Origin of the sequence: Brenneria roseae subsp. americana (genome assembly GCF_003115815.1) — a bacterium.
In the GTDB taxonomy this organism is placed as follows: Bacteria; Pseudomonadota; Gammaproteobacteria; order Enterobacterales; family Enterobacteriaceae; genus Brenneria; species Brenneria roseae.
Genome location: NZ_QDKJ01000016.1, coordinates 1 through 57,671 on the forward strand (window position 1 = coordinate 1; position 57,671 = coordinate 57,671).

Annotated in this window: 50 protein-coding genes, 1 tRNA gene, 1 rRNA gene and 2 pseudogenes (1 of these 54 running past the window's edge); 29 read left to right on the top strand and 25 right to left on the bottom strand. The window is 52.4% G+C overall.

The annotated features are described in order from the left end of the window. Positions 1–60: 60 nt before the first annotated feature. Positions 61–136: transfer RNA gene (locus B4923_RS17640), tRNA-Thr, on the top strand. A gap of 37 nt (positions 137–173) precedes the next feature. Then, a 5S ribosomal RNA gene (gene rrf, locus B4923_RS17645) occupies positions 174–289 on the top strand. 162 nt (positions 290–451) lie between these two features. On the opposite strand, the gene pssA is transcribed toward rrf, so the two are convergent. From pssA to trxC, 4 genes are all read right to left on the bottom strand, one after another. Beyond that, positions 452–1,807 (bottom strand): CDP-diacylglycerol--serine O-phosphatidyltransferase, encoded by a 1,356-nt coding sequence (gene pssA / locus B4923_RS17650; RefSeq protein ID WP_109055686.1) that lies wholly within the window; start codon positions 1,805–1,807, stop codon positions 452–454. A gap of 167 nt (positions 1,808–1,974) precedes the next feature. After that, positions 1,975–4,623, bottom strand: coding sequence for a bifunctional acetate--CoA ligase family protein/GNAT family N-acetyltransferase (locus B4923_RS17655; protein WP_109055687.1), 2,649 nt, complete (start codon positions 4,621–4,623; stop codon positions 1,975–1,977). Between the two features lie 32 nt (positions 4,624–4,655). Further along, entirely contained in the window at positions 4,656–5,372 is a 717-nt protein-coding gene (locus tag B4923_RS17660; protein WP_109055688.1) for a tRNA-uridine aminocarboxypropyltransferase, read from the bottom strand. Positions 5,373–5,520: 148 nt separating this feature from the next. Next, entirely contained in the window at positions 5,521–5,940 is a 420-nt protein-coding gene (gene trxC, locus B4923_RS17665) for a thioredoxin TrxC (protein WP_109055689.1), read from the bottom strand. A 241-nt stretch (positions 5,941–6,181) separates the two neighbouring features. Here trxC and B4923_RS17670 point away from each other — a divergent pair, with 241 nt between their 5' ends. Beyond that, entirely contained in the window at positions 6,182–7,345 is a 1,164-nt protein-coding gene (locus B4923_RS17670) for a tRNA/rRNA methyltransferase (protein WP_109055690.1), read from the top strand. Positions 7,346–7,554: 209 nt separating this feature from the next. On the opposite strand, the gene emrB is transcribed toward B4923_RS17670, so the two are convergent. The 14 genes from emrB to B4923_RS17740 form a co-directional block, all read right to left on the bottom strand. Next, entirely contained in the window at positions 7,555–9,090 is a 1,536-nt protein-coding gene (gene emrB / locus B4923_RS17675; protein ID WP_109055691.1) for a multidrug efflux MFS transporter permease subunit EmrB, read from the bottom strand. A 17-nt stretch (positions 9,091–9,107) separates the two neighbouring features. After that, a complete protein-coding gene (gene emrA / locus B4923_RS17680; protein ID WP_109055692.1) occupies positions 9,108–10,286 on the bottom strand; it encodes a multidrug efflux MFS transporter periplasmic adaptor subunit EmrA in 1,179 nt (392 codons plus the stop codon). Next, the gene (locus B4923_RS17685; RefSeq protein WP_109055693.1) at positions 10,283–10,507 is read right to left on the bottom strand and encodes a hypothetical protein; all 225 of its coding nucleotides are present in this window, start codon (positions 10,505–10,507) and stop codon (positions 10,283–10,285) included. Before B4923_RS17685 ends, emrA begins: the two co-directional genes overlap by 4 nt. A 56-nt stretch (positions 10,508–10,563) precedes the next feature. Beyond that, entirely contained in the window at positions 10,564–11,079 is a 516-nt protein-coding gene (gene mprA / locus B4923_RS17690; protein ID WP_109055694.1) for a transcriptional repressor MprA, read from the bottom strand. A 173-nt stretch (positions 11,080–11,252) separates the two neighbouring features. Beyond that, entirely contained in the window at positions 11,253–11,582 is a 330-nt protein-coding gene (ygaH, locus tag B4923_RS17695) for an L-valine transporter subunit YgaH (protein ID WP_109055695.1), read from the bottom strand. Continuing rightward, entirely contained in the window at positions 11,579–12,328 is a 750-nt protein-coding gene (locus tag B4923_RS17700) for an AzlC family ABC transporter permease (protein ID WP_425428650.1), read from the bottom strand. Before B4923_RS17700 ends, ygaH begins: the two co-directional genes overlap by 4 nt. Before the next feature lie 95 nt (positions 12,329–12,423). Then, positions 12,424–13,632, bottom strand: a complete 1,209-nt coding sequence (locus tag B4923_RS17705; protein ID WP_109055696.1) for an MFS transporter — start codon at positions 13,630–13,632, stop codon at positions 12,424–12,426. A 165-nt stretch (positions 13,633–13,797) separates the two neighbouring features. Next, positions 13,798–14,799 (bottom strand): glycine betaine/L-proline ABC transporter substrate-binding protein ProX, encoded by a 1,002-nt coding sequence (gene proX, locus B4923_RS17710; RefSeq protein WP_109055697.1) that lies wholly within the window; start codon positions 14,797–14,799, stop codon positions 13,798–13,800. A gap of 185 nt (positions 14,800–14,984) precedes the next feature. After that, a complete protein-coding gene (proW, locus tag B4923_RS17715) occupies positions 14,985–16,229 on the bottom strand; it encodes a glycine betaine/L-proline ABC transporter permease ProW (RefSeq protein WP_109055698.1) in 1,245 nt (414 codons plus the stop codon). Continuing rightward, positions 16,222–17,424 (bottom strand): glycine betaine/L-proline ABC transporter ATP-binding protein ProV, encoded by a 1,203-nt coding sequence (proV, locus tag B4923_RS17720; protein ID WP_109055699.1) that lies wholly within the window; start codon positions 17,422–17,424, stop codon positions 16,222–16,224. Before proV ends, proW begins: the two co-directional genes overlap by 8 nt. A gap of 756 nt (positions 17,425–18,180) precedes the next feature. Continuing rightward, on the bottom strand, positions 18,181–18,567 hold the full coding sequence (hpxZ, locus tag B4923_RS17725; protein ID WP_109055700.1) for an oxalurate catabolism protein HpxZ: 387 nt from the start codon (positions 18,565–18,567) through the stop codon (positions 18,181–18,183). Next, the gene (locus B4923_RS17730) at positions 18,567–19,970 is read right to left on the bottom strand and encodes an AtzE family amidohydrolase (RefSeq protein ID WP_109055701.1); all 1,404 of its coding nucleotides are present in this window, start codon (positions 19,968–19,970) and stop codon (positions 18,567–18,569) included. Before B4923_RS17730 ends, hpxZ begins: the two co-directional genes overlap by 1 nt. Further along, positions 19,967–20,164, bottom strand: coding sequence for an oxalurate catabolism protein HpxX (gene hpxX / locus B4923_RS17735; RefSeq protein ID WP_109055702.1), 198 nt, complete (start codon positions 20,162–20,164; stop codon positions 19,967–19,969). The genes B4923_RS17730 and hpxX overlap by 4 nt, the downstream gene beginning before the upstream one ends. Before the next feature lie 22 nt (positions 20,165–20,186). Then, complete coding sequence (locus B4923_RS17740) at positions 20,187–21,773, bottom strand: gamma-glutamyltransferase family protein (RefSeq protein WP_109055703.1); 1,587 nt, start codon at positions 21,771–21,773, stop codon at positions 20,187–20,189. Between the two features lie 305 nt (positions 21,774–22,078). On the opposite strand from B4923_RS17740, the gene B4923_RS17745 reads away from it, so the two are divergent. The 10 genes and pseudogenes from B4923_RS17745 to B4923_RS17790 all read left to right on the top strand — a co-directional run bounded on the left by B4923_RS17745 (position 22,079) and on the right by B4923_RS17790 (position 31,909). Next, entirely contained in the window at positions 22,079–22,918 is an 840-nt protein-coding gene (locus tag B4923_RS17745; protein ID WP_109055704.1) for a MurR/RpiR family transcriptional regulator, read from the top strand. Between the two features lie 320 nt (positions 22,919–23,238). Further along, entirely contained in the window at positions 23,239–24,024 is a 786-nt protein-coding gene (locus B4923_RS17750) for a transporter substrate-binding domain-containing protein (RefSeq protein WP_170116089.1), read from the top strand. Positions 24,025–24,035: 11 nt separating this feature from the next. Next, complete coding sequence (locus B4923_RS17755; RefSeq protein WP_109055706.1) at positions 24,036–24,704, top strand: amino acid ABC transporter permease; 669 nt, start codon at positions 24,036–24,038, stop codon at positions 24,702–24,704. Beyond that, entirely contained in the window at positions 24,704–25,357 is a 654-nt protein-coding gene (locus B4923_RS17760; protein WP_109055787.1) for an amino acid ABC transporter permease, read from the top strand. Before B4923_RS17755 ends, B4923_RS17760 begins: the two co-directional genes overlap by 1 nt. Next, the gene (locus tag B4923_RS17765; RefSeq protein ID WP_109055707.1) at positions 25,338–26,081 is read left to right on the top strand and encodes an amino acid ABC transporter ATP-binding protein; all 744 of its coding nucleotides are present in this window, start codon (positions 25,338–25,340) and stop codon (positions 26,079–26,081) included. The genes B4923_RS17760 and B4923_RS17765 overlap by 20 nt, the downstream gene beginning before the upstream one ends. Before the next feature lie 202 nt (positions 26,082–26,283). After that, positions 26,284–27,528, top strand: a complete 1,245-nt coding sequence (locus B4923_RS17770) for a pyridoxal-phosphate-dependent aminotransferase family protein (RefSeq protein WP_109055708.1) — start codon at positions 26,284–26,286, stop codon at positions 27,526–27,528. Continuing rightward, positions 27,525–28,784 (top strand): allantoate amidohydrolase, encoded by a 1,260-nt coding sequence (gene hpxK, locus B4923_RS17775; RefSeq protein ID WP_109055709.1) that lies wholly within the window; start codon positions 27,525–27,527, stop codon positions 28,782–28,784. Before B4923_RS17770 ends, hpxK begins: the two co-directional genes overlap by 4 nt. Positions 28,785–29,122: 338 nt before the next feature. Beyond that, positions 29,123–29,476, top strand: a pseudogene (locus B4923_RS17780) (YdiL family protein); the annotation flags it as partial. Between the two features lie 27 nt (positions 29,477–29,503). Next, a pseudogene (gene aroL, locus B4923_RS17785) lies at positions 29,504–30,055 on the top strand (shikimate kinase AroL); the annotation flags it as partial. Between the two features lie 630 nt (positions 30,056–30,685). Continuing rightward, entirely contained in the window at positions 30,686–31,909 is a 1,224-nt protein-coding gene (locus tag B4923_RS17790; RefSeq protein WP_109055710.1) for an MFS transporter, read from the top strand. Positions 31,910–31,924: 15 nt separating this feature from the next. On the opposite strand, the gene B4923_RS17795 is transcribed toward B4923_RS17790, so the two are convergent. After that, the gene (locus B4923_RS17795; RefSeq protein ID WP_109055711.1) at positions 31,925–32,827 is read right to left on the bottom strand and encodes a LysR family transcriptional regulator; all 903 of its coding nucleotides are present in this window, start codon (positions 32,825–32,827) and stop codon (positions 31,925–31,927) included. Between the two features lie 753 nt (positions 32,828–33,580). Here B4923_RS17795 and B4923_RS17800 point away from each other — a divergent pair. The 5 genes from B4923_RS17800 to B4923_RS17820 all read left to right on the top strand — a co-directional run bounded on the left by B4923_RS17800 (position 33,581) and on the right by B4923_RS17820 (position 39,774). Next, positions 33,581–34,816, top strand: coding sequence for an MFS transporter (locus B4923_RS17800; RefSeq protein ID WP_109055712.1), 1,236 nt, complete (start codon positions 33,581–33,583; stop codon positions 34,814–34,816). A 228-nt stretch (positions 34,817–35,044) separates the two neighbouring features. Further along, positions 35,045–35,911 (top strand): quinate/shikimate dehydrogenase, encoded by an 867-nt coding sequence (gene ydiB, locus B4923_RS17805; RefSeq protein ID WP_109055713.1) that lies wholly within the window; start codon positions 35,045–35,047, stop codon positions 35,909–35,911. Between the two features lie 78 nt (positions 35,912–35,989). Beyond that, complete coding sequence (gene aroD, locus B4923_RS17810; protein WP_109055714.1) at positions 35,990–36,745, top strand: type I 3-dehydroquinate dehydratase; 756 nt, start codon at positions 35,990–35,992, stop codon at positions 36,743–36,745. A 266-nt stretch (positions 36,746–37,011) separates the two neighbouring features. Then, entirely contained in the window at positions 37,012–38,604 is a 1,593-nt protein-coding gene (locus tag B4923_RS17815) for an acyl CoA:acetate/3-ketoacid CoA transferase (RefSeq protein WP_109055715.1), read from the top strand. A gap of 18 nt (positions 38,605–38,622) precedes the next feature. Continuing rightward, positions 38,623–39,774: an acyl-CoA dehydrogenase gene (locus B4923_RS17820; protein WP_109055716.1), complete on the top strand. Its 1,152-nt coding sequence runs from the start codon at positions 38,623–38,625 to the stop codon at positions 39,772–39,774. 107 nt (positions 39,775–39,881) lie between these two features. Here the strand turns inward: B4923_RS17820 and B4923_RS17825 are convergent, their stop codons facing one another. After that, entirely contained in the window at positions 39,882–40,793 is a 912-nt protein-coding gene (locus tag B4923_RS17825; RefSeq protein ID WP_109055717.1) for an AraC family transcriptional regulator, read from the bottom strand. Between the two features lie 760 nt (positions 40,794–41,553). Here B4923_RS17825 and B4923_RS17830 point away from each other — a divergent pair. The 5 genes from B4923_RS17830 to fadK all read left to right on the top strand — a co-directional run bounded on the left by B4923_RS17830 (position 41,554) and on the right by fadK (position 46,796). Beyond that, a complete protein-coding gene (locus tag B4923_RS17830; protein WP_109055718.1) occupies positions 41,554–42,318 on the top strand; it encodes an electron transfer flavoprotein in 765 nt (254 codons plus the stop codon). Positions 42,319–42,340: 22 nt separating this feature from the next. Beyond that, complete coding sequence (locus B4923_RS17835; protein ID WP_109055719.1) at positions 42,341–43,282, top strand: electron transfer flavoprotein subunit alpha; 942 nt, start codon at positions 42,341–42,343, stop codon at positions 43,280–43,282. Between the two features lie 125 nt (positions 43,283–43,407). Beyond that, positions 43,408–44,697 (top strand): FAD-dependent oxidoreductase, encoded by a 1,290-nt coding sequence (locus B4923_RS17840; RefSeq protein ID WP_109055789.1) that lies wholly within the window; start codon positions 43,408–43,410, stop codon positions 44,695–44,697. After that, positions 44,694–44,987, top strand: a complete 294-nt coding sequence (locus B4923_RS17845) for a ferredoxin family protein (RefSeq protein WP_109055720.1) — start codon at positions 44,694–44,696, stop codon at positions 44,985–44,987. The genes B4923_RS17840 and B4923_RS17845 overlap by 4 nt, the downstream gene beginning before the upstream one ends. Before the next feature lie 129 nt (positions 44,988–45,116). Further along, on the top strand, positions 45,117–46,796 hold the full coding sequence (gene fadK, locus B4923_RS17850) for a medium-chain fatty-acid--CoA ligase (protein WP_109055721.1): 1,680 nt from the start codon (positions 45,117–45,119) through the stop codon (positions 46,794–46,796). An 11-nt stretch (positions 46,797–46,807) separates the two neighbouring features. On the opposite strand, the gene B4923_RS17855 is transcribed toward fadK, so the two are convergent. Both B4923_RS17855 and B4923_RS17860 read right to left on the bottom strand, forming a co-directional pair. Beyond that, positions 46,808–47,575 (bottom strand): amidohydrolase, encoded by a 768-nt coding sequence (locus tag B4923_RS17855; protein ID WP_109055722.1) that lies wholly within the window; start codon positions 47,573–47,575, stop codon positions 46,808–46,810. After that, positions 47,563–48,720 (bottom strand): pyridoxal phosphate-dependent aminotransferase, encoded by a 1,158-nt coding sequence (locus B4923_RS17860; RefSeq protein WP_109055723.1) that lies wholly within the window; start codon positions 48,718–48,720, stop codon positions 47,563–47,565. Before B4923_RS17860 ends, B4923_RS17855 begins: the two co-directional genes overlap by 13 nt. 166 nt (positions 48,721–48,886) lie before the next feature. Here B4923_RS17860 and B4923_RS17865 point away from each other — a divergent pair, with 166 nt between their 5' ends. From B4923_RS17865 to B4923_RS17875, 3 genes are read left to right on the top strand one after another with little or no spacing between them, the layout of a single operon-like run. Continuing rightward, the gene (locus B4923_RS17865; protein ID WP_109055724.1) at positions 48,887–49,501 is read left to right on the top strand and encodes a methylthioribulose 1-phosphate dehydratase; all 615 of its coding nucleotides are present in this window, start codon (positions 48,887–48,889) and stop codon (positions 49,499–49,501) included. Beyond that, positions 49,498–50,202, top strand: a complete 705-nt coding sequence (gene mtnC / locus B4923_RS17870) for an acireductone synthase (protein ID WP_109055725.1) — start codon at positions 49,498–49,500, stop codon at positions 50,200–50,202. Before B4923_RS17865 ends, mtnC begins: the two co-directional genes overlap by 4 nt. Then, positions 50,199–50,744 carry a 1,2-dihydroxy-3-keto-5-methylthiopentene dioxygenase gene (locus tag B4923_RS17875; RefSeq protein WP_109055726.1) on the top strand — a complete coding sequence of 182 codons (546 nt, stop codon included), beginning with the start codon at positions 50,199–50,201 and terminating at the stop codon, positions 50,742–50,744. Before mtnC ends, B4923_RS17875 begins: the two co-directional genes overlap by 4 nt. A gap of 50 nt (positions 50,745–50,794) precedes the next feature. Here B4923_RS17875 and mtnA read toward each other — a convergent pair whose 3' ends face one another. Further along, positions 50,795–51,823 carry an S-methyl-5-thioribose-1-phosphate isomerase gene (mtnA, locus tag B4923_RS17880; RefSeq protein WP_109055727.1) on the bottom strand — a complete coding sequence of 343 codons (1,029 nt, stop codon included), beginning with the start codon at positions 51,821–51,823 and terminating at the stop codon, positions 50,795–50,797. Positions 51,824–51,966: 143 nt separating this feature from the next. Between mtnA and mtnK the strand changes: the two genes are divergently transcribed. Further along, a complete protein-coding gene (gene mtnK / locus B4923_RS17885) occupies positions 51,967–53,169 on the top strand; it encodes an S-methyl-5-thioribose kinase (RefSeq protein WP_109055728.1) in 1,203 nt (400 codons plus the stop codon). Positions 53,170–53,198: 29 nt separating this feature from the next. Here the strand turns inward: mtnK and yajD are convergent, their stop codons facing one another. Together yajD and fadE are read right to left on the bottom strand one after the other, a co-directional pair. Next, complete coding sequence (yajD, locus tag B4923_RS17890) at positions 53,199–53,549, bottom strand: YajD family HNH nuclease (RefSeq protein ID WP_210732732.1); 351 nt, start codon at positions 53,547–53,549, stop codon at positions 53,199–53,201. Between the two features lie 494 nt (positions 53,550–54,043). Continuing rightward, positions 54,044–56,491, bottom strand: a complete 2,448-nt coding sequence (fadE, locus tag B4923_RS17895; protein ID WP_109055730.1) for an acyl-CoA dehydrogenase FadE — start codon at positions 56,489–56,491, stop codon at positions 54,044–54,046. Between the two features lie 332 nt (positions 56,492–56,823). On the opposite strand from fadE, the gene lpcA reads away from it, so the two are divergent. Beyond that, positions 56,824–57,405 (top strand): D-sedoheptulose 7-phosphate isomerase, encoded by a 582-nt coding sequence (gene lpcA / locus B4923_RS17900; protein ID WP_109055731.1) that lies wholly within the window; start codon positions 56,824–56,826, stop codon positions 57,403–57,405. A gap of 37 nt (positions 57,406–57,442) precedes the next feature. Beyond that, positions 57,443–57,671 carry the start of a class II glutamine amidotransferase gene (locus B4923_RS17905; RefSeq protein WP_109055732.1) on the top strand. The gene runs 539 nt beyond the window's last position, so the window shows 229 of its 768 coding nt (coding positions 1–229); its start codon is at positions 57,443–57,445; its stop codon lies off the right edge, out of view.

Consider the following 57,671-nt stretch of genomic DNA (forward strand, 5'->3'; position numbering starts at 1 on the left):
GGCCCGAAGGGTGGCTCATGAAATGAGCCATAAACTGCCAGGCATCAAACACTTAGGTGCGCTGATATGGCTCAGTTGGTAGAGCGCACCCTTGGTAAGGGTGAGGTCCCCAGTTCGACTCTGGGTATCAGCACCAGAAATTGGGTTAAAGTTTTCGGCTTAAAAAGAATTTACCTGGCGGCGATAGCGCGGTGGTCCCACCTGACCCCATGCCGAACTCAGCAGTGAAACGCAGTAGCGCCGATGGTAGTGTGGGGTCTCCCCATGTGAGAGTAGGGAACTGCCAGGTTTCAATAAAAGCAAAAGGCCATCCTTTATCGGATGGCCTTTTGCTTTTCATGTATTTTATGCCTCATCACTACCGTTCCTTTGCTGTTTTCAAACTATAACCGTCTTGGAATATAAAAAAGCCCCGGAAATTCCGAGGCTTTTTTATTGTATAGCGGGAGTATCAGAGAATTCGGCTAATCAGTCTGTCTATTCGAATGCGGCGCAAGCGTCGAATGAGTTTGCGGACTTTTACCGGATATTGCGCAATACTTTCCAGTTCCATATAGCTTTTGACGACCTGAGTATGGACTCTGATGCTATCCAACTCTTTCTGGCGCTGCGCTAACAGAGACTGTTTGGGATCGTGAATTAATATGGCATTTTCCAGATCCAGACGCCAGGCGCGGGGGTTGAGGTTATTACCCGTCAGCAACTGCCATTTATCATCTATCCACATGCCTTTCAGGTGGAAGCTGTTATCACCATCTTTCCATAATCTGACGACGAGCTGCTGATCATCAATATAGCGCTGTAGTCTGCTCAGGAAGCGGCGCAAGTTGATCTCATAAAGATAAGGCAGTGCGCCGATGATTTTGAAAGGCTGATCTTCTGGAATATAAAAGTCATTGGCGGTCTTATCGCCAATAATGATTTCGACTTTCTTCCCTTCCCGTAGTAAACGGATAATATTCCGAACCAGCAGGGCCGGGAGATTAAAATACGGTGTACACATCACCAGATGGCTGTCTGTGCAGTACATCAAATGGTGAATAGTTTTGTTCAGCGGACTCTGTTTACCCAAACCAACCAGTGGCGTAACGGTCAGTTCATCGCCGGTGACATTGCAGTCGGGGGTTTTATAGGCCGTTGTGCGTAATGCCTGACGAAACTGTTTAGTCTCATTTTTAATTTCCAGACTTCTGGGACGGTCGACGCGATCCAGACGTTGGATCGCTGGCGCCGATAGAATAGTCTGGATATACTGAGCCATGGTATCAGCCAGTAACGGGTTACGAATCACCTGATAGCGATCGTAACGATACTTGTCATGTTGATGCAGATAGACGTCGTTCAGGCTGGCGCCGCTGTATATGACGGTGTCATCAATGATGAAACCTTTCAGATGCAGCACACCTAATGCTTCGCGAGTGTTAACGGGCACACCGTAGATAGGGAACTGGATATCCGCATATTTATGTGCCATGTCGCAATACCAGTCAGCGTTGGTATTCTCTGCCGCTGCCCCTATCCGTCCACGCTGGGCACGATGCCAGTCAACCAGAATGCGGATGTCAAGTTCGGGACACTGCCGTTTAGCCTCATATAACGCAGAAAATATACCCATGCCGCCATCATCACGCTCAAGATACAGCGCCACCAGATAAATGCGTTTTCTGGCATTCAGAATAGCGTTTACCAGCGTTGTGCGAAAAAGTTCAGGTGTGTGAAGTGTCTGAACATCATCAGCTGTCTGAGGGATTTTGGGCAATTGTGCAAGGTGTTGTTGGTATTTATTGCGTTTAAATTTTGACAACATCACAGTGCGTTTCTTCTCTCATCAGTGTATGACCCTGAGGTCATCATCAAAAGTTAAGGAATAGCCGAATCGGGCGATAATACCATTACTTTCTAGCTGTTGTGAGCAAGTTTTACCATTGAGTGGCAGATCATTACCTGACGCGGGAGCTGAATCACGAAGCATGATTAATTTTTCAGCGGCAATTCCAGCGCTACAATGCCCTCTTCCAGTTGAACATCAATGTTAAAACCCAGTTTCTTTGCCAGCGTAATCATGCCCTGATTATGTGGCATGGTGATACCATTCAGACGTCCCAACCCGTGGGTCTGTGCATAATGGATGAGCTTCTCCAGCAATCGCCTGCCCAAACCCAGCCCTTTTAAATCTGAACGTACTAAAACAGCGAATTCAGCATTGGTATTGTCGGGGTCTGAAATTGCGCGAGTCACTCCGATTATCTCCGGCCCTTCCTCTGTCTGGCGTATAGCAATAAACGCCATTTCTCGATCGTAGTCAATCTGAGTCATATTGGCTAAGTCTTCATGATTAAATTCATTAATTTCGCTGAAATAACGGTAATAAAGATCTTCTTTCGTCACTTTGGAAATGAATTTACTCAGCAAGGGTTCATCTTCCGGAAGGATTGGCCGGAACAGGCAGGCGGTATTGTTTTTCAGCATTACCGTCTCTTCCAGCTCCTGCGGATAGGGGCGAATCGCCAATCTCGACTGCGGATCTCCGCTGAAAGGCTCCAGATGTAGTGTGACATCCAATAATGTAAATTCATCTCCTGAAGCAAGCAGCGGATGAATATCCAACCGGGAGATTTCGGGGCAATCAAGAACCAGATTGGAAACCTGTACCAGCAGACGGCTGAGTGCCGGGATATCCAAAGGCCGTAATGCACTGCTGCCGCGAATTTTGCCGCCTTTGACGGCCTGGAGTACCAGATAACGCGCCAGCGTCATATTGAGCGGCGGCAGGGCTACAGCAGCTTGTTTTTCCCGCCATTCAACGCCGCCTTCTCCCAGCATAATCAGCGGCCCAAATACGGGGTCCTGTTCAACCGCAATACGCAGCTCCTGAGCGCCAGCCCGGTTTGCCATCCCCTGAACCAGCAGGCCGTGAATTCTTGCCTGAGGATAGGTGCGCTTGACGCGGTCGAGGATAGCGTCTGCCGCCTGCTGAACTTCTCTGGCCGTTTGCAGGTACAGCATAACCCCCTGTACTTCAGACTTATGGGGGATATCGGGGGAACGTAGCTTGATAGCGACCGGATAACCGATTTGTTCCGCGATATGCACGGCTTCCGCACTGTCGCCGGCAATCCAGGTCGGCAGCGTATGTAAGCCGTAGGCTTGCAGGATGGGTTGAACCTCATGCGTGTCCAACTGGGTGATGCCGTCTGACAGCGCCTGATGAATCAGTTCATGAGCCTGACTGGCATTGATGGTCAGGTCCTGCGGCAGAGCCGGCGTTTCCATCAGTTGTTTTTGGTTACGGCGGTATTCGACAATATGCATAAAGGCGGTGACGGCGCCTTCCGGCGTGCGGTAGGTGGGAATGCCTGCTTCGTTGAATAAACGCCGGGCCTCCAGCGAGGAGTATTCACCACACCAGTTTGTCAGCAGCGTAATTCGTTTGCCACGCGGGTGCTGTTGAAACAATTTGATCAACTGTTCGGCGCTTTCGGTGCCCGGCGCCGCAGCACTGGGAGCGTGAATAATCAGCAGTGCATCAACGTCGTCGCTATCCAGAAGTATTGAGATCGCATCCTGATAGCGTGCCGCCGTGGCGTCATCACGCAAATCGAGCGGGTTACCTATGGTGACATACTCCGGTAACTTTTCCCGCAGCAGGTGTTGAGTTGATTCGCTGAGTACGGCAAGTTTGCCTTGTCGACTGAGTAACTGGTCCAGAGCCTGTGCGGCGGGGGAAGCCCCGTTACTGACAATCAGCAGACGTTCGCCGCGCAATGGCCGCAGGTGGCTCAGGGTTTCCACGGCTGAAAAGAGCTCATGGGTATCCCGCACCCGCAGTAAACCTGCACGTTGAATAGCCGCATCGTAGGCGGCATCCAATCCGTGGCGCTGGCGGGTCAGTAGCTGTTGCGCCTGCTGGCTGCGCCCGCTTTTTATCACCAGAATCGGCTTGTTTCTCGAGGCGCTGCGCGCGGCCGAAAGAAAACGACGTGCATCGCTGATGTGTTCAATATGCAGCAGAATCGCACTGGTTTTCCCATCACGCGCCAGAAAATCGAGCAGGTCATCGACATCAATATCCAAACTGTCGCCCAGCGCGACGAAGTAGGAAAACCCGATACCTCGTTGCTGAGCCCAATCCAGAATCGTGTTGGAGACGGCGGCGGATTGGGAAATAAAGGCCAGTTTGCCTTTCATGATGGGAACAGGAGAGAAGCTGGCATTGAATCCTTGCCAGGGAGCGAGCAGACCCAGACTGTTGGGGCCCAATAAACGCATATTGTAGCGAACTGCGCAGGCCTTCAGCTCGCTGAACTGTGACGGTGGCGCGGAAAGAATAATGACGGTTTTACAACCGCATTGTCCCAGCTCTTCCAGCAGCGTCAGGTTGCGGCTGGCGTTGGTGCAGATCACCGCCAAATCGGGCATTATTGGCAGGCTGACAACATTCGGATAAGCCAGAACACCGCAGACGGCGCGATATTTTGGCGTAACAGGGAGCACCGGACCGCTGAAGTTACCGTCCAGCAGGTTTCTCATCATCAGAAAGCCTGCCCGTCCCGCCTTTTCCGACGCGCCTAAAACAGCTATCGACTTAGGACGCAATAGTGCTTCCAATCCGCGCTGGCTCATAAGTCACTCCTGTAGGATAAGACTATTTGATACTAAACGTTTTCCGCCAATGATGCTGTGACGATGGGTAAAGTTTCCCGCAAGGTATGATGCGACTTCCCGGCCAGATAATGTTTTCTGAAACGGTCAAAGTGTGCGGATAGGCCATCCGCAGCCATGTCGTCCCCGGCCTGCGCGAGTAGGGCGATCGCGATTTCGGCGGTGCAATGCTGCCCGGCGCTGCTGGCTTCGCGCAGTTGATAGCGAGAGAGTGTATCCACATTCAGCGACAGAATAGGTAAGGCATCCAGATAAGGGCTTTTGCGAAACATTTTGCGTGCTTCCGGCCAGGTGCCGTCCAGCAGCACAAACAAGGGCGGTTTCCCTTGGGACGGCAACTGGCGCAAGACCTGGCGTCCGCTTTCCGCGTCGTCGGCCAGAAACACCAGATAAGGTTGATAATCCGGGTTGCTCAACGCGGCCAGCAATTGCGCATCTGGCGATGTTCGCGACCAGAGAAAGGCCTGTGTGTCCGGTAAAATATCGGCGATCAATCGTCCGGTGTTGCTTGGCTTTAGCGGTTCGGTATCAAACATCACCAGACAAAAACGGCTGCGGGAAGCATAGGGTTGGATGGTATGGCACAGGCAGGTGGTGACCGGCAGCAGGCAGCGTTGGCAGCGCACCACGCGGCAACCACGGGCGCGAAACGGTTTGGTTGACTGCTCAAGACGTTGCTGGCGCAGTTGAAGGACGGCGTTATTGATCATGAAGTTTGAGACGCTATTGAGTGTTGCCGAAAACCAGCCTCATTTTCGGCCATTGTGGGCAAAACAGATTCAGAAGGATATCATTCTAATCGACTCAGCATCCGACCAAAAGATCCGGGGCCATAATGCCCCGGATTCTGGTCATTTTTTATAGCGATTCATCCAGCCAGGCTTCAAAGGGGGCTTTAGGCAGGGCGCCGCCGAGGATATCCACCAGTTCCCCTTGTTTGAACAGCATTAGCGTTGGGATGCTGCGAATGCGGAAGCGGGTGCTGAGCTGTGGTTCCGACTCGGTATTCACCTTAATAAAGCGTATTTTTTCGCTGCGTTCTTGTGCGACACTTGCAAACACGGGCGCAAAGTTGACGCAGGGTCCGCACCAGGGGGCCCAGAAATCGACAACAACCGGTAGATCGTCCTGTAGCAGTTTATCCAGCGTCGCTTCTGTCGCGTTCACGACTTCGCCTGTGAACAAGGGGTCTCCACAGCGTCCACATTTCGCGTGGTCATCAATACGTTCTTCAGCCAGGCGATTTGTTGTATGGCAGGATCCACATACCGTATTCATAATGAGGCCTCAGAGAAAAAGGGGCTAAAATAAATGTGTTATTGATAAAGCATGTTGCGGGTAAGCAACGAAAGGTCAACAACATGTTACTTAATGGTGAATTAAGTATGGCGGGCAGGGGCGTGGTCAACAACGTGGTTTGCTCAATAGCTACAATAGCTGCTGGCTTTTACGACAAGCAGGTAGCTAAGCGGGTGTACATAAGGTAATCTTCGCGCCCAGCGCGTAGGTGGAGAGAACAATGAGCGATTCATTCAATAGTAAGAGCGGCAAAGTCCGTGTGATGTACGTCCGTAGCGATGATGAGGGCGATAAAGATAACAAAAACAAGCGTCCTGAAGGCAACGATCGCCGCGGTGGGAACGGCGGTGGCCGGCGCGATGGGAGTGGTTCACGGGATAAGCGTGACAAACCCCAGCATCCTCGCGATACGAATCCGCGTTATGCCCGTGAAAACCCGTCACGTGATGGTGACTCACGTGAAAAAAGCCCATGGGGCAAAGAGCGCAACGATCGTGGCAGCGAGCGTCCTCGTCGCCCGCGTGACGAAGGCGGTATTTCCAATGATTCCCCGTGGAAAACGGTTTCTCGAGCCCCTGCCGACGAGTCTGTGCCGGATCACGGCGGCATCAGTGGTAAAAGCCAGATAGATCCCGCCCAAATTCGTCGCCAGCGTCAGGAAGAAACGCGAGTTTATGGCGAGAACGCCTGCCATGCGTTGTTCAAGAGCCGTCCGGATGCAATTGTTCGCGCGTGGTTCCTACAGGAAGTTACGCCACGCTTTCGTGAGGCACTGCGCTGGATGGCGGCAAACCGTAAGGCCTATCACGTCGTTGAAGATGAAGAACTGATCAAAGCATCGGGTACCGAGCACCATGGTGGCGTTTGTTTCCTGATTAAGAAGCGTCAGGGTATGGATGTGCGTGAATATCTGCAAACGGCGGGCGAGAGTGATTGCGTGCTGGCGTTGGAAGATGTGGGTAACCCACATAACCTCGGCGGGATCATCCGTAGTTGTGCGCATTTTGGCGTGAAAGGCGTGTTGATTCAGGATGCGGCTCAACTGGAATCGGGCGCGGCAGTTCGCACCGCTGAAGGCGGCGCTGAGCATGTTAAAGCGATCAATGCGGATGATTTCCTGTCGGTGTTGGACGAATTCCGCCATGCGGGTTATACCATTGTGACCACCTCCAGCCATAAAGGTACGGCATTGTCGAAAACCACGTTCCCGGCAAAGACGGTGATTGTGCTGGGACAGGAAAGCGATGGCCTGTCTGATAGCGCATGGCAACAGGGAGACGTCAACGTTTCGATCGACGGCACCGGTAAGGTTGAAAGTCTGAATATTTCTGTAGCGACGGGCATTCTGCTTTCTGAATGGTGGCGACAGAAACAACAGGCTTGATGAAGCCATATTAAATTGAAGAGGCATCCTTGAGATGCCTCTTTCTGATCCTGCCTCGGGCCTCGCAGCAAGTACCGCAGGTTTAGCTATGTTGGTACGATGGTAAATCTTTGAGTCAAAGGGCGACTTACATTTTCCCCTTTAATCCGCTTTAACTTCAATCCGATCTGAATGACCTTTCTGCGGGGAAAATGCGTTTTATCGGCGGCTCAGTGTGCGCCTCCGCCTCTGCCGCCGGAGGTAAAGGGCGGACGGGCAAACCACACCAGCACCAACAGCACCAGAAATACGCCGGCGGCGGCCCAGAATATTTCATTGGCAGAAATAATCAGCCCCTGTGCGGTAATCTCTTGCGCAATGTAGGCGGAAGCCTGAGATTGACTCATTCCCATTGCCTGTAACTGCTGATAGGTTTCCTGCGCTATCGGATTGTAAGGCGTCACCGATTCCGTCAGATGAGCATGGTGTAAGGATTCACGCTGCGTCCATAAGGTTGTGGTGATGGATGTACCGATCGAGCCTGCCAGCGTTCGGGTAAAGTTCGACAGGCTGGACGCTGCCGCCAGACGTTCAGGCGGTAATCCCGACAGCGTGATGGTCGTCAACGGCATGAAGAAACACGCCACGGCGAACCCCTGCACGAACTGCGGCCACGCCGATGCCCCAAAATCCATGCCCGGCTCAAAGGTGTAGGCGCGCCAGTAAAAACAGACGGCATACATGATAAAGCTGAACGTGACCAGCTTGCGCATATCCAGACGCGGCGCGAACCGGCCAATGATCGGTGACAGTACCACCGGCATTATCCCCACCGGGGCTGATGCCAGACCGGCCCAGGTAGCCGTATAGCCATAGACTTCTTGCAGTAATTGCGGCATCAGAACGATGGCGCCGAAATAAAACATATAGGCCAGGCTGATACACAAACAGCCGATCGTGAAATTACGCGATTTGAACAGTGACAAATCCACGACCGGGTGATCGTCCGTGAGTTCCCAGACGATCAGGAAAGCCAGGGCGACGACGGCAACCACCGTCAGGATAACGATCTCGTTGGAGTTGAACCAGTCGAGCTCTTTCCCTCTGTCGAGCATCATCTGAAGGCTGCCGATACCGACAATCAACAGAGCCAGCCCAATGGTATCAATGGGTTTGATTTCTGTTTTGGTTTCCCGTCCGCGCAGGGTTTGCAAGGTGATAAGGACAACGGCGACACCGAGTGGAACGTTGATGAAGAAGATCCAGCCCCAGTGATAGTTGTCACTGATCCATCCCCCCAGAATCGGGCCGCAAATCGGCGCCACAACCACGGTCATCGACCAGAGCGCCAGCGCAATGCTGCGCTTGGCCGGAGGATAGTTACTGAGCAACAAACTTTGTGACAACGGGATAAGTGGCCCGGCGACAATACCCTGCAAGACACGGGCAAAAATCAGCATTTCCAGGCTGTTGGAAACACCACACAGCCAGGAGGTCAGCGCAAACAAGGCGGTGGACCATAGAAACAGGCGAACCTCACCGAAACGTTTGGCCAGCCAGCCGGTAATCGGAATGGAAATCGCGTTAGCGACCCCGAACGAGGTAATCACCCATGTGCCCTGTGAGTTAGATGCCCCCAGATTACCGGCGATAGTCGGAATGGCCACGTTGGCGATGGTGGAGTCCAGTACCTGCATGAACGTTGCCAGTGATAAGGCAACGGTCATCCAGGCCAGGCTGGCTCCTTTAAGCGGTTCTCTCGGCACGTTTATCTCCTGACAGATTAACCCGCGTTAGCCTGGATGATGCTGCTAATCATCTGGTTGACTGGCGAGAGATCCAGCGACAGGGCGTCACTGGTATAGGCTGGCGCCCCACGTGGCGTTTCGGACAGCGCTTTACCGTCTCTGTTCGCGGTATCGACGTTAACCAGTGCTGATAAACCGATACGCAACGGGTGTGCGGCAACCTGTTGTGGATCCAGCTCAATACGTACGGGCAGACGCTGGACAACCTTGATCCAGTTACCCGTGGCGTTTTGTGCGGGCAGTAACGAGAACGCGCTGCCGGTTCCCATGTCGAGGCCGACCACCTTGCCCTGATAAACCACATCATCGCCGTAGATATCGGCGATAACGGTAGCCGGCTGGCCGATACGCATATTGGCGAGCTGCGTTTCCTTAAAGTTGGCGTCAACCCACAGGTGATCGGCAGGGACAACGGCCATCAGTGCGGAAGTGGTGGAAATACGGGCCCCTACCTGAACGCTGCGGCGCGAAACGTAGCCATCAACCGGACTAACGATTTTGGTCCGCTGCAAGGCCAGCCAGGCATCACGCATTTCTGCGGCGGCCTGTTGTACCGTTGGCTGCTGTTCCAATGCGGTATCCATCACCATGGCCTGATTGGCAAGGTATTGCTGTTTGGCCACTTCCAGCGACGCTTTGGCGCTGGCGACGGCATCCCGGGCGTGCTGGACTTCTTCGCGGCCAATGGCGTTAGCGCTGCCCAGCGCCTCCCGGCGGTTTAAGTCGCTTTGCGCTTTGTTCAATTCCGTCTGGCGCAGCTCAATATTGGCCTGATACTGCTTGCTGTTAATAATCAACTGATGTGTTTGACGCACGCTGCTGGCGAGCGCGGTTTTCGCTCGTTCAAAGGCCTGCTGCGCATCCGTCGGATCCAGTTCGACCAGTACGTCGCCCTGTTTAACAAAATCGGTATTATCGACATTGACGCGAGTCACGCTGCCGGTCACCTGTGCCATCACCTGAATCTGATTACCGGCGATATAGGCATCGTCGGTGCTTTGGTGATGTCTGAGGATCAGGAACCAGTAAATAAACCAGGCGGCGCCGAGCACAACGAAGATAAAGGTCATCAGCGTCAGGATCTGTTTACGCTGCCTTTTCTTGTTTTTCCGCAAAGTCTGTTGAGGTGCCTGATTTTCCACGTTTTCACTCATGGGGTGCTCTCTTTGTTCTCTTTTTGCCGGATATCGCGATTGCTACTGCTGGCGATAACCCTGTCATGGTTAATGTTGCGCATCACGCCGCGGTTATACGCCGGAATGTCGATGATTCCGGCAACAAAGTCCGTTGTTGCGTTAACCTGCCGCAAAGTGGCCCGGAAAAACGCAAATTGATATTTTCTACAAAAAACACCGCCCCCCGATGAAATAATCATTGGGAAGTACCAGAGACAATGGGGGTAAGTGGTGTCTTGTTTTAAAAACTAACCGGTTACAGGTCTTTTATTTCGTCCATTTCATCCAGTCGGGTCAGCAGCTTGCGCATCAGGGTTTCCAACTGTTTTTGTTCGTTGCCGCTGAGCGTTGACCAGAGAAAATGGAGGTTTTTATGTTGTGGAGGAAGCAACTGATCGAGAAACGCCTTACCTGCTTCCGTCATGTGTAAATGCAGGCAGCGGCGGTCACTACTGCTCTCACGTCTTTCTATCCAGCCTCTTTTCTCCAGATCGTCGGCAATGCGGGTGGCATTGGTACGCGATGAGCCCAGTGCGGCACTGAGTTCAGAAGGTTGAATACTGTAAGACTCTTGAGATTCCAGCGTAATTAATGCCATAAACAGGGTTTCATTAATCCCTTGTTCTTTAAGCATTCTGTTTCTGTGTTCCAGAATTTTGGTCTGCATGTGCATACACAAACGCAGCAACAGCACTTCCTGATGAGGGAAATCAGGTTTACGTGAAGCTCGCAGACTCAGCATTTTTTCGATGGGGCTAAATGAACTATCCATTTTATGTGCACCTCATTAATCACGGCCTGCATAGTAACTAATGTTACTAAATAGGTAAATGAGAAGCGTGATTAATTCTGTGTCAGAAAGTAAGCAAAATGGCTCCGGGAAAGGGATCTAAATAAAATTATTCATTTAATATCATATCGTTATGTTTGCTTTTTATCAGTGTGTCAAAATAATTTAAACGCAATGCCGTAGCACAAGGCGCCGAGCAGAGTGGAAAAAACGATACTGCGGGTTTTATAAAAGCAGAAGGTCAGCGTTGTGAACCCAACCAGCGTCGGCAGTAGTTTTTCGTTGTGGGCGAGAATGTCCGGTACGCTGGAAACAATCAGCAGGGCACAAATTGAAGCAATCCCAATGCTGTCCAGCAGCAAGGCGGCTTTGCCGCGCTGTAACGTGCCGGAAGCGCGGGATGAGCCTAACCGCAGCGGCAAATAACGAAAAAGAAAATTAGCCAGACCAACCATCAGACCGATCAGAATAACTTGTGTGCTCATGGTGTTACCTGCGAAGGGGCGATAGGTTGGAAGAGCGCGGCCAGGCAGCCGCCGCCGATACCGATGAGTATCGCGGCCGGAATGGAAGAAATCAGCAGGCCTAACAGCGCGCCACCCAATGCACTGGCGACGATAAGGCTTTGGCGGCGTTTAAATGAAGCCAGTAAAAAGCTCAGAAACAAGGCGGGCAGCATAAAAGAGAGCGCGGCCTCTACGGCAGGGTAATCATTCAACGGACCATTGCCGAAGAAGGCGCCGATAACGGTTCCGGCCACCCACGAAAGCCAGGCGCATAGCGCCACACCCAGCATCCAGTTTTCCGACCAGCGCCGATTATTACGTGCCAACCGTGTGGTGGCCGCCGCAAACACTTCATCAGTCAGACCGAACGCCCACAGCGCCGTTTTACCGGTTGGCAGTCGTTGCAGAATGCGGTGGCGTAATGCGGGACCATACAGAACATGCCGGATATCCATCGCCATGACGGTCAAGGCGGCAACCCAGATTGACATGCCGGCGCTTAGTAGCGCGGTAATGACAAACTGACTGGCGCCGGCATAGATGATGCAGGACAGAAAAATCCCTTCCAGCGGTGTGAAGCCCAGCTTTACCGCATTCATGCCGAAGGCAAAGGCGACAGGAACATAGCCGATAACGATGGGTAAACTGTCAAATACGCCTTCGCCGAAGGACGCGCTGGCAGGCGCCTCTGATGAGGCAAGTATCTGCTGTTCTGATGTATTCACGGTATCCACAAAGTTTGGTGGCGGTTTTAAAACCCGACAGACCGATAACCATATCAAAGCGTTATCAGGATTTCACGTGTCTTCAACATGTATGTTTATTGTTCGGCGGGAGCGACTGCGCTCTGGCGTTCATAATGGTGACCTTGCCACCAGACCAGCAGGTTCAACAGACTGGTAATACTGCCTGCCGCACACACGCCCAGCCAGCCCCAGTGCTGATAGGCCGATGCGGAAATTATCGATCCCAGCGCGCCGCCAATGAAGTAGCTGGTCATGTAACCGGCGGTCAGGCGGTTACGTGCTTCCGGCATCATTCGATAGATCACGCTCTGGTTAGTGACATGGACCCCTTGAACGGCAAGATCCAGCGCGATGATGCCGATTAACAGCGCGATTACCGACTGAATACCAAAGGCGACAAATAGCCATGACAGCAATAACACCAGCAAACCGGCGATAGTGCTTTGCCGGGCTTTCCCTTGATCGACCAGACGCCCCGCGCGTGATGCAGCCAGCGCGCCCGCGGCGCCGACCAATCCGAACAGGCCAATCACGCCTTCGGAATAATTGTAGGGCGGAGCGGCCAGCAGAAAAGCCATGGACGTCCATAAGATGCTGAAGTTGGCAAAGGAAAAGCAGCCCAGCAGTGCGCGGGTGCGCAAAAGTGGCGTGGTGGCAAACAGCTGGAAGATGGATGCTAACAGCTGCGGATAATTCAACGTATTTTCCTGACGGATTCGCGGCAGAGTACGCCAGAGTATCAGTGCCATGATCGCCATCAGTGTGCTGGCGACCCAGTAGACAGTACGCCAACTGCCCAGTGAGGCCAGCGCGCCTGCGACCGTTCGGGCCAACAGGATACCGAGCAGCAGACCGCTCATGATGGTGCCGACGACCTTACCCCGGGTTTCTGGCGTTGCCAGCGTGGCAGCGAGCGGAACCAGAATTTGCGCGACGACAGAGAACAGTCCCGTTAACGCGGTGCCGGTAATCATCAGCCATAGCGTGGTGGAAGAGGCGGTAATCAACATCCCGCCCGCGGCGAGCAACGTCATGCCGACAATCAGCGTCCGCCGTTCAAACATGTCTCCCAGCGGAACCAGAAACAGTAAACCCACGGCGTAGCCGAGCTGGGCGGCGGTAACGATAAAACCAGCCTGATTGACGGAGAGTTCAAATGCTCTGGCGATTGTTTCCAGCAGCGGCTGGGCATAGTAATTACTGGCAACGGCGAGACCGGTGGCGACAGACATGATAAGAGTCAGAGACAGGCTGAGACCCGGCGGTTTCGGCTGAGATGGCATAGTTTACGGTAGTTAATGTAATGTTAATAATGCTGATCGTTGCGGATAGTATCAAACAGCTGATGACGAGATGCCAGAAGATATTGCGGCTATCGTGGGGAAACGAAAGAAGGCGGCAAAGCCGCCTTTGATGATACTGTTCTGGTTTAGTGAATGAAAAATGGTTTACTTCGCAGCTTCAGCCGCGGTTTTTACCCACTCGTCAAACTGCTGCTGGTGGGCGTTGATCCAACCGTCCACATGACGTTCAATATCCTGCTGAGAGCCTTGTCCTTCGTGCATACGCAGGTTCTGCGCATTGATATCGGCCAGCGGTAATTTCATGATGGAGAACAGTTTTGCTGCCGCCGGATTTTTCTCCGCCCATTCTTTATTGGCCGCAATTTTCATGTTGTTGACCGGGAAGCCATAGTCAGCGCCGTTAGGCAGTTTGGTACTGACGCCTTTCATTTCTCCCGGTTGAGAAGAGAAAGGCACCTGTAGCCAGACTACGTCGCGTCCCGGAACCAGCACATCGCTGACCCAGTACGGTGTCCAGGTGTAGTAAAGAATCGGCTTGCCTTCTTTATAGCGGGTAATGGTATCGGCGATCAGGGCCGCGTAGTTCCCCTGATTATGTTCGATGGTGTTAGTCAGGCCATAGGCGCTGATATGGTTATTGATCGCGGCTTCACAACCCCAGCCCGGATTACAGCCGGTCAGGTCAGCTTTACCATCACCATTGGTATCGAACAGTTTGGCGATTGCCGGATCTTTTAACTGTTCAATATTGGTGATCTTGTATTGTTCCGCCGTTTTTTTATCGATCAGGTAACCCTGCGCGGCGCCGGACACATATTCACCCTGACGGTAGAATTTGGCGTCGCCGCCAGCGGAAGCATACATGTCAGACTGAAGCGGATCCCAGTTTACGGCGATAAATGTTGCGTCACCGGACGCAATCGAGGTGTAAGCGACGTTATAGTCCACTTCACGAATCGGTTGCACCTCATAGCCCAGTTTTTCCAGCGCTCTGCTGACCAACAGCGTCTGGAACGTTTCTTCGGAAATGGTGCTTTGCACCGGAATGACTCTAACGCCTTTACCGGGTAGATCGTCGGCGGCGTAAAGCGATGTACTCAGTAGCGCGGTGGTTAAGGCGGCTGCCCAGATTTTGGTTTTACCCATGATGGTTCCCCTCTTTTTTGTGTTGTGTTTCATCTTTCAGGTTGCAGGTGTGTGGTGTTTGCCATGTTGTTTGCGTTTATCCGTGTTTAAACGGCCTGCAATGATTGATGCCTGATGGAACAGGCGCTGAGTCTGGTATTGGCGTTGCCGGTTGTCTGTCGTCGTCAGACAACCGGCGTACTGTGTTACTGCTTGATGAAAGGGCGAACGATCAGGCCGATAGGGCCGAAGGTATACCAGCTTTTGTTGCCCTTGCTGCGTCTGTCACGGCCCAGTGATTGGGTCAGACGGTCGAGAATGATGGCCAGAATGACGATACCGACACCACCGATGGCGGCCAGGCCCATATCCAATCGACCGATACCGCGCAGGACCATTTGGCCTAAACCGCCCACGGCGATCATGGAGGCAATCACCACCATCGACAGCGCCAGCATCAGCGTCTGGTTTACGCCCGCCATAATGGTCGGCATCGCCAGCGGTAACTGGACTTTAAATAGCATCTGACTCGGACTGGCCCCGAAAGATTCCGCGGCTTCAATCAAATCAGCCGGAACCTGACGGATCCCCAGAATGGTCAGGCGAATAATGGGCGGCAGGGCAAAGATGATGGTCACCACCACGCCCGGGACATTACCGATACCGAACAGCATAACGATCGGCACCAGATAAACAAACGCAGGCGTTGTCTGCATCGCATCCAGCAAGGGCCGGATCACTCTGGCGGCGCGTTCGCTGCGAGCCAGCCAGATTCCCATTGGCAAGCCAATCAGTATGCAGAAGAACAGCGCCGTCAGCACCAGCGCCAGCGTAATCATTGCCTGCGACCACGCGCCGATGGCCCCGATGGCAATCAGGGAAATCAAGGTGGCGGCGCCCATACCCAGACTGGATATCTGCCAGGCGAACAGCGAAAACACCAGAATGGCGATTGGTGCGGGCATACCAAGCAGCAATTGTTGAAAACCGCTCAGAACGAAATCGACGGGCACGCGCACGCCCTGAAACAGCGGCCTGAAATGCAGTACCAGCCAGTCGATGCCGTGTGTGACCCAGCTATCCAGCGGGATCAGCGTATCTCTGAACGGATCAAGTAAATTGAAGTGTTCAGGCGCCGCCGGAGCGGCACTGTTCAGCCAGTCGCTGCCTTGCTGCGCTGCGTCCGAGCCTCCGGACGTCGGCGCGCTGTTCCACGCATCCGCGCCGGCGGGAGCATCCTGCGCTGGCGCGCTGGTGGACCAGGGATCGGTTTGAGGCGCCGCGTCCTGTCCTGCCGGCGGCGTCTGATCGGTTGGTGCATCTTGTGTAGTGGCTGACCAGGGATCGCTCTGTGCTGCGGCACCATTCTGGCTCTGGTTTGCTGCCTGATCGGTGCCCTGTTCATGTTCGATGGTCGTGTTTTCCCACGGATTCGGTGTTGATTTACTCATTGGTCACTCCTTCCTTATCCAGCGCCTGCAGCAGCATTCCTTTGGAAATGATGCCAATGTACTCGTTGTTTTCACCGATGACCGGGACAGCGCAAGGGGCCTGCGCAACCTGAGAAATCAGTTCATTGAGCGACATATCCGCAGGCACCGGGGCCGGATCGGAAAGCAACGCCTGTTCCAGCGGCTGTTGCGCTTTCAATGCTTGTTTCAGAGAATCAATCGACACGATACCAATAAATTTTTGTCCGCGTTCCAGCACGTAGCCATAATCACGGTCTTCATCCTGCAAAATTTTCAGTGCGGAACGCGGTCCGACGCCGGGTGTTTTGCGGATAAGCGTAACCGGACGACGGCGTGCGATATCCTTGGCGCTAAAGACGTGGCTGATATCCACGCCCCGGAAGAAGGTGCGAACGTAATCGTTGGCCGGATTATTCAGAATCTCGTCTGGCGTACCCACCTGAATGACTTCACCACCGTGCATGATGGCAATGCGGTCGCCGATGCGCATCGCTTCGTCCAGATCGTGCGAAATGAAGACGATGGTGCGTTGGTTACGGGACTGGAGTTTGATCAACTCATCCTGCATTTCTGCACGGATCAGTGGGTCCAGTGCAGAGAATGCCTCATCCATCAGCAGGATATCCGGGTCGTTCGCCAGTGCGCGAGCCAGGCCAACGCGCTGACGCATCCCGCCGGAAAGTTCATCCGGATAGGAGTTGGCATAGGTTTCGAGCCCGACCTGTTGCAGCGCGCTAAGCGCTTTCTGTTCACGCTCTGCTTTCGGTAAACCGGCGAGTTCCATGCCGAATGCCGTGTTGCTGAGGATGTTCAGATGCGGCATCAGCGCAAATGACTGGAATACCATACTGATTTTCTTGCGGCGTACGTCGCGCAACGCGGCGTCGGATATCTGGGAGATATCTTCACCATCAATCAGAACCTGACCTCGGGTCGGTTCTATCAGACGATTGAGAAGGCGTACCATGGTGGATTTACCGGAGCCGGATAATCCCATGATGACAAATATCTCGCCTTCTTCAATGGCCAGACTGGCATCTTTCACACCGATAGTGAGACCGGTTTTTTCAAATATCTGATCCTTGCTCAAACCTTTATCGATCAGCTTGAATGCGCGGTCAGGATGCTCGCCAAATACCTTGTAAAGGTTTTTTACTTCAAGTTTTATTGCCATGAAATGATTGTTTTCCTATGGTCGTTTATAATTCTATAACATCATCCTGGTAATGGTTGAACGCCGTCTACCCTACCATAATGAGATTCTGAGACAACCCCTTGCCGTCTGAATAACGGTGTGAAAGGAGGAATGATTAATGTGATTTTCATATCATTTTTCGCTTTTTGCTCTTATGGGTTTTCCTAATTTTATGATGCGTTTATTTCATTTAAATTTCATATTTAACAATGGGTTGTGAGTTTTTATTTTTGCGATTTAAATAATTTATTTCTATTGTCGCTTGATCGTTGATTATTCTGGTATTTATCCGATGAATATAAATTTGAATAATCGATGATTGTCGGGTTATAGGCACCACAATAGGACGATTTATGTGCGTAAATTATTGAGCAGATCGTCGCCATGCAGATTCAGTATAGCAAAAATATATGTTATGGCCGTTCGGTGTGATTGAGGGGCGTTTGGGTAGTGAAAAACGGTGATATTGAAATCGTTATATGATGTGATTCAGTTAACAAAATATCTTCTGAATTGACACCGGTTATTCGTCAATATCTTGCTGTATGTAAGGAGATAATTTCCGGTTCTTGCCAGTCGATCTCAACGCTTATTTTCCCCGATAACCAGACGATATTACTGACGATGATCGCCGGGCGCCGGCGAGGTATGCACGACAGCCATACCCTGTAATGGGAGGCGTCGTGGCTACCGGCGGTGTACGGAAGGGGAATAATAAATGAAAGGCGCGCAACGCTATTCGCTCATCAGGCTGACGTGTGCGGCAACGATGCGCCAGCCTTCCGGCATCTTCACCCAGGTTTGCATCTGTCGCCCGGTTTTTGCGCTGCCCTCCCGGCGAAACTCGGTGCTGGCCACTGCCATATGCTGTCCGTAAGTGGTGATAACCGTATTTTGCAACTGGCGATCCAGCCCGGCGGATGGGCGGGCCAGACGAAACGCCCGGATTTCATCAATCCCGTACAGGTTTTCTCCCGCACCATAGCGAACGGTTCGGGCATCGTGCCAGAACAACTCATCCAATACGTCGATGTCATTACCGGTCAGCGCTTTTTCATAGCGATGGAAGGCGATAGTGACTTCAGCCAGTACATCGGGCTGATTAATATCATCGTGCAACATTAACGTGACTCCTGAGAAAAGGAACAAACCTGTGTGATGCCCTGCTGCTCCAGCGCCCAGGCGGCACGCAGACAGAAATCTTCACGCCACGGTGCGGCGATGAGCTGCACGCCTATCGGTAAGCCGTTGTCTGTCATGACCGGCACCGTCACGACGGGTAAGCCGACGAAGGAAATCGGCTGCGTCAGTATTCCCATGCTGGCACGTACCGGCAGATCGGCGCCATTGATGTGCATCGTCTCTTGCCCAATCAGCGTAGCGGTTACCGGCGTGGCTGCTGCAATCAGCAGGTCGGTGTGTTCAAACAGGGAAAGAACCTGTTGACGGAAATGATTGCGGAAACGCTGCGCCTGTACATACCAGGCCGCAGGGATCATGGCGCCGGCCAACAGACGTTCACGGGAAAGCGGCTCAAACAGCTCCGGACTTTCACGCAGGGCGGGGAGATAGTGATTACCCCCTTCGCTGGCAGACATGATGAAGGCCGCCGTCCGTGCCAGACCGGCGTCAGGTAAGGTGAGACTGGTTTGCGCATCCAGGGCGTTGGCTATTTGCCGAACGGCGGTTTTGGCCTCGCGGCTGCTCCACTCGGAGAAATACCCTTCCAGAACCGTGCTGCGCAGGCCGCGAGCGCCTTCTTTCAGCAGGGCAACAGAAGGCGATGGGGCACGTTCCGACTGAAAACGATCCGTACCGTCCTGCCCTTGCAGCGCATCAAAAACCAGCGTCAGATCTTCGGCGCTGCGCGCCAGTGGCCCAATATGATCGAGGCTGGCGACAAACGGCTGGCTGCCGCTGCGTGACAGGCGGCCAAAGGTGGGTTTCAGACCCAAAATCCCGCACAAAGAAGCCGGAACGCGAATTGACCCATTGGTGTCGCTACCCAGGGTAAAATTGACCAGACCCGCGGCAACCGCGGCGGCAGATCCACCGGATGAACCACCGGCAACGCGCTGCCTGTCGATGGGATTGCGCGTGGCGCCGTAGTAACTGTTCTCTGTAGTAAAGCCGTAAGCATAGGCGTCCATGTTCAGCATACCGGAGAGCAACGCGCCCTGACGGGTCAGCTGTTGTATGGCGAACGCATCCTGTGAGGCGGGCGGACGCTGACTGAATAACTGCGCGCCAGCCAGCGTGGTTTCCCCTTTGACATCAAAGAGATTTTTTACCGCATAGGGAACGCCTGCCAGTGGCGGCAAGGTTTCACCGCGCAAGCGCCGCTGATCCAGATGGTCGGCTTCATCCAGCATGCGCTGGTGGGTGACCTGCGTATAGGCATTAATGTCAGGGTTGGTATACTCAATGGTATCCAGCGTCTGCTGTGCTATTTCTCTGGCGGAAAACTCGCCTGCCAGTAGACCCTGCCGGATCTGTTTAATGGACAGACATTGAAATTCACTCATAGCCGATACACTCCGGCGATTTCCTGTCGATCATCAAGCGGGAAATCCATCAGCGGTTGCGCCATGGCATGTATGCGGCTGAACTGAACCAGCAATTCCTGACGCCGTTCATGGCTGAGCTGTAGCGACTGTAGCGTCTCCATTTGTTGCAGATAGACTGCCAGTACATCGTTATCGATGGGTTTGGTTGACATTTTTTTCTCCCTGCCAATAAAACTAGAATCCGGCGGCACTGCCGTTGCTGCGGGGATCGCACGCCCCTTCCAGCATGCCGTTGGTATGACGGACGATCGCACCGGCATGGCCTACCGTTTCGCTGAAGCTGCCGAGTAGCTCAACGTCGTGGCCGAGTGCCCGCAGCGCATCAATGGTCGCGGGCTTGAAGCGATCTTCAAGTTTCAGCGTATCGGAGGATTGTCCCCAGGTTCTGCCCAGCAGCCAGCGCGGAGCGGTAATCGCCTGTTGCAGAGGCAATCCCTGAAGCACATGACGAATAAACAGCGCGGCCTGCGTCTGAGGTTGACCGTCGCCGCCCATTGAGCCGTAGACCATGGTGCGGCCATCGGACAGGCGCGCCGCTGCGGGATTGAGCGTGTGGAACGGCTGTTTGCCCGGTTCCAGCGCCAGCAGATGGTGTGGATCGAGGCTGAAAGAGGCCCCGCGATTTTGCCAGAGCACACCGGTGCCGGGCAGAACGATACCGCTGCCAAATTCATGATAAATGCTCTGGATGAAAGAGACGCAAAGCCCGCTGCTGTCGCAGACGCCCATCCACACGGTGTCGCCGGGGCCTTTCCCCGAGCCCCACGGCGCCGCCTGACGGGTATTGATTTGTCGGGCCATAGCCCCGAGTGTGTTGGGATCCAGCAATGCCTGCACATCCTGCGTTATCTGTTTGGGATCGGTAATGAAACGATCGCGCAGACCGAAAGCCAGCTTGGTGGATTCGACGATACGATGGATCGTCTGGCTATCGCTTAAATCCTCCATCTCAAGATGATCGGTCAGGCCGAGAATGGCGAGGGAAACCAGCCCTTGAGTCGGGGGCGCGAGGTTATAAATATCGCCCTTACTGTGTCTAAGGTGTAATGGCGTTGTGCGTCTGGCGCGATAGTTCGCCAGATCCTCACCGGTCAGCGGCATACCCAGTTGAGCCATCCGGGCTGCAAAGCGTTCAGCCAGCGTTCCCCGATAAAAGCTGTCGAGCCCTTCCAGCGTCAGCAGCGTCAACGTATCAGCCAGATCGGGTTGGGTGAAACGACTGCCCGCACGGGGGATGGCGCCTTGAGGTATAAAAATTCGGCTGAATTCCTGAAACTCAGCCAGTTCGTGGTAGTGCTGCGTCAGCGCGTCTTCCTGGGATTGGGTGACAGGAATGCCGTCCGCGGCATAACGAATGGCGTCAGCAAGCAAGCGGGCGAGCGGCAAAGAGGCGCCGCCAAGCGCCTGTGAGAACACCAGCGCTTCCTGCCAGCCGCCGACAGTGCCGGCAACCGTCAGGGCGGCCTTGGGACCGCGATGCGGGATGTGAGCGTCTCCCTGATAAAAGTCACGGCTGGCGAGAGACCCTGCCGCGCCGCTGGCATCAATGGCGACGGGCTCGCCTTGGGGGGGCAGAATTAACCAGAAACCGTCACCGCCCAGACCATTCATATGCGGATACACCACGGCCATGGTCGCCGCCGCCGCCACTATGGCTTCGATGGCGTTGCCGCCTTCACGAAGGACCGCCTGCGCGCTGGCGCTGGCCAAATGATGGGGCGTTACGGCCATGCCCAGCGGCGCGGTATTACTTTGTATCATGCCGTTGTTCCTTTTCTCTGTTCGGCTGTAGGGGAGGACGTTAAAACGGCCGCGCTATCATTTTCGGTTATCGCCGTTTTTGTTATGCATCGTGACGGGCCGTTCCACCCTTGCTGTTTCAACGGCATGCCCGTACCAACGCAGTAGTGCTTTTAAGCAAACGCTGTTCCAGTTTTTTCATCACCAATGCCTATGGGGATAAAAATAGCTTAGCTGTGTTATGTTGCGATGAAACAAATGGCGAAAATGAAACAAAAGTTGCAGACTGATCCCGTAGCGGACGGGCGGCAATAAGGGATAGGGGCATGAAACAGATTGACGAACGGCTGCGAGGCCGTTACAGCGAACTTTCTCCTCAGGAGCAACGCGTTGCTGATTTTATTTTTGATCACTTTGATGATTTGATTAGCTATAACAGCGCCGAACTGGCGCGGCTCAGCGGGGTCTCCAAGGCTACCGTGAGCCGTTTGTTCAAACGGCTTGGCTACCCCAGCTACCGTGAAATGCGTGAGGAACTGCGCACGCTACGTCAGAGTGGCATGCCGCTGGCGGATAACCGCGATGCGGTACAGGGGAATACCTTGCTGGCCCGACATTACAAGCAGGAAATGGCGAATCTGACGCAATGGATGCATCAAATTGATCCGGTACGGTTTGGGGCGGTGATTGAGTCGATGATGCAGGCTAAGCGTCTGTGTATTGTCGGTTTGCGCAACAGCTATCCGGTGGCGCTGCACCTGCGTCAGCAACTGGTGCAGATCCGTCAGCAGGTCATGCTGCTGGCTCAGCCGGGACAAACGCTAGCGGAAGAGTTGGTGGACTTAAACGCGCAGGATTTGGCGGTGGTGGTGGCGTTCCGACGCCGTCCGCGGCTTATCCAGCCTTTGCTGGCGCAGTTGCATCAACGTCAGATCCCGACCCTTTTGCTCTGTGAGCCGCAGGCCAATGCGCTTCTACCGCTGGCAAACTGGTCTCTGTGCGCGCCGCTGGACAGCGTGTCCGCCTTTGATAGCTATGCCTCCGCCATGAGTCTGGTGAATCTGCTCAGTAACGCATTACTGCATGAAATGCTGCGTGATGGACGTCAGCGAATTCATCATATTGCCGATCTCTATATTGAACTGGATGAGCTGGAACAGCGATAACGGGGCACAGTAATGGTGCCTTTGCACTCTTTTGGTTCGGTTTTTGTGCTATGGCTGCAAAGGCCGGCCTCTCAGATACCGGGTTGATCGCCTGCTTTCTTTTGTCTTTTATTTCATGATTCAAGAAGAAAAATGAAGTCATGGATGGTCTGTCTCTGGCGTAAAAAGGGCTGAACTTACCTATACCTCCACGGCATTTTGATACTGGCATGTTCCTTGCTTTATTTTGCAACGATAGTTTCAATATTTGCTTTTAAAGAATCTTTCGTTTCAATATCACTTAACTGGGGGCAGACACGATGTTGATCAAAAAGCTGAGCATCAAAAAACGTTTACTGGCAATGGCAGGCGCGGTGTTGTTAATGGCGCAGGCGGGCAGCGTAATGGCTGACCAATTGCAGGATATTGAAAAACGCGGGGTGCTGCGGGTCGCCGTACCACAGGATTTCCCGCCATTTGGTTCTGTGGGAACGGATCTTCAGCCACAGGGCTATGACATCGATATCGCGCGCTATCTGGCGCAAGAGATGAAACTAAAGTTGCAGCTGGTGCCCGTAACCAGCGCCAACCGGGTGCCTTATCTGCAAACCAACAAAGTGGATCTGGTGATTTCCAGCCTGGGCAAAAATGCTGAGCGGGAAAAAGTGATCGACTTCAGCCGGGCCTATGCGCCGTTTTTCCTTGGCGTGTTTGGTCCGGCGGCCGGTGAAGTCAGTACGCCGGAAACGCTGAAGGATAAAAGCGTTGGCGTCACGCGCGGCGCGGTGGAAGACATGGTGTTAACGGAGATTGCACCGAAAGATGCGCAAATTAAGCGCTACGAAGATAACAACACCACGCTGTCCGCCTACCTGTCTGGTCAGGTGGAATATATCGCGACCGGTAATCTGGTGGTGGCGGCCATTGCCGAACAGAATCCCGCGAAGGCGCCGGTCGCGAAGTTCATGCTGAAAGATTCCCCATGCTACATCGGTCTGAAAAAGGATGAATCCGCTCTGAAAGCCAAAGTCGATGCGTTGATTGAGCAGGCGTTGAAAGACGACACGCTCAATAACCTGTCAGAAAAATGGCTGAAAGCGCCGTTGCCAGACAGCATCAAGGCATAAGGGAGGGCGCCATGACCTATCAGCTTAATTTTACCGCGCTGTGGCCGTTCTGGCCGGAACTGCTGGCGGGGTTGTGGGTGACCATTGAGCTGACGGCGATGGCAACCATCGGCGGTATTGCTATCGGTATCTGTGGTGCGGCGTTGCGTAGTGGCAAGCCCACCCTGCCGGGCAAACTGTGGGGTATCTATGTTGAATTGATACGGAACACGCCGTTTGTGGTGCAACTGTTTTTTATCGTGTTTGGTTTGCCGAGCCTGGGGTGGAAGTTGACCGCCGGCGAGGCCGCGTTACTGGCGATGCTGATTAACCTGGGCGCCTACAGCACGGAAATCATCCGGGCAGGTATTCAGGTGACGCCCAAAGGCCAGTGGGAAGCCGCCCGGGTACTTGGGTTGACGCGCAGCCAGACATTTTTACGGGTCATTCTGCCACCGTCATTGCAGCGGATTTATCCGGCGCTGGTGAGCCAGTGCATCATCGTGATGCTGGGATCGTCGGTGGTATCACAGGTCTCCTATGAGGAGCTGACCTTTGCCGCCAACCTGATTCAGTCACGGACTTTTTTAAGTTTTGAGGTGTATCTGGTGACCACGCTGTGTTATCTGGCGCTGTCCATCCTGATGCGGCAACTGTTACTGCTGGCGGGCCGGCGCTTTCTGGGGACTCCGCAACGATGATGACATTCACTGACTGGGATATTGTCCGCAATTTGCTGCTGGCGGCGCGCTGGACGCTTTTGCTGTCGCTGACGGCGTTTATTGGCGGTGCGGTGGTGACGTTCCCGCTGATGCTGCTGCGGCTGACCCGGCGCAAATGGCCGACGCGGCTTATCCGGGTTTATTCCGAGCTGTTTCAGGGCACGCCGCTGCTGATGCAATTGTTTCTCGCGTTTTTCGGTCTGGCGTTGTTCGGTATCGATGTCAGCCCGTGGACGGCTGCCGCGCTGGCGCTGACATTATTTACCAGCGCCTTTCTGGTGGATATCTGGTGCGGGAGTGTGGAAGCGTTGCCGAAAGGGCAATGGGAAGCGTCGCGCTGTCTGGGATTGAACTTTGGACAAACGCTCTATCGGGTGATTGCGCCACAGGCGATGCGTATCGCCATCGCGCCAACGGTGGGGTTTTCTGTACAGGTGATTAAAGGCACGGCACTGGCGTCCATTATCGGTTTTATCGAGCTGACGAAGGCGGGAACCATGTTGAATAACGTGACTTACCAGCCCTTCAAGGTTTTTGGTCTGGTGGCGCTCGGCTATTTCCTGATGTGTTACCCGCTTTCCTATTACAGCCGCTATCTGGAGAAGAAATTCAATGCCGCTCATCACCATTAATCAGGTACAGAAGTATTACGGTCACAACCATGTCCTGAAAGGGGTCGATCTGGATATTGAAATGGGCGAAGTCATTTCGATTATCGGCCGCAGCGGTTCTGGCAAAAGCACCTTGCTGCGCTGTATGAACGGCCTGGAGGGATATCAGGAAGGCAGTATCAAACTGGGCGGCATGACGGTGACGGACCGCGATTCGCAGGCGCGTGAGATCAGCCGCTCCGTAGGCATGGTGTTCCAGAATTTCAATCTGTTCCCGCATATGACGGCGCTGGAAAACGTGATGCTGGCGCCGCGCCGCGTGCTGAAGAAAAGCGAGGCGGAATGCCGCGAACTGGGCGAGCAGGTGTTGAACAAAGTGGGGCTGGGCGATCGGATAAACTATTACCCAGCCAATCTGTCCGGCGGTCAGCAGCAGCGCGTGGCGATTGCGCGGGCGCTGGCGATGAATCCGAAAGTTTTACTGTGCGATGAAATCACCTCCGCGCTGGATCCTGAACTGGTGGGCGAAGTGCTGAAAGTTCTGGAACAGCTTGCCGCGGAAGGCATGACGCTGATTCTGGTCACCCATGAAATGAACTTTGCCCGGGAAGTCGGCGATCGGGTGGTGTTTATGCATCAGGGCAAAGTCTGGGAGCAGGGCGACAGTAAGACGCTATTCGCCAACCCACAGACCGCTGAGCTTAAGCAGTTTATCGCCTCAGTACGCGGGCTTTCTGAGGCTTAAATCTCAGGTGGTTGGATTATTTCTCTGTTTTGGTTTTTCCCGGCATGGTTTCAGCCACCAGCCTGGGTTCATAGGGCAAGCGGCGTTTGAGCTGCCCTATGTCGGGCGCGTTCATGTGTTTACAGAGAAATATTGATTTTAATCGCGCACGAAATGATCTCATCAGCTAATCAGTAATGTAAAGAGTTTGGAGCAAACCATAATGAACAATGAACTGTTCACCCAGATCAATCCCCCTCATCGCCTGTTGATGGGGCCGGGCCCCATCAACGCCGATCCGCGCGTGTTACGGGCGATGGCCAGTCAGTTGATTGGTCAGTACGACCCGGCGATGACCGACTATATGAATCAGGTGATGGCGCTTTACCGTCAGCTGTTCCGCAGCAATAACCGCTGGACGATGCTGGTGGATGGCACGTCGCGGGCCGGGATTGAAGCGGTTCTGCTGTCGGCCATCCGTCCCGGTGACAAAGTCTTGGTGCCGGTGTTTGGGCGTTTTGGTCATCTGCTATGTGAAATCGCCCGTCGTTGCCGCGCCGATGTGCATACCATCGAGGTGCCATGGGGTGAGGTTTTCAGCCCCGGTCAGATAGAAGATGCGATTAAGGCAGTCCGCCCGCGCATCTTGCTGACGGTTCAGGGCGATACGTCCACCACGATGCTGCAACCGCTGGCGGAACTGGGCGATATCTGCCGTCGTCATGGTGTGCTGTTTTATACCGATGCCACCGCCTCGTTTGGCGGAAACGTGCTGGAAACGGATGCCTGGGGACTGGATGCGGTATCGGCCGGGCTACAGAAATGTCTGGGCGGGCCGTCTGGCAGTTCGCCCATTACGCTCAGTCCGCAGATGGAAGCGGCGATCCGCCGTCGCAAATGCGTCGAACAGGGAATTCGAACCGATGTCCATCAGGATGGCGATGAAGAAATGATCTATTCCAACTATTTCGATCTCGGCATGGTGATGGACTACTGGGGACCGGAGCGTCTGAACCACCACACGGAAGCCACCAGTATGCTGTTCGCCGCTCGCGAATGCGCCCGCATTATTCTGGAAGAAGGGCTGGATCAATGCATTGCCCGTCACGAATTGCACGGTAAAGCGCTGGTTGCCGGTATTCAGGGAATGGGGCTGCACACCTTTGGCGATCTCAATCACAAGATGAATAACGTACTGGGCGTGGTGATCCCCGACGGGATCCACGGCGAACAGGTTCGCAAAATGTTACTGGATGACTTTGCAATTGAAATCGGCACCTCATTTGGGCCGCTACAGGGAAAAATCTGGCGTATTGGCACGATGGGCTATAACGCCCGTAAAGATTGCGTGATGCAAACGCTGAGCGCACTGGAAGCGGTGCTGAACCGTCTGGGCTTCCGCTCTGTTCAGGGCGCGGCATTGCAGGCTGCCTGGGATTGCTATGCCGGCGATGAGGGGCGTGCATGAGTCATGCCCTGATGTCGGAGTCCGTTGCCTTTACCGCGGCGGAACGGATTATGTCGCGTTGCGACGCGCTGGCGGAAATCAGTGAAACCGCCGATCAGCTTACCCGGGTGTATCTGTCCGCGGAGCATCTGCGGGCCAATGCGCTGGTGGGCGCGTGGATGCGTGAGGCCGGCATGCATGTCTGGCAAGACAGCGTCGGCAACATTTGTGGTCGTTATGAAGGGCTTCAGCCGAATGCGCCTGCGCTGCTGATGGGGTCGCATCTTGATACGGTGCGTAATGCCGGGCGGTATGACGGTATGCTCGGGGTGTTAACCGCCATTGAAACCGTGCGTTTTCTGCATCAACAGCAGATTCGCCTGCCGGTGGCGCTGGAAATTGTCGGATTTGGTGATGAAGAGGGTACCCGATTTGGCATTACTTTGCTGGGTAGCCGTGGTCTGACGGGCACCTGGCCGGATAACTGGCTGGGTTGTCAGGATAGTCAAGGCATCACCGTTGCGCAGGCGTTGGATGCCGCAGGGTTGGATTGCACAGCGATTGCGCAGGCGGCGCGCCCGGTAAGCGATATCGTCGCCTATCTGGAACTGCATATTGAGCAGGGGCCTTGTCTGGAGCAGGAAGATCTGGCGTTAGGCGTCGTGACCGCGATTAACGGCGCCCGGCGGCTGAACTGCGCCTTTAAGGGATTGGCCGGACATGCGGGAACCGTGCCGATGGCGCAGCGTCGGGATGCGTTGGCGGCGGCGGCAAGCTGGATGGTGCAGGCAGAAACGCTGACTAAAGAAAGCGATCCTTATCTGGTTGCGACTTTCGGGACGTTACAGTGTTTGCCGGGCGCTGCCAATGTGATCCCCGGAGAAGTGAGATTAACGTTGGACATTCGCGGCCCGGAAGATGCAGCGCTGGATACGTTATTGCAACGCCTGTTGGTTTTGGCAAATGAGATTGCCTGCCAGCGCGGGTGCCAGTTTGAGGCGGAGGAATATTATCGGATCGCGGCGACCCGCTGTGATCCAGTATTGCAACAGCGTTTGAGCGAGGCCGTGGTTCAGGTTCAGGGTCGTAACCTGCTGTTGCCGAGCGGAGCCGGACATGACGCCATCGCCATCGCCGAACGCTGGCCGGTCGCCATGCTGTTTGTGCGCTGTCGGAAAGGCGTCAGCCATCATCCTGATGAGTCGGTGATGACGGAGGATGTCGCGCTGGCGTTAAGGGCGTTGGAAAATATGGTACTGACCTATCGGAATAGGTAATGCGCCCGGTCTGTTTGTCCCCCGCCGTTTACCTGGGCAGGTTGCGGCGGGATTACAGGACTGCGGCTTGAGCGTATGTCAGGCGCCGAAAAGAAATGAGATTAGCGTTGATGCCTTCTTACGTATTACTTTCATGGTATGTCAATTCGAGAGAGAGTATTTCCCTTTCCCCAATCCAAACATCTTTATGCTTTCCGATTTCCCTTTTAAAGCGGCAATCATGAATTTCTTATCACCGCCGGGCCATTCCACATTATTGTGATAATGATCATACCGCCAGGGGAACCAGAATGCTATTTAGTCATATTCATCCAAATCATTCTTGGAGTCATCGTATTATGAACCATTTGGAACTACAGGCTCTACGTCAGCTTTTTTTTATGAGTATCGATGAAGCGGCAAATTATATTGCAGGTGATAAAAATACGGAAATGTGGCAGCGATGGGAAAAGGGTGAACAAGACATTCCTCCCTCGGTGATTGAAACCCTGACATTGATGAACAAAAAGCGAAAAGAAAGGATCAATGCCATCATTGAAAAAATAAATAACCGAATCGGGAATAACACCATGCGTTTTTTCCCCGACTATGATGCGTTTCGTTCCGTCTATACCGAGGGGGATTATTTAGAGTGGAAGATATATCAATCCGTGGCGACCGAACTCTATTCTCATAATCTGGAACGATTGTGCGAAAAGGATGAATTCATGATCAATACCATCATACTTGTCGGTCCTCGAGCGTCAGGTAAAACAACGGTAGGAAAGATTTTGGCAGCCCATTTGAAACTGGATTTCATCGATACAGATGAAGTCGTCCAGAAAAAAACCAACAAGACGATCGCGCAAATTGTCGATGAGCAGGGGTGGGATAACTTTCGGATGATTGAAGGCCAGATATTGAAAGAGGTCACGCTCGCTGGCTGCATCATTGCCACGGGAGGCGGCATGGTGATATCGCAGGAAAATCGTAATCATATGAAAAATAAAGGTATCGTTTTTTATCTCTCAACCTCTGCCGAGACGGTGGTTAACCGATTGAAGTCGAATCCGGCCGTGAGTCAACGTCCTTCCCTGACAGGGTTGTCGATTACCGAGGAGATTACCGGCATTATCAAAACGCGCGATCCGCTCTATCAGGAAACGGCCCACTTTGTGATTGATGCGAATAACGAAAAAGAGCGGGTCGCACAAGAAATAGATGCCATTTATCACACTTTGCTAAAAGATGCCGCTAACGACGCCATGGCGATACCGCCGTTAACGGAATAAGTTCATTCTCAGGCATGAACATTATGACAGGCAGATCACGTCCTCGATTGCCGGAGCGTCGTATCGGTAGATCGGGGCGATTTATCCTCTCCGTTTTATAGCGTGACCCACGTCATAAAAATTAATAATATGTATCCTTTCTCACAAATTTAAAAAAATAATCATGTCTTAAGATGTTGAGTATCGGTGGCACGCTTATTTTTTTTATGCATAGATGGTACATTTAATATTGCGATCATATTGATAAGCTAATATTGCAAAGCGTGCCTCTTTGTTAACTCTCTCTCATACATGTTGCAAGTGCGTTATTAACGTATTGAGGGAGAAGTAAATGCAATGCCATCATAAAAAGGTAATGAATAGAAACCATCTTTATAAGATTTGTCTATAGAAGCAATCTATGAATTACTTTTAAAAAATGAATTATTTATTTTTGATGGGAATTGTTAGCATCGGGAATACATTAATAATCTATTCCATCAGTGTTATTTGATTTGCCATATTGAATCTGCCGGCTTTTCAACAAGGTGTACATAATGCCGTGCCAAGGGGCCAGGCTTTTTGAAATCAGAGCAGGAAAGGAAATACCAACCGACTCTATTAAAAGATCCTTTTCTGAAAAGGTTTTATATGAAAAACAATTACATACCAACATCTGTCGGGCTGTATATCAATTATCTGGTTCACGGCATGGGCGTCATATTGATCAGTTTGAATATGCCCCATCTACAGCAACAGTGGCAGACTGACGCTGCCGGCGTATCGGTCGTTATTTCTTCATTGGGGATTGGCCGGCTGAGTATTCTGCTGGTGGCCGGCATGCTTTCCGATCGTTTTGGCCGGAAGCCCTTTGTCTATCTGGGAATGATCTGCTATCTGGGGTTCTTTCTGGGCATTCTTAGTACGCAAAGCATCGCCATCGCCTACTGTTTCGGTTTTCTGGCGGGCATGTCAAATAGCTTCCTCGACTCCGGCACCTATCCGACATTAATGGAGGCGTTTCCTAATACCCCCAGTACGGCCAATATCCTCATCAAGGCGTTTGTTTCCGGCGGTCAGTTCATTTTACCGATGATAATCAGCGTATTGGTCTGGCTCGACGTCTGGTTCGGCTGGTCGTTTCTGATCGCCGCCGGCATGATGTTTCTGAACGGGATCTACCTGTTCAGATGTCCTTTCCCTCCTCATCACTATCCTGCCAGAGTAGCGGCGGTACCGAATGTCGATAATGAACCGCCCGTGTCCAAAGATCAGTCGTGCTCGATGTTAGACCTCGCCAGCTTTACATTTTATGGCTACATTTCCATGGCCACGTTCTATCTCATCAGCCAGTGGCTGGCGCAGTACGGGCAGTTTGTGGTGGGGATGCCTTATACGATGTCGATCAAGCTACTGAGTATTTATACCGCGGGCTCTTTGCTGTGCGTCCTGATCACGGCCGGTCTGGTGAAGAAAACGGTTAGTTCGACCACGCTGCTGATGCTCTATACGTTTGTATCCTTCATCGCGTTGTTGACCGTGTGTTTGCATCCCACGGTGACGACCGTGATTGTTTTTGCCTTTGTGATTGGCTTTTCTGCCGCAGGCGGCGTTATGCAGCTGGGCCTGACGCTGATGGCAATGCGTTTCCCTCATGCCAAAGGGAAGGCCACCGCCATTTTTTATAGCGCGGGCAGTCTGGCTACATTCACGATCCCGTTGATCACCGCCAAACTTTCGCAGACCAGTATCGCCAGCATTATGTGGTTTGATACCGGCCTTGCGGCCGCCGGTTTCCTGACGGCGCTGTTTATTGGCTATCGCAGCATAAAGGCGCGTCGCTGTACGATAAAGATGAATCAGATTCAGGTATGACGCGGAATGACCGCATTACCTGAACGGCATCATTTGGCAGGAACTGAAGATAAATTTCTTAAACGCCTGGGCGGCGGATGACAGCGTCTGATCTTTACGGGTCGCCAGATAGATATAGCGGGTTGGGCCGGGATCCCTGATATGCATGACGTGAACGTTGGAGTGGGAAAGCGTACTGATCCGCGGCATAATTGCGATACCGTAATTAATGCTCACCAGTCCAACCATCGCCGTATCTTCTTCGACATAACAAGCGATTTCAGGGATCAGTTTTTTCTGCATGAACATCTTGTCGATGAACTGGCGTAAGCCGCTCTTTTGCGAAAAAAAGATGAACGGATAAGCAATGGTATCCTCCAGAGCAATTTCACTTTCATGACGTTGCGCCAATGGATGATTGCGGGAAGTCACCAGCACCAGCTCCTGACTGATTAACGGGATAAACTCGACTTCCGGTTCTTCCGGCACATGGGAACAGATAGCCAGATCGAACTTGCCTGCTTTCAAATCCTGAACAATCGATGAGGTCGTTCCCTGGTAAAAACAAAAGCGTTTATTTTCATTGCCGGGGATATGAATAAAACGGTCGATCAACTGTGGAACAACCGTTTCTCCCATGGTGTAAATAAACGCCAGGCTGATGGTGTCATTTTGAGAGCCGCTCATTTGGCGTAGCGCAAGGCGACCGTTTTCCAGCTCAAGCAACGCGTTTTCCACATAGGGTAAAAATATTTTTCCGCACTGCGTTATCCGCACATTCCTGCCAGATTTTTCAAATAGCGTCACTCCCAACTCTTTTTCAAGCTCGGATATGGCATGGCTTAGTGAAGGCTGGGCGATAAACAGACTCGATGCTGCCTCCGTGTAGTGCTGCTTTTCCGCCAGGCGCTTAAAATAGTGTAATTGTTTTAAATTCATTCAGTTTCTCGTGGCAGTGACAAACTATCCAAATTACTGCAAACAGGCAGTATGTGCCGCTGGTCAAGTCACATTACATGGCGGTGGTGGGCGTCTTGCCGCAGTCGCGTGATCGTTTACAGCAGCAGACATAATAACGTCATCGCCCATCGTCAGATGGGCGATGTGCAAAATTATTATGGTGTTGTGCAATATAACATGCTCTTTTTGCCCTTCCGGGAAAGTGAATGGAGTAAACAGATTGTTAATTGATTACCGCAATAAGCAGACGCGGGGTTCATCGTTACTCATGAGCGTCGTTTTGTTCCGGTCAGTTTATCTTTTGGTAATGTCGGTTAGCTCACAGTAAGCAGGCTACTTTCTTATAAGAGAGCGCCTTTTGAAAAACATGCTATATCATTTCTCTCTATGCAGATTAAATAAATTTTAACTACCTCTCAAAATTAAAAAATTGTACAGCGATACCGATTTGCTTCCGCTTTATCCCACTAGATGTATTCATTTTGTAAAATAAAAAACAACTCATCAACAAGGATCGCACGATCCCATTCCTGCACTTTGCAATAAAATTGAAAACAAAAACTTTATATTACGTGTTAATCGTTGTCGCCGTTATATACATTAAATACAGGTAATAGTTTATTAATGTTTTATGACGTATGTAAGTTCGACGTAACTAAAAAATAGAAAAAAGAAGTAAGACGGCTTGCACAATCGATGTAATGAAAATATTAACAATAAACGGAGAAAAGCATGAGCCAGCATAAGGCCTTCAATGCGCCATTTTTATTAGCCGCCATAGGTATATATCTGAGCTATTTTCTTCATGGCATCAGTGTTATTACCCTGGCGCAGAATATGACCCACTTGGCAGAAAAGTTTAACACTGATAATGCCGGGATTGCTTACGTGATTTCAGGAATAGGCCTGGGAAGGCTGGTCTGCATCCTGTTCTTCGGCATCATCTCTGACAAATTCGGCAGACGCTCTGTTATTTTTCTGGGCATAGCGTTATATGTTCTGTTCTTCTTTGGCATTCTCGTCAGCCCTAATCTAATCGTTGCGTTTATTCTGGCCTTCTGCGTCGGTGCGGCGAATGCGGCATTAGACACGGGCGGTTATCCGGCGTTGATGGAGTGTTATCCCAAGACATCGGGGTCTGCCGTGATCCTGCTTAAGGCGACGATTTCTTTCGGACAGATGTTCTATCCCATGTTAGTCAGCTACCTGCTGGTGAGCCACCTGTGGTATGGCTACGCCATGATCATCCCGGGCGTGCTGTTTCTTTTTGTCACGCTACTGGTGATCAAGAGCAAGTTTCCCAGTCAGACTGTTGATGCCGATATTGCCAGGGAATTGCCTCAAATGAGCAGTAAGCCTCTGGCATGGCTGGAAGGCGTGGCCTCTGTGGTGTTTGGCGTCGCCGCATTTTCAACATTCTATGTGATCGTGGTCTGGATGCCGAAATACGCGATGGCCTTTGCCGGCATGGAGGAAGCCGAGGCATTGCAAACCATCTCCTACTATAGTCTGGGTTCGTTGGTGTGCGTATTCCTCTTCGCCTTTTTGCTCAAAAGTATGGTTCGTCCGGTCTGGGCCAACGTATTTAATACCGGATTATCGGTGATTACCGCCGCCATTATCTATCTTTATCCCTCTCCGCTGGTCTGTAACGTCGGGGCGTTCGTCATTGGTTTTTCCGCCGCCGGCGGGATATTACAACTTGGCGTTTCTGTCATGTCCGAGTTCTTCCCGAAAAGCAAAGCCAAAGTCACCAGCGTTTATATGATGATGGGGGGATTAGCAAACTTCGTTATTCCTCTGATTACCGGCTATCTGTCAAATATCGGACTGCAATACATCATATTACTGGATGTGCTGTTTGCGCTTATTGCTTTTATTACCGCGATAGTCGTCTTTGTTCGTTACTATAAAGTTTTCAAGATTCCAGAAAGCGATTTTCGCTTTGGCGAGCGATTCTTCCAATAAACTCGCGCTGAAAATAACCAGAGGCAGATTAATACAGCGATATCAGTATCCGTTTTTTATTTAAATACAGAATGAGACGCCTTGTCTGTTTCCCCTGTCGATAGATGCGGGCGTTATTGAAAATCAAATATACCCGCCATCTTTCAGGTTGCCGGTGGGTCGGCTTCCTGCAACTTGAAATATATAGGGTATGTCCGGGCATTATAATAATTTAGTGAGGAATTCATAATGGATGTTACTGCAAAATATGAGCTGATTGGGTTAATGGCTTATCCCATCAGACACAGCTTATCACCCGAAATGCAGAATAAAGCACTGGAAGAAGTCGGCTTGCCTTATACCTATATGGCGTTCGAGGTGGACAATACGACCTTCGGTAAGGCAATCGAAGGGCTAAAAGCGTTAAAAATGCGTGGCACCGGCGTTTCCATGCCGAACAAACAGCTGGCTTGCAAATATGTGGATGAATTAACGCCTGCGGCCAAACTGGTCGGAGCCATTAATACCATCGTAAACGACAATGGTTACCTCAGAGGATATAACACTGACGGCACCGGACATATCCGGGCTATCAAAGAAACAGGTTTTGATATTAAAGGTAAAAAAATGGTGCTTGTCGGTGCCGGTGGCGCCTCTACGGCTATCGGTGCTCAGGCGGCAATTGAAGGCATCAAGGAAATTATGCTGTTTAACCGCAGGGATGAATTCTATGAAGAGGCGCTCGCTTTTGCAAAACGCGTTAATGACAATACGGATTGCACGGTTACGGTGACCGACCTGGCTAACCAGAAAGCGTTCGCTAATGCGATCGCTAATGCCGATATCCTGACTAACGGCACGAAAGTGGGGATGAAACCACTGGAAAATGAATGTGTGGTCAGTGACAAATCCATGTTGCGTCCTGATTTGCTGGTCTCCGAGTGTGTCTACAATCCCCATATCACCAAGCTATTGCAAATGGCGACGGACGTCGGTTGTAAAACTGTCGATGGGTATGGAATGTTGCTATGGCAGGGGGCCGAGCAGTTCAAGCTTTGGACCGGAAGAGAGTTCCCTCTGGAATATATTAAAAAGGCCATGGGGTTCAATGCATAATTTTCCTGTTCGGATTATTTACGTCTCCAATCGCCAAAGTATGGCGCCTGCTGTAAGGCATTAATTGAAGGGAAAAGAATGAAAACCGTAACAGTGAAAAATCTGGTGATAGGCGAAGGCGCTCCCAAAATTATCGTGTCATTGATGGGAAAAGATGTGCCAGCGATTAAGTCGGAAGCGCAATATTACAAGGATTTTGACTTTGATATTCTGGAATGGCGTATCGATCATTTTGATGATGTGGAAAATATTGAGAGTGTTATCGACGCGGCGCGCCAGCTCCGAAGCATCATTCACGATAAACCGATCCTCTTTACCTTCCGAACCGCGAAAGAAGGTGGAGAGAAGAATATATCGCCCGATGATTATATTTCTCTGAATCACAAGATCATTGATAGTGGTCTGGTAGACATGATTGACCTGGAACTTTTTACCGGCGATCAATGGGTGAGTGCGACGATAGAGCATGCCCATGCCAAAGGGGTAAAAGTCATCATGTCCAATCATGATTTCCATAAAACACCGCCTAAAGAAGAAATTGTCAAACGCCTGCGTAAAATGCAGGAGCTCGGGGCCGATATTCCCAAGATCGCGCTCATGCCGCAAAACAAAAACGATGTCGTGACTTTGCTGGCGGCTACGCTGGAAATGTATGAAAAACATGCAGACCGCCCCATTATTACGATGTCCATGTCGAAACCCGGCATTATTTCGCGCTTATCGGGTGAAGTGTTTGGATCGGCTGCCACATTTGGCGCACTGAAAAAAGCGTCTGCTCCGGGGCAGATAGGTATTCAAGATTTAAGATCTGTTCTGAATATATTGCATCAATAATAAAGCGGCGTTTATTTAAATATTAAAACAGGAATCTGTCAGGAATTCTGAATAAACATCCGTACCCGTTTTATCATTCAGGTGGCAGCTGTGTCGGTATTCTGTCTCTGGAAACTTATCGGGTATACAAGATTACCGTTCAAATAGGTAATGGGCGCTTTTATGTCATTTTTGCGGTGGCTGCATTATCTGAGCCACGTTAATAACGACAAGTGTTTCACCTGTTGAATGGAGAAAAATCAATTCGGTCATGATTAGGAGTACCCATGAAACTGGAAAAACCGAAAAGAATTAATGGTAGAGTCCCGGTCTTGTCTGCTGAGGACGCCGTGAAATATATCCCGGATGAAGCGACACTCTGTGTGTTAGGCGCCGGCGGGGGAATTCTTGAGGCAACAACGTTAATTACGGCATTGTCTGAACGGTATAAAAGTACGCAATCGCCGCGTAATCTGTCTTTGATCAGCCCGACGGGATTGGGCGATCGGGCTGAAAGAGGGATCAGTCCTCTGGCTCAGGAAGGTTTGGTTAAATGGGCGCTTTGTGGCCACTGGGGACAATCTCCGCGTATTTCCGATTTGGCCGAACAAAACAAGATTAGCGCTTACAACTATCCGCAAGGTGTGTTAACGCAGGCTATTCGCGCCTCAGCGGCCCACCAGCCTGGCATTTTGAGCAATATCGGTATCGGTACGTTTGTTGACCCGCGCCAGCAAGGCGGGAAACTCAATGAAGTGACCAAAGAAGAGCTGATTAAGCTGGTGGAAATTGATAATCAGGAATATCTCTTCTATAAGGCGATCGCGCCGAACATTGCCTTTATACGCGCCACGACCTGCGATAGTGAAGGCTATGCCTCCTTTGAAGATGAAGTGATGTATCTGGACGCGCTGGTTATCGCGCAAGCGGTACATAACAATGGCGGCATTGTGATGATGCAGGTCCAGAAGATGGTCAAGAAAGCGACGCTTCATCCCAAATCAGTCAGGATCCCCGGCTATCTCGTGGATATTGTCGTCGTCGATCCGGCGCAAACACAGCTTTATGGCGGAGCGCCGGTCAACCGGTTTATTTCCGGTGATTTTGTACTTGATGACAGTACCAAAATGGACATCCCCCTGAATCAGCGCAAGCTGGTGGCTCGTCGCGCGCTGTTTGAAATGCGCAAAGGCGCAGTGGGGAATGTCGGCGTCGGTATTGCGGATGGCATTGGCCTGGTTGCCAGAGAAGAAGGCTGTGCCGACGACTTCGTATTGACGGTGGAAACCGGTCCCATCGGTGGTATTACGACCCAGGGCGTCGCTTTTGGCGCTAATGTTAATACGCGCGCCATTCTGGACATGACCTCTCAGTTTGATTTCTATCACGGCGGCGGGTTGGATGTCTGCTATTTGAGTTTTGCTGAAATAGATCAGCACGGTAATGTCGGCGTCCATAAATTTAATGGAAAAATTATGGGCACGGGTGGATTTATTGATATCAGTGCGACATCGAAAAAAATCATATTCTGCGGAACATTAACGGCAGGCAGTTTGAAAACGGAAGTCGGCGAAGGAAAGCTGAAGATTGTTCAGGAAGGACGGGTCAAGAAATTTATCAAAGAAATACCGGAAGTCACATTCAGCGGAAAAATTGCACTGGAGCGTGGACTGGATGTTCGTTATATCACTGAACGTGCGGTGTTTACATTAAAAGAAGATGGATTGCATTTGGTTGAAATTGCGCCCGGCGTCGAACTGGAGAGAGATATTTTATCCCAAATGGATTTTCGCCCCATTATATCCAGTGACTTGAAGTTAATGGATGAAAGAATGTTTTATGACAACGTGATGGGATTTGTTTTACCTGAAGGTAAATAATAAATAGGAGTACAGAATATGAACTTTGGTTTAACCGAAGAGCAAGAATTGCTGCTTGCCAGTATTCGGGAACTCATTACCAGTGATTTCCCTGAAGAGTATTTCAGAACATGCGACCAGACAGGAACCTATCCCAAAGAATTCATGAAGGCGTTATCTGACAATGGTATTTCCCTGTTGGGCGTGCCGGAGGAGTATAACGGGATTCCGGCCGACTATGTGACGCAAATGCTGGCTTTGATGGAAGTATCGAAATGCGGTGCGCCCGCATTCCTGATCACTAACGGACAATGTATTCACAGTATGCTGAGGTTCGGTTCGCCGGAGCAGTTGCGGAAAACGGCGGAAAGTACATTGGCCACCGGCGATCCTGCTTATGCGCTGGCCCTCACGGAGCCAGGCGCAGGTTCGGACAACAATAGCGCGACGACAACCTACACGCGCAAGAACGGCAAAGTGTATTTGAACGGCCAGAAGACCTTTATCACCGGGGCCAAAGAGTATCCCTATATGCTGGTGCTGGCCCGGGATCCTGAACCTCAGGACCCGAAAAAGGCGTTTACGCTCTGGTGGGTGGAATCGAATAGTCCCGGCATTAAAATCAACCCGCTGCATAAAATCGGCTGGCACATGCTGAGCACCTGCGAAGTTTATCTGGACAACGTCGAGGTTGATGAAAGCGACCGAGTCGGTGAAGAAGGGATGGGCTTCCTGAATGTGATGTATAACTTCGAAATGGAACGCCTTATTAATGCCGCCCGCAGCACCGGTTTTGCCGAATGCGCATTTGAGGATGCCGCCAGATATGCCAATCAGCGCATTCAGTTTGGCAAGCCAATCGGCCATAACCAGATGATTCAGGAAAAGCTGGCGTTAATGGCAATAAAAATCGAAAACATGCGCAATATGGTGTTGAAAGTGGCATGGCAGGCAGATATGCATCAGTCGTTAAGGACCAGCGCCGCGCTTTGTAAATTGTATTGCGCCCGTACTGCGCTTGAAGTTATTGATGACGCCATACAAATCATGGGGGGGCTGGGCTATACGGATGATGCGCGTGTTTCCAGATTCTGGCGCGACGTTCGTTGTGAACGCATTGGCGGCGGCACCGATGAAATTATGATCTATATCGCCGGTCGTCAGATCCTGAAAGATTATCAGAACAAGTAACCGCATTGACAATCAGTTCACGCCAGGTGGGGTGAACTGATTGATAACAGGATATTTCCCTATTCCATCAGCAATAATCGCCATTGTGTGAAAGCCGGTCATAAAATTCAAATTAACATTTCCGGACGTTCGCCAAATTCTGTTATATATTCCAGCCCGTTAAGATCGTTTTTAAACTGTTTCCGGTATTCCGAGGGGGAACAGCCGACATGCCGAATAAACAATTTTGTGAAGTGATCGACATTTTCATATCCAACTCTGAAGGAAATTTCATTCAGGCATAATTCCGTGTTGGTCAATGCAAATTTCGCTTCTGTCATCCGGCGCTTAATAACATAGTTGATAGGGGAGATGTGGTACTCTTTGGTAAACTCATGACAGATATAGCTCACGCTGGCACGGAATCTTTTCGCAAGCTGATCCAACGTGATTTTTTCTCTGTAATTATTGTTTAAATAAACCAGAATGTCTTTTACCAGAACATCTTTTATTATATGCCCGGCATCAGTTCGATACGCAATTTTGAAATTCTCATAAAATATCACCGTAAGAACATAGCCAAAAGCATCATAGACTGATGACGAAAGATTATTCTTTTGCTGGGGCAATAACAGGTTGATTTCTTGAAAAATGCTCTTTATCACTTCTTTATTTTTGACAACGGAAACCACGGGACATGAGTTCGGCTGCATAATCCGATTTTCTTCCAGTCCCTTGATCTTAAAACCATACACCGCGCAGGTACAGGTTGTTGCCGGTGATGTGGTATCAGAAGCCACGGCGTGCAGGCTGCCGCGTTCAATGACAATGATATCTCCCGCCTGAGCGACATAGTTTGATGAGTCGATGGTGAGTTTGACAACGCCTGTTTTTACGTAGATCAGTTCGGTTTCGGCTTCATGCACATGATGACCGGATTCCCAATTGGGGTCATCGCTAATGACATATCGGGATAGTTTGGGCGTTAGTCCGTTTTCAAAGATGGCATCCGTTTTATTGTCAAACTGGCGCTGATACATGACTACCTCCACATTTAACCGTAAGATGTAAGCCAATTATTCGGGGATGCATATAGCAACCGATGACACTATATATAACACGGATTCAGCGTGCCAAAACAAGATTGTTTGTATGCTATGCAAGATAGTATGTCAACGTGAAAGGACAGTAAAACACGAAATCGTTACAGAGATTTACCCCTTTATATTCTCTATGTCAGGAACTGATTTGGCTCATGCTATACAAAATTTAAACACTGAATTTACAACGCAATGTTAATTTTATTTTTTTATTGAACTATGATGGGTTTTTTTTCAAAAAAACGTCATATTTATGATGTATGTCACACACTGTTTTTCTTATTCTACCTTGCTTGTTAACTTCATGTTTAATGCTATTCCACCCTTCCGAACCGCATTGAAAGAACCAATAAAAATTAAATGATTAACACGTCGCTGTACTCCAGCGCTTTTTTTGCAAGATAGTTGGTAACTAAAACATATTATCATGTCGTTTTTTCTCCGTAACAATATCAATATATCACCATCAACTATATCTATCCTTCTGAGATAAATAGGTTTTATCGTCGCGACTTGAAACCTGTCGGGTATATATTTAACCGGAGAAAACCATGCGCCAACAAAAATCCTCTCCCTTTTGTTTACCGCCAGCAATCGGTATCTGCCTGAGTCGTTTTATTCACCCAGAGGGACATCGCCATTCAGGTTCAGAAACCTTTACTGCCAACCCAAATATTGGTTATTGCCGATAGGAGATACCATGAAAATTATAACCTGCTTCAAGCTGGTACCCGAAGAGCAAGACATTGTGGTGACCGCCGAGCGGACGCTTAATTTTGAACGTGCCGATGCCAAGATCAGCCAGTTCGACCTGAATGCTATTGAAGCGGCCGTACAGCTGTCTGGCGACGATGGTCAGGTCGTGGCGCTCAGCGTGGGAGGCAAGTTTTTAGAAAACACCAAAGTGCGTAAAGACGTACTGTCACGCGGCCCGCATGAACTCTATCTGGTTCAGGATGCGCATCTGGAACAGGCGCTGCCTAAAGATACGGCGCAGGCTCTGGCGGCGGCGGCGAATAAGATCGGATTCGATCTGATACTGTTTGGCGAAGGCTCCGGTGACCTGTATGCCCAACAGGTCGGGCTGTTGGTTGGAGAGATGTTGCAACTTCCCACCATCAATGCCGTCAGCAATATTCAGATTGTGGATAACGGCGTCCTGATTGAACGTACCCTGGAAGAAGATGTGGAAGTTCTGGCGTTACCGCTGCCGGCAGTGCTCTGCGTCACTTCAGATATCAATGTGCCTAAAATTCCATCCATGAAGGCCATCCTTGGCGCGGGGAAAAAACCGGTAACGCAATGGAAGGCCGGCGATATCGATTGGACGCCGACCCAGCCCTATACCGAACTGACCCATATTCATGTGCCGCCTCAGGCCGAGCGTAAACACATCATCATTGAAAGCGACTCGCCGGAAGCGATTGGTGAGTTGGCTGAACACTTGAAAAAAGTGCTGAACTAACCCGATACGGAGAAAAATGGCTATGAGTAAATTAACGAATGTATGGGTATTCAGCGACAACCTTGATCGCTACGCCGAATTATTGGCTGGCGCACGCCAGTGGGGAGAACACGTCAACGCCGTGGTACAGGATGGCGACGCCGTGCCGTCCGTTAAGCCGCTGGGCGCGGATATGCTCTATGTTCTGGGTGAAAAATCCGCCCTACAGCGCGTAGAAAACTATGCTGAAACCCTGGCTTCCATCATAGAGAAGTCTTCCTCCTCCACATTGATTTTGATGTCTGCCACCAAGCGTGGCAAAGCGCTGGCCGCCAGATTGAGTGTATTGCTCGATGCGGCGGTCGTTAACGATGTCACTTCACTGACCGTCGGTGATGACGGCACGTATGCCGAGCACCGGATGTACGGGGGGCTGGCAAATGCCCGCGAGAAAATCAATACGCCGATCGCCATTGTGACGCTGGCGCCCGGCGCCATTGAGCCCGTAGCGGCAGATCAATCTCACGACTGCCCTGTCTGTCAGGCGAGCTATGTCGCGCCTCGTCAGGAAATTCTGTGTAAGGAACGCCGCACCAAATCGTTGAGCAGCGTTGACCTGAGTAAAGCCAAACGCGTAGTGGGTATTGGTCGTGGCCTGGTGTCTCAGGATGATCTGCGCATGGTACAGGATCTGGCGACCGCGATCGGCGCGGAGGTCGGTTGTTCCCGCCCGATTGCCGAAGGCGAGCACTGGATGGAGCGTGAACGCTATATCGGCGTATCCGGCGTGTTGTTGAAGTCCGATCTCTATCTGACGCTGGGTATTTCCGGGCAGATTCAGCACATGGTCGGGGGCAATGGCGCGAAAACTATCGTCGCCATCAATAAAGATAAAAACGCGCCCATTTTCAAATATGCCGACTACGGCCTGGTTGGGGACATTTACAAAGTCGTCCCCGCCCTGATTGAACAATTGTCCCGTTAATAGTGAGCCGTTAACAACGCGAAAGTCCCGCCGCATTGTGCCCTATCGATTTCGAGGTGCAGAAAGTCAACGCACCGGCAACTTGAAAGATGACGGGGACCGCGGCGGGGCAGGGAGCCGAAACAATGTCGGAAGAAAAATTCGATGCCATCGTCGTCGGAGCTGGCGTGGCGGGTTGCATTGCCGGTTATGTCATGGCGAAAGCCGGGCTGGATGTACTGGTCATTGAGCGTGGTAATACCGCTGGCAGTAAAAACATGACCGGCGGACGCCTTTACGCACACAGTCTGGAAAAAATCATACCGGGCTTTGCGCAGGAAGCGCCTGTCGAACGTAAGGTTACCAGGGAAAAAATCTCATTTCTCACTGACGAAAGCGCCGTCACACTGGATTTCCATAGCGAGCAACCGGATATCCCGTTGAAAGCGTCTTACACCGTGCTGCGTAACCTGTTCGATCCCTGGCTAATGGAAAAAGCGGAACAGGCCGGGGTGCAATTTATTCCTGGCGTCCGGGTAGACGCGCTGCTCAGGGACGGTAATCGGGTCACCGGTGTTCAGGCAGGAGAAGACTCGCTGGAAGCGAACATTGTCATTCTGGCGGACGGCGTTAATTCGCTCCTCGGCCGTTCCATCGGCATGGTGCCGCCATCATCGCCCCATCACTATGCCGTGGGCGTCAAGGAATTGATCTCCCTGTCACCATCTCAAATAGAGGACCGCTTTGGCCTTCCCGCTGGCGAGGGCGCGGCCTGGCTGTTTGCCGGTTCACCGTCAAACGGTCTGATGGGCGGCGGATTTCTTTACACCAACCGGGACTCTGTCTCGCTGGGATTGGTGTGCGGGCTGGGCGATATCGCTCATGCCACCAAAAGCGTCCCGCAGATGCTGGAGGACTTTAAACAACATCCTGCCATCCGTCCGCTCATTCAGGGCGGCTCCCTGTTGGAATACTCCGCGCATATGGTACCGGAAGGGGGGCTGGAGATGGTGCCGCAGCTGGTGGACGATGGCGTCATGATTGTCGGCGATGCGGCGGGGCTGTGTCTGAATCTGGGGTATACCGTCCGCGGTATGGATCTGGCTATCGCCTCGGCGGAGGCGGCCGCGCTGACCGCCATTGAAGCGAAAAACCATCAGGATTTCTCCGCCAATGAACTGATGAGTTACAAGAAAAAACTGGAGCACAGCTTTGTGCTACAGGATATGCATCACTACCGCAAGCTGCCGGCGATGATGGAAAACCCACGGATGTTTACACAATACCCCCGGATGGTCGCCGACATCATGACGGATATGTTCATTATTGATGGCAGCCCCAGTAAACCCGTGCGTTCGAAGATACTGAACCGGGCCAAACAGGTCGGGCTGATCAATCTGTTGAAGGACGGCATCAAAGGGGCGACTGCGCTATGAACAGTGAAAATACGGTAAATGTCGATGTAAAGCTGGGCGTCAACAAATTCCGGGTGGATGAAAGCAATCCGCACATTGTGCTGGTTGATCATCCTGACGTGGAGCAATTCCGCAAGCTGGTCAACGCCTGTCCTGCCGGCCTCTACAAGCAGGATAGCGACGGCAATATTCACTTTGACTACGCGGGATGCCTGGAATGCGGCACCTGCCGGGTGCTTTGCGGCGATACGATCCTTGAGAAATGGGAATACCCGCAGGGCACCTTTGGCGTTGAGTTTCGTTTCGGTTAATTCCTGCGGTCGGGGATAGGTACTGGCCGGCTGCGTTCCCCCTTTATGTCCGTTGCGGCTCGGCATGTCGGCGATTAATAACGATAAAACGACACCGCACAGTTGCCGTTTATAACAGAGATAAAGCGCATGACGGTTACAATTAAATTTAACGATGCACGCAGGGAATGGTATCGGCAACAAGGTTACTGGGGAGATGCGTCACTTGCTGACTATTGGCATCAGTCGGTTAAGGTCGCGCCGGAAAAAATGGCCGTCCTCGACAATCAGGGAACGTCATATACCTATGCCGCACTGGATCGCGCCGCAGGAAGCCTGGCCGCTTATCTGTTAGCATGCGGCATCCAGCCGGGTGATCGGGTGGCTTTTCAGCTTCCCGGCTGGTGTGAATTCACGCTGATCTATCTGGCCTGTCTGAAAACGGGAGCGGTTTCGGTTCCTCTTCTGCCCGCTTACCGCGAAACGGAATTGATCTGGACGCTTAACAAGAGTCAGGCCTGCGTCTTGTTCGTCCCGACACTGTTCAAAAACACCAATCCCGTGGAAAGGATCGCCCCACTGCGTTCCCAGCTTCCGTATCTACGGCAGGTGGTGGCGGTCGATAAACTGGCGCCAGCCGCCACAACGCCGGCGCTCAGCCAGCTGCTGCAAGACTATCCGCCGCTGGAAAATCCCGTCAAGGTGCATGGCGATGAACTGGCCGTGGTGCTGTTTACTTCTGGCACGGAAGGGGTGCCTAAAGGCGTCATGCTCACTCATAACAATGTCCTGGCCAGCGAACGCGCTTATTGCGCGACGCTGAACCTTAACTGGCTGGATACGATATTGATGCCTGCGCCGCTGGCTCATGCCACTGGTTTTCTGCACGGCGTCACGGCGCCTTTCATCATCGGAGCGCGTAGCGTGCTGCTGGATATTTTTAATCCGGCGGACTGCCTCACTTTGCTGACGCGGGAAAAATGCACCTGTGTCATGGGGGCGACGCCTTTTGTTTATGATTTGCTGTGTGCCGTACAACAGCAGGATTACGACCTGTCTTCACTGCGCTTCTTCCTGTGTGGCGGCACAACCATCCCCAAAAAAGTCACCCGGGACTGTTTGCAGGTCGGAATAAAATTGCTGAGCGTCTACGGTGCGACGGAAAGTTCACCGCATGCCGTCGTGAAACTCGACGATCCTCTTTCCCGCGTGATCAACACGGATGGTACCGCCGCTCCTGGCGTTGAAATCAAGGTCGTCGATAAAGCGCGCAAGACGGTTCCCCGCGGTGAAGAGGGGGAAGAGGCATCTCGCGGGCCTAACGTGTTCATGGGTTATCTGGATGAGCCCGAACTGACGGCTCATGCGCTGGACGAGGAGGGCTGGTATTACAGCGGCGATCTCTGCCGGATGGATGAGGCGGGTTACATCAAAATTACTGGCCGGAAAAAAGACATCATTGTCCGTGGCGGCGAGAACATCAGTAGTCGGGAGGTTGAGGAGATCCTGCTGCAACACCCGCGCGTGCGTGACGCCGGCGTCGTCGCCATGCCGGATGAGCGTTTGGGAGAACGTTCGTGCGCCTATATCGTGCTGAAAGCGCCTTACCAGACGCTGACGTTGGAAGAGGTGATCGCTTTTTTCAGCCACAAGCGGGTTGCCAAATATAAATACCCGGAACATGTGGTCATTGTCGATAGTCTGCCACGCACCGCATCCGGAAAAATCAAAAAGTATCTGCTGCGGCAGGACATTATCCAGCGGTTGTCTCTCTCCGCCGATGAGGATGATACCTGTCTTGATACGCCAGCATTACGGTCTTCTTTATGAATCGCGGTCTTTTATAGCGAAAAACGGTCCGCATCACGCCATGCCGGGAAGGTCTCCCGGTAGCTTTGCAGCGCTTCCAGCGACAGTTCCGCATCCAGGCGGGCAGGTTGATTCGGCGGCGCTGAGGCCAGAGTCTCCCCCTGCGCGTTAATGATCAGGCTGTCACCCCGGTAGCTGTGCCCGTTGCCGTCGATGCCGACGCGGTTACAGCCGGCGATGTAAGCCTGGTTTTCAATGGCGCGTGCGGCCAGCAGCGTCTGCCAGTGTGATGAACGTGGCGCTGGCCAGTTGGCGACATACAGTGCCAAATCGTAGTCCTGACGGTTACGTGACCACACCGGAAAACGCAGGTCGTAACAAATCAACGGGCAGATGCGCCAGCCGCGCCATTCAAGAATCAGACGCTCCGTGCCGGCCTGATAATATTGATGTTCGTCCGCCATACGAAACAGGTGACGCTTGTCGTACTGGTAAATCTCACCGTGCGGATCGACCAACAGGAAGCGGTTCACTGCGCCTTTTGGCGTATGGACGGCAATGCTGCCGCCGATCAAGGCATTGGTTTTCTGCGCCCATTGATACAACCACGTCTCAACAGCCGACTGATCCAGACTGTTCTTTGCGGCCTCCATGGCAAAACCGGTGGTAAACATTTCGGGTAACACGATCAGATCGCGACCGGTGATATCGGCCAACAGGGTATCAAAATGGCTCAGGTTGGCTGCGCCATCCAGCCATACCAAGGGCTGTTGCAGTACTGAAATGCTCAAAGTCGACATAAACGCTCCGCGGCGGCATCTAATGTAGATTCCTGTTTGGCAAAGCATAGCCGAATTAATTTATGAGGAAACGGATCGGCGCAAAATACGGAAAGCGGAATGGCGGCCACGCCCACGTGCTCGGTCAACCAGCGGCAGAAACTGACATCATCCAGATCGGAAATGGCGCTGTAATCGGCCAGCAGGAAATAGGTGCCTGCGCAGGGCAACGTTTTAAAACGGCTGTTGGAAAGGGCGTTGATGAAGCGATCGCGACGGGCGCGATAAAAATCCGGTAGCTCACGCCAGTGTTGTGGCTGTTCACGTAACATGTCGGCAATCGCCAACTGGGCGGGCGTGTTTACCGAAAATGTCAGGTACTGATGAATCTTGCGAACTTCCGCGCTGAGCGCCGCAGGCGCGACACAATAGCCGATTTTCCAGCCCGTCATATGGAAGGTTTTACCAAATGACGACACGGCAATGGCGCGTTGGCGTAAAGAAGGATGCTCAAGCACGCTGGCATGGCCTTCCTGTGCGAAGCAAATATGTTCGTAGACCTCATCGCTCAACACATAAATTTCGCGTTCAGCGATGGCCTGCCACAGCTGTTGGAAATCTTCTTTTTGCCAGACGGTCGCTGACGGATTATGCGGCGTATTCAGAATCACTAATCGGGTGCGTTCGCTGATCAAACCGGCGAACGCCGTCCAGTCGACGCGAAAAGCCGGCGGTTGCAGCGCCAGACGCTTTAACTCGCCGCCGGCCAGCGCAACGGCAGGTGCATAACTGTCATAGCTGGGATCGAAACAGATCACTTCATCGCCGGGGCGCACCAGGGCGGCAATGGCCGCGAACAGCGCTTCCGTCGCGCCGGCGGTCACGGTCACTTCGCTATCCGCATCGGGCTTCCAGCCGTACAACTCGTCCGTTTTCTCGGCAATGATGGTACGCAACGGCGCCACGCCGGTCATGGGCGCATATTGGTTCGCTCCCTGGCTTACATGATAGGCCAGACGCTGTTGCAGATAAGTGGGACCATCAAAGTCAGGAAAGCCCTGCGAGAGATTAATGGCCTGATGCTGCTGAGCCAGTGCGCTCATCTGCGTAAAAATGGTGGTGCCCAGTGACGGCAGTTTACTTTCGGGAATAAGCGGGATGCTCATGACGGGGTCGGACTCCTGCAAACCTGTATTGCTTGACAATATAACACGATGTTAGTATTTGGCAATCAAGACGCTTGGACGTTTAAACGGCTAAATGCCTTTAAGTGCTAAGTCATAACCAAAGGGACTAAGTACCCGTAAACGTACCAGTAACACGAGAAGCATGATGACTGAAAATCAGCAACTTACGGCACTGCTTGCCGCCTGCCACTGGATAGGGCAGAAAGGCTGGTGTCCGGCGACCGGGGGAAATATGTCCGTGCGCCTTGATGAACAACAGTGCCTGATTACCGAATCAGGCAAGGATAAAGGCAGCCTGCTGGCTGATGATTTCCTGCTGGTGGATATCGCCACCAACCACGTACCCAGCGGTCGGACGCCGTCGGCGGAAACCGGGCTGCATACGCTGTTATATCGCACTTACCCGCGGGTTGGGGCGGTGCTGCATACTCATTCGGTCAACGCGACGGTGCTGTCACGGGTAGAAACAGGTGCCGAACTGGCGCTGCAAGGCTATGAAATGCAAAAGTCGCTGGCCGGACAGACAACGCATCGGGATCGTGTGGCGATCCCGATTTTCGATAACGATCAGGATATTCCGGCGCTGGCCGACCGCGTCGCGACGCGCGCAAAACATGAGCCGCTGCGCTACGGTTTTCTGGTGCGGGGACATGGCCTCTATTGTTGGGGAGAGACGGTAAAAGAGGCGCGTCGTCATTTGGAAGGGCTTGAGTTTTTGTTTCAGTGTGAACTGCAACGTCGACTGCTGGAGGCCAAATGAGCCAGACCCGTGCCATTAAAGCGATCGTGACGGATATTGAAGGCACCACCAGCGATATCCGCTTTGTCCACAACGTGTTGTTTCCTTATGCCCGTGAGCGTCTGGCGGATACTGTGCATCGACATGATGACAATCAGGAAATCGCACAGGCGCTGACGCTGTTGCGTCAGGAACTGACCGCGCCCGATGCGGATGAGGAGGCGTTAATTGCGGCGTTACATCAGTTTATGGATGAAGACCGCAAATCGACCGCACTCAAGCTGTTACAGGGCATTATCTGGCGTACGGGTTATCACAACGGCGATTTCCGCGGACATCTCTATCCGGAGGTGGCCAGGCAACTGGCTGATTGGCAGCGGCAGGGCATTCGCCTGTATGTCTATTCATCGGGTTCCGTTGAAGCTCAGCAATTGCTTTTTGGTTACAGCGAGGCGGGGGATTTACGTCCGTTGTTCCAGGATTATTTTGATACCCGCGTTGGCGCCAAACGCGAAACCGCATCCTATCGCGCCATTGCCCAGTCCATCGGTTTACCGGCTGAGCAGTTACTGTTCCTGTCGGATGTTCATCAGGAACTGGATGCCGCGCAAGCAGCAGGATGGCATACCTGTCAGCTCATTCGTCGTGATGCTGATGACTTGAGTCGCCACCCCCAGGTGGCACGTTTTGACCAAATCGATTTACAGGAGTATTCCCAATGAGTGCACTGACTATCTTTAGCGACAGCGATGCAAGCCAACCGATTTGGCAAAGCCAGGACGGAGAAGCCATTCGCCAGCAGTTAGCCGGGATCGGCGTGCGTTTTGAGCGCTGGCAGGCAAGTCAAACGCTGAGCGATGCCCCCTCTTCCGAAGAGGTGTTGGCTGCCTATCGGCATGAGATCGATAAGCTGGTGGACGAGAAAGGCTATCGGAGTTGGGACGTGATCAGTATGCGTGCGGACAACCCGCAGCGTGCGGAACTGCGCACCAAATTTTTATCCGAGCATATTCATCACGAAGATGAAGTTCGGTTCTTCGTTGAGGGGGCGGGGCTGTTTTGCCTGCATCTGCAAGGCAAGATTTTCCAGATCCTGTGTGAGAAAAACGATCTGCTGTCTGTGCCTGCCGGCACGGCGCATTGGTTCGACATGGGCCCGGAACCCCACTTCACGGCTATTCGGCTGTTCGATAATCCGGAAGGTTGGGTCGCGCATTTTACCGGCGATAAGATCGCGGATGCGTATCCGAAATTAGCGCGCTGACCCACGGCTTAGATCTTAAGGTAAGGGAGCGTCAGGCTCCCTTGATGTTGTCATTTCAGCGATGTCTGAAATATTCCCTCTTTCACCGCCTGCGGCGTCACCACGCCGGTATCCAATATCCAGCCGCTGATGAGTGCTGCCGGCGTGACATCAAATGCCGGGTTGTCGACGGGCGCGTTCTGCGGCGCCCACTGGCAATTGCCGAAACTGCCTGACACGCCGGTCACTTCCGCTGCGGCGCGCTGCTCAATCGGGATAGCATGACCGGCCGGACATGCCGGGTCGTGTGTGGTGTGCGGTGCGGCGACGTAGAACGGAATCTGATGATAATGCGCTAATACCGCCAGACTGTAAGTGCCTATCTTGTTGGCGACATCTCCGTTGGCGGCAATGCGGTCTGCCCCTACCCATACGGCATCCACCTTGCCTTGCGCCATCAGGCTGGCGGCCATCGAATCGCAAATCAACCGGTAGGGAATGCCCAATTCGCCCAGTTCCCAGGCGGTTAATCGTCCTCCCTGTAGCAGCGGACGGGTTTCATCGACCCAAACCTGAGTCACGTTTCCCTGCTGATGCGCCCGCAACAGCACGCCGATAGCGGTACCGATCCCGGCGGTCGCCAGTCCACCAGTATTACAGTGGGTCAGGAGTCTGCTATTCGGGGCCACCAGCGTGGCGCCGTGGGCGGCAATTTGCTCGCACAATGCGCGATCTTCTTCGACCAGTCTCAGCGCTTCCTGCGCCATAGCGTTGACGAATTGCGGCTGTGCCAGCGCTTGCTTCATCCGGTCCAGATTGTTCATAAGATTCACCGCCGTAGGGCGTGCTGCCCGCAGCGTTTCCAGCGACTGCGCCAGCTGTGGCTGGGAGAACCCTTCTTCAGCCAACAGGGCAAGCAGCAGACTGGCGGATAAGCCAATCAACGGCGCACCGCGCACGCGTAATGTCTGGATATGTTCCACCAGCGACGTAACGTCAGGGCAGGGACACCAGCGTTTCTCTTGTGGCAGCGCCTGTTGATCGAGGATCCACAGCTGATTATCGATAATCTTCAGGCTGGTTGTGTTAAGTGTCTGCATGAGTGGTTAAATCCATGTTGCGTTATTGCACCGATTTTCTTATTCTGCCAATATGTGTAATGGATGTATAGACGTCCAAACGCTTTTATGTCCAAAAATGATTTTCTCACCATCGTGTGAGCGCAGAATAATGAGGGGTTGGAATGTCACTTTACCGCACCTTTACGGCGGATGATGCCGTAGAATACGCCCGCCAGTATGGCCGGGTGAGCGATCCGCACTCGCTGATCGCTGCTGAGGAAATTGGCGACGGTAATCTGAATCTGGTGTTTAAAATCCGGGATACTCAGGGCGTCAGCAGGGTGATTGTCAAACAGGCGCTCCCCTATGTCCGCTGCGTTGGCGAGTCGTGGCCGCTGACGCTCGATCGCGCCCGCATTGAAGCGGAAACGTTGCTGTCCCATGCCCAATTCTGTCCGCAACATACGGTAACGGTGCTGCACCATGATGCGGCATTGGCCGTGATGGTGCAGGAAGATCTTTCCGATCACCGCATTTGGCGCAGTGAGTTGATTCAGGGGGCCAACTACCCGCAGGCCGCGGCCCAACTGGGTGAATATCTGGCGCAGGCGCTGTTCCATCATTCCGATTTTTATCAGTCTCCTCACGACAAGAAAGCGGCGGTGAGCCGGTTTACCAACCCTGAGCTGTGTCAGATCACCGAAGATTTGTTCTTCACCGATCCCTATATTGACCATGAAAGAAATCGGTTTGACGCCGTGTTGTCGGCGGATGTGCAGGCATTGCGTGACGACCGGGCGCTGAAACTGGCCGTTGCCGGACTAAAACACCGCTTTTTAAGCAAGGCGGAAGCGTTGTTGCACGGCGATATTCATAGCGGTTCAATTTTTGTAGCGGAAGGCCGACTGAAAGCAATTGATGCCGAGTTTGGCTTCTATGGACCGATAGGCTTTGATGTGGGAACCGCTATCGGGAATCTGTTGCTGAACTATTGCGGTTTGCCGGGCCTGCTGGCGCCGCGTGAGGCGGCAGCCAGTCGCGAGCAACGGCTTGAGGATATCCGCACGCTGTGGCATACCTTCACGACGCGTTTTCTGTCGCTGAGCCAGCACAGTAGTCGTGAGCCTTCGCTGGCGGAACCGGGTTATGCCGAGCTGTTTTTACAACAGGTATGGCAGGATGCCGTCGGCTATTGCGGAACCGAACTGATTCGCCGCACGATTGGTCTGGCGCACGTCGCCGATCTCGACAGCATCCAAAATGATGAGGCGAGGGCGGGATGCCAGCGTCAGGCGTTATCGCTGGGCCGGACGCTGATTCTGGCTGCGCCGCATATCGCCAGCGTTGAAGCGCTGCTGGCGCGGGTACGGCAAAGCGGTGCATAAGATTGAGGGATAGCGGATGATGGAACCCGCTATTTCTTGCCTTTTTCCAGCATCGCTTTCAGATCGGCGAAAGGGTTATGGGTGGCGAGGCCAACGTCTTTCTGGGCATCCTCACCCGCGATCACGGTTGAGCCGTAAATATCCGCATCCGTATATTTTGAGTGCTCGTGATCGTGGCAATACAGGCACAGCATTTCCCAGTTGCTGCCATCTTCCGGGTTATTACTGTGGTCGTGATCGATATGATGCACGGTTAATTCGCGCAGATTGGAATAAACGAATTCGCGCGAACAGCGACCGCAGACCCACGGAAAGAGCTTGAGTGCTTTTTCGCGATAGCCGCTTTCGAGTTTCGCGTAGTTTTTCGGGATATATGCCATGGCGTGGTGTCTTTTGCTGGAGGAAATGGTCATTTTAACCCGGTTGACCCGCGGTATAAATGGATAGGGTAAAAAAGGCCGCAATCGCGGCCTGTTGAGATGGCTGACACATCTCTGCATCACATGACTATGCAAGGAAGCGCGACGGTTTCGTGCGTGATAAATCGCGGTATTTCTCTGTGGCACTGATGCCACGCCCGACTCAGGGCGCTCAATCTCCAGCGTCCTGAGAACCCGGGCTTTTGGCGGAAATTATGCCGCTGACGCGGTGCCTTCGGCGTTCATGCCCGCCTTTCGAGCCGCCAGTGACGCGTTCCCAACGCGGCACTGGCTTTCGCGACGTCCTGTCGCTCACTCGGCGGTCATGTCCGCCTCAGCATAATTTTTTACGCCGTGGAAAGAAAAATAGTGGCTATGATAATAGTTGAACGTTGTCAGCAGTCCGAAAGGCCGCTATTGCGGCCTTTAAAGGAGAGGGGCTTAAGCCGGCATCGTCACGCCGCCTCCGTCTTTCTTTGTGGTTCAGCGGTCGCCTGCTGCCTGTTTGCCGCCAGTGCGTCCGCGGCGAAATCATCCACGTTGATCGAACGTAAACGGCTGGCTTCCGCCCGGGTTAACACGGTGGCTTCCTCTGCGGTTATCTTGCCTTCCGCCAATGCCTGTTCCGCCAATTGATCCAATCTCATAAACGGCAGGTGCTTACCGCTGGCTTTTGATAAGCGTTGGTAGATGGGTTCCGCTGCAATAATATCTCCCAGCGCTTCTTCCAACAGACCGACCGGATTATGTTCACTGGCGACCCGATACTGTCCGCGTCCCAGACGGTTGCGCGTGGCCGATGGCGTTTGCAGCAGTTTCGCCACCTCATGATCCAGACGGTCAGATGGCGCATCGCTACGGCGGCCCAGGGGGAAGATGATAAACGTCAGCAGACCCGCGATTATGCGGTTCGGGAAATTGCGTAACAGGTCTGCTATCGCCTGCTCAGCCTGATGGAGGCTATCTTGCACGCCCCAATGAACCAGCGGCAGATCCGCTTTGTGCCGGCCTTCCTCGTCGTAGCGTTTCAGCGTCGCGGAAGCCAGATACAGCTGGCTAAGGATATCACCCAGACGTGCCGAAATGCGTTCCCGACGTTTCAGGCTTCCACCCAGCACGGCCATGGAAACATCTGCCAGCAGCGCCAGATTCGCACTGAGTCGATTCAGACGCTGATAATAACGGCGCGTTTCGTCATTGACCGGCGCATGACTCAGTCGGCCGTTGATCAGGCCCAGCCAGAAGCTGCGGATTTTGCTGCTGCCAATATGCCCGATATGGCCAAATAGCGCGCGGTCAAAGCGTGGAACATCCTTATCCTGCGCCGCCGCCATCTCTTCCAGTACATATGGATGGCAGCGGATTGCACCCTGACCGAAGATAATCATACTGCGGGTCAGAATGTTCGCGCCTTCCACGGTAATGGCGATGGGGGAACCCTGATAGCTGCGGGCGAGGAAGTTGGCGGGGCCGAGGCAAATCCCTTTCCCGCCGGCAATGTCCATCGCATCCAGCACGGCCCGTTGACCGCGGTGGGTACAGTGATATTTGACAATGGCGGACAGGACGGCAGGTTTCTCCCCCTGCATAATACCGCTGGTGATCAGCGTAGAGGCGGCATCCATGACATACGTGTTACCGGCGATACGCGCCAGCGGCTCTTCAATCCCTTCCATTTTACCGATGGACACCTTGAACTGACGACGAATATAGGCATACGCGCCGATACCCAGCGCGATCGATTTCAGGCCGCCGGTTGAGTTGGAGGGCAATGTAATGCCGCGTCCGACGGACAGGCATTCCATCAGCATCCGCCAGCCTTGTCCGGCCATTTTCGGTCCGCCGATGATGTAATCCAGCGGAACAAAAATATTTTCACCTTGCGTCGGTCCATTCTGGAACGGAATATTCAGCGGGAAATGACGGCGGCCAATCTGCACGCCGTCGGTGTTGGTGGGGATCAGCGCACAGGTAATGCCCACATCTTCGGTTTTACCCAGCAACTGGTCCGGGTCATACAGTTTAAAGGCCAGACCGAGCACCGTCGCGACCGGCGCCAGCGTGATGTAACGTTTATTCCAGGTCAGACGCATGCCAAGGACCTGTTCGCCGTGCCAGTTGCCGTAACAGACGACGCCGGTATCCGGAATGGAGCCGGCATCAGAGCCCGCTTCGGGGCTGGTCAGGGCAAAGCACGGGATCTCCTGACCCTGGGCCAGACGAGGCAAATAGTGATCCTTCTGCTCTTCCGTACCGTAATGTTGCAGCAGTTCACCGGGGCCCAGCGAGTTCGGTACGCCGACGGTAATCGCCAGAATACTGGAGACGCCAGCCAGTTTTTGCAGAACCTGCGCCTGCGCATAAGCAGAAAACTCCAGACCGCCGTACCGCTTTTTGATAATCATGGCGAAGAAGCGATGCTGTTTGAGAAATGCCCACAATTCCGGCGGCAGATCGGCGCGTTCATGGGTGATCTCAAAATCGTTTGCCATGCGACAGGCTTCTTCCACCGGGCCGTCAAGAAATGCCTGTTCTTCGGCGGTCAGACGTGGCTGCGGGTAGTTGTGCAGTTTTTTCCAGTCCGGTGAGCCACGGAAAAGATCGCCTTCCCACCAGGTAGTGCCTGCATCAATGGCTTCTTTTTCCGTATTGGACATCGGCGGCATGACCTTCTGGAACATGCGCAGAGCGGATGCGGAAAAAAGCCGACGGCGAATCGGCAATACGTTAAACGGTATCAGCGCAATGACCAGCGGGACCAGCAGCCAGACGGGCCACAGCAGTATGGCGGACATGGCGGCAAAGTAGGCAACAAGAATCGCACTGCTAAAAAGCAGGCTGATACGGTGATAGAACATGGCACCGATAATAATCAGTAAGAGAAGAATACTGACAGCAACCATAGTACGTCTCCAGAGTTGTCGTCGACTTAAAGAACCCTTTCATTCGCGTTTGGCTCCACATTGTGCAGCGGAAATGACGAGTGAAACGGCCGTTGAGTCATAAGAGGTCTGACCTGTTGGTCTTTATTTGTTGTAGTGCATTTGCTTGTTTTTATCAATTCATTTACATCACAATTACAACTTAACTCACAAACCCGGTAGCCGTTCACGGTTTTCTGATTGGCGTCAGCGATCCTGCCGATCGTGTCATTGCGCGCTTCTCGCTGTTTCCGCGATCCGCTACACTGCATGGCAATATAGAATGATGTCATACGACATAATGAGAGGATCCCATGTATCAGGACTTAATCCGTAACGAGCTGAAAGAAGCGGCAGAAACGCTAAATAACTTTTTAAGCGATGACGCAAATATTCAATCGATTCAAAACGCGGCGGTGTTACTGGCGGATGCGTTTAAAGCGGGTGGGAAGGTGATTTCCTGCGGTAATGGCGGGTCGCACTGTGATGCGATGCATTTCGCCGAAGAATTGACGGGGCGTTACCGTGAAAACCGTCCGGGTTATCCGGCTATCGCCATTTCTGATCCCAGCCATCTTTCTTGTGTCAGCAACGATTTCGGCTATGACTTCGTGTTTTCCCGTTATATTGAATCGCTGGGTCGTGAAGGCGATGTGCTGTTGGGCATCTCCACATCAGGCAATTCAGGCAATATCATCAAAGCGATTGCGGCTGCGAAGGCAAAACGCATGAAGGTGATCACGCTGACGGGCAAAGACGGCGGTAAAATGGCGGGGACGGCGGATGTGGAAATTCGAGTTCCCCACTTCGGTTATGCGGATCGTATTCAGGAAATCCATATCAAGGCGATTCATATTCTGATTCAATTGATTGAAAAAGAGATGGCTGGCAAATAGGAAAAGCGAACACGCGGGGGAGGTTAGGAGAGGCGAGATGTGTGAACTGCTTGGGATGAGTGCGAATGTACCGACGGATATCTGTTTCAGTTTTACCGGGCTGATTCAGCGTGGCGGTCTGACCGGGCCGCATCGGGACGGCTGGGGTATTACGTTTTATGAAGGGAACGGTTGTCGTACCTTCAAAGATCCGCAGCCAAGCTATAATTCGCCGATTGCCCGGTTGGTGCAGGACTATCCCATCAAGTCTTGCGCGGTGGTGTCGC

What these genes read in the sequence shown, in the direction of transcription:
- B4923_RS17825 (WP_109055717.1), bottom strand. Translation starts at nt 40,793, where the DNA reads ATGTATCAGCGCCAGTTTGACAATAAAACGGATGCCATCTTTGAAAAC.
- emrA (WP_109055692.1), bottom strand. Translation starts at nt 10,286, where the DNA reads ATGAGTGAAAACGTGGAAAATCAGGCACCTCAACAGACTTTGCGGAAA.
- hpxX (WP_109055702.1), bottom strand. Translation starts at nt 20,164, where the DNA reads ATGTCAACCAAACCCATCGATAACGATGTACTGGCAGTCTATCTGCAA.
- hpxZ (WP_109055700.1), bottom strand. Translation starts at nt 18,567, where the DNA reads ATGTTGCACGATGATATTAATCAGCCCGATGTACTGGCTGAAGTCACT.
- B4923_RS17660 (WP_109055688.1), bottom strand. Translation starts at nt 5,372, where the DNA reads ATGATCAATAACGCCGTCCTTCAACTGCGCCAGCAACGTCTTGAGCAG.
- lpcA (WP_109055731.1), top strand. Translation starts at nt 56,824, where the DNA reads ATGTATCAGGACTTAATCCGTAACGAGCTGAAAGAAGCGGCAGAAACG.
- mtnA (WP_109055727.1), bottom strand. Translation starts at nt 51,823, where the DNA reads ATGCAGACACTTAACACAACCAGCCTGAAGATTATCGATAATCAGCTG.
- ygaH (WP_109055695.1), bottom strand. Translation starts at nt 11,582, where the DNA reads ATGAGCACACAAGTTATTCTGATCGGTCTGATGGTTGGTCTGGCTAAT.
- mprA (WP_109055694.1), bottom strand. Translation starts at nt 11,079, where the DNA reads ATGGATAGTTCATTTAGCCCCATCGAAAAAATGCTGAGTCTGCGAGCT.
- B4923_RS17765 (WP_109055707.1), top strand. Translation starts at nt 25,338, where the DNA reads ATGCCGCTCATCACCATTAATCAGGTACAGAAGTATTACGGTCACAAC.
- B4923_RS17760 (WP_109055787.1), top strand. Translation starts at nt 24,704, where the DNA reads ATGACATTCACTGACTGGGATATTGTCCGCAATTTGCTGCTGGCGGCG.
- B4923_RS17840 (WP_109055789.1), top strand. Translation starts at nt 43,408, where the DNA reads ATGTCGGAAGAAAAATTCGATGCCATCGTCGTCGGAGCTGGCGTGGCG.
- hpxK (WP_109055709.1), top strand. Translation starts at nt 27,525, where the DNA reads ATGAGTCATGCCCTGATGTCGGAGTCCGTTGCCTTTACCGCGGCGGAA.
- ydiB (WP_109055713.1), top strand. Translation starts at nt 35,045, where the DNA reads ATGGATGTTACTGCAAAATATGAGCTGATTGGGTTAATGGCTTATCCC.
- mtnK (WP_109055728.1), top strand. Translation starts at nt 51,967, where the DNA reads ATGTCACTTTACCGCACCTTTACGGCGGATGATGCCGTAGAATACGCC.
- mtnC (WP_109055725.1), top strand. Translation starts at nt 49,498, where the DNA reads ATGAGCCAGACCCGTGCCATTAAAGCGATCGTGACGGATATTGAAGGC.
- proW (WP_109055698.1), bottom strand. Translation starts at nt 16,229, where the DNA reads ATGAGTAAATCAACACCGAATCCGTGGGAAAACACGACCATCGAACAT.
- B4923_RS17685 (WP_109055693.1), bottom strand. Translation starts at nt 10,507, where the DNA reads ATGATTATTTCATCGGGGGGCGGTGTTTTTTGTAGAAAATATCAATTT.
- B4923_RS17855 (WP_109055722.1), bottom strand. Translation starts at nt 47,575, where the DNA reads ATGTCGACTTTGAGCATTTCAGTACTGCAACAGCCCTTGGTATGGCTG.
- B4923_RS17655 (WP_109055687.1), bottom strand. Translation starts at nt 4,623, where the DNA reads ATGAGCCAGCGCGGATTGGAAGCACTATTGCGTCCTAAGTCGATAGCT.
- B4923_RS17830 (WP_109055718.1), top strand. Translation starts at nt 41,554, where the DNA reads ATGAAAATTATAACCTGCTTCAAGCTGGTACCCGAAGAGCAAGACATT.
- B4923_RS17800 (WP_109055712.1), top strand. Translation starts at nt 33,581, where the DNA reads ATGAGCCAGCATAAGGCCTTCAATGCGCCATTTTTATTAGCCGCCATA.
- trxC (WP_109055689.1), bottom strand. Translation starts at nt 5,940, where the DNA reads ATGAATACGGTATGTGGATCCTGCCATACAACAAATCGCCTGGCTGAA.
- yajD (WP_210732732.1), bottom strand. Translation starts at nt 53,549, where the DNA reads ATGGCATATATCCCGAAAAACTACGCGAAACTCGAAAGCGGCTATCGC.
- B4923_RS17795 (WP_109055711.1), bottom strand. Translation starts at nt 32,827, where the DNA reads ATGAATTTAAAACAATTACACTATTTTAAGCGCCTGGCGGAAAAGCAG.
- B4923_RS17670 (WP_109055690.1), top strand. Translation starts at nt 6,182, where the DNA reads ATGAGCGATTCATTCAATAGTAAGAGCGGCAAAGTCCGTGTGATGTAC.
- fadE (WP_109055730.1), bottom strand. Translation starts at nt 56,491, where the DNA reads ATGGTTGCTGTCAGTATTCTTCTCTTACTGATTATTATCGGTGCCATG.
- proX (WP_109055697.1), bottom strand. Translation starts at nt 14,799, where the DNA reads ATGGGTAAAACCAAAATCTGGGCAGCCGCCTTAACCACCGCGCTACTG.
- pssA (WP_109055686.1), bottom strand. Translation starts at nt 1,807, where the DNA reads ATGTTGTCAAAATTTAAACGCAATAAATACCAACAACACCTTGCACAA.
- B4923_RS17835 (WP_109055719.1), top strand. Translation starts at nt 42,341, where the DNA reads ATGAGTAAATTAACGAATGTATGGGTATTCAGCGACAACCTTGATCGC.
- B4923_RS17730 (WP_109055701.1), bottom strand. Translation starts at nt 19,970, where the DNA reads ATGAGTGAATTTCAATGTCTGTCCATTAAACAGATCCGGCAGGGTCTA.
- fadK (WP_109055721.1), top strand. Translation starts at nt 45,117, where the DNA reads ATGACGGTTACAATTAAATTTAACGATGCACGCAGGGAATGGTATCGG.
- B4923_RS17790 (WP_109055710.1), top strand. Translation starts at nt 30,686, where the DNA reads ATGAAAAACAATTACATACCAACATCTGTCGGGCTGTATATCAATTAT.
- B4923_RS17745 (WP_109055704.1), top strand. Translation starts at nt 22,079, where the DNA reads ATGAAACAGATTGACGAACGGCTGCGAGGCCGTTACAGCGAACTTTCT.
- B4923_RS17820 (WP_109055716.1), top strand. Translation starts at nt 38,623, where the DNA reads ATGAACTTTGGTTTAACCGAAGAGCAAGAATTGCTGCTTGCCAGTATT.
- B4923_RS17755 (WP_109055706.1), top strand. Translation starts at nt 24,036, where the DNA reads ATGACCTATCAGCTTAATTTTACCGCGCTGTGGCCGTTCTGGCCGGAA.
- B4923_RS17740 (WP_109055703.1), bottom strand. Translation starts at nt 21,773, where the DNA reads ATGATACAAAGTAATACCGCGCCGCTGGGCATGGCCGTAACGCCCCAT.
- B4923_RS17770 (WP_109055708.1), top strand. Translation starts at nt 26,284, where the DNA reads ATGAACAATGAACTGTTCACCCAGATCAATCCCCCTCATCGCCTGTTG.
- B4923_RS17875 (WP_109055726.1), top strand. Translation starts at nt 50,199, where the DNA reads ATGAGTGCACTGACTATCTTTAGCGACAGCGATGCAAGCCAACCGATT.
- B4923_RS17815 (WP_109055715.1), top strand. Translation starts at nt 37,012, where the DNA reads ATGAAACTGGAAAAACCGAAAAGAATTAATGGTAGAGTCCCGGTCTTG.
- aroD (WP_109055714.1), top strand. Translation starts at nt 35,990, where the DNA reads ATGAAAACCGTAACAGTGAAAAATCTGGTGATAGGCGAAGGCGCTCCC.
- B4923_RS17865 (WP_109055724.1), top strand. Translation starts at nt 48,887, where the DNA reads ATGACTGAAAATCAGCAACTTACGGCACTGCTTGCCGCCTGCCACTGG.
- B4923_RS17845 (WP_109055720.1), top strand. Translation starts at nt 44,694, where the DNA reads ATGAACAGTGAAAATACGGTAAATGTCGATGTAAAGCTGGGCGTCAAC.
- B4923_RS17860 (WP_109055723.1), bottom strand. Translation starts at nt 48,720, where the DNA reads ATGAGCATCCCGCTTATTCCCGAAAGTAAACTGCCGTCACTGGGCACC.
- proV (WP_109055699.1), bottom strand. Translation starts at nt 17,424, where the DNA reads ATGGCAATAAAACTTGAAGTAAAAAACCTTTACAAGGTATTTGGCGAG.
- B4923_RS17705 (WP_109055696.1), bottom strand. Translation starts at nt 13,632, where the DNA reads ATGCCATCTCAGCCGAAACCGCCGGGTCTCAGCCTGTCTCTGACTCTT.